The 57671-nt window shown below is 68.9% G+C and carries 54 protein-coding genes; 29 read left to right on the top strand and 25 right to left on the bottom strand.

Annotated features, from left to right (window positions below; genetic code table 11):
* Positions 1–4 precede the first annotated feature (4 nt).
* On the top strand, positions 5–1075 hold the full coding sequence (locus tag ACWDNU_RS12660) for a Gfo/Idh/MocA family oxidoreductase (protein ID WP_449668911.1): 1071 nt from the start codon (positions 5–7) through the stop codon (positions 1073–1075).
* A 52-nt stretch (positions 1076–1127) separates the two neighbouring features.
* Here the strand turns inward: ACWDNU_RS12660 and ACWDNU_RS12655 are convergent, their stop codons facing one another.
* The 3 genes from ACWDNU_RS12655 to ACWDNU_RS12645 form a co-directional block, all read right to left on the bottom strand.
* Positions 1128–3419, bottom strand: a complete 2292-nt coding sequence (locus tag ACWDNU_RS12655) for a transglycosylase domain-containing protein (protein WP_449668954.1) — start codon at positions 3417–3419, stop codon at positions 1128–1130.
* A gap of 441 nt (positions 3420–3860) precedes the next feature.
* Entirely contained in the window at positions 3861–6770 is a 2910-nt protein-coding gene (locus ACWDNU_RS12650; protein ID WP_449668910.1) for a transglycosylase domain-containing protein, read from the bottom strand.
* Positions 6771–6840: 70 nt separating this feature from the next.
* On the bottom strand, positions 6841–7242 hold the full coding sequence (locus ACWDNU_RS12645; protein ID WP_370932846.1) for a DUF5318 domain-containing protein: 402 nt from the start codon (positions 7240–7242) through the stop codon (positions 6841–6843).
* 245 nt (positions 7243–7487) lie between these two features.
* Here ACWDNU_RS12645 and ACWDNU_RS12640 point away from each other — a divergent pair, with 245 nt between their 5' ends.
* On the top strand, positions 7488–8045 hold the full coding sequence (locus tag ACWDNU_RS12640) for a PadR family transcriptional regulator (protein WP_037716279.1): 558 nt from the start codon (positions 7488–7490) through the stop codon (positions 8043–8045).
* A gap of 65 nt (positions 8046–8110) precedes the next feature.
* A complete protein-coding gene (locus tag ACWDNU_RS12635) occupies positions 8111–9199 on the top strand; it encodes an inositol-3-phosphate synthase (protein ID WP_449668909.1) in 1089 nt (362 codons plus the stop codon).
* Between the two features lie 70 nt (positions 9200–9269).
* On the opposite strand, the gene ACWDNU_RS12630 is transcribed toward ACWDNU_RS12635, so the two are convergent.
* Both ACWDNU_RS12630 and ACWDNU_RS12625 read right to left on the bottom strand, forming a co-directional pair.
* Positions 9270–10124: an SAM-dependent methyltransferase gene (locus tag ACWDNU_RS12630; RefSeq protein ID WP_449668908.1), complete on the bottom strand. Its 855-nt coding sequence runs from the start codon at positions 10122–10124 to the stop codon at positions 9270–9272.
* Between the two features lie 65 nt (positions 10125–10189).
* A complete protein-coding gene (locus ACWDNU_RS12625) occupies positions 10190–10828 on the bottom strand; it encodes an HAD family hydrolase (RefSeq protein WP_370932851.1) in 639 nt (212 codons plus the stop codon).
* An 85-nt stretch (positions 10829–10913) separates the two neighbouring features.
* On the opposite strand from ACWDNU_RS12625, the gene ACWDNU_RS12620 reads away from it, so the two are divergent.
* From ACWDNU_RS12620 to ACWDNU_RS12595, 6 genes are all read left to right on the top strand, one after another.
* Positions 10914–11399: a MarR family winged helix-turn-helix transcriptional regulator gene (locus tag ACWDNU_RS12620; protein ID WP_449668907.1), complete on the top strand. Its 486-nt coding sequence runs from the start codon at positions 10914–10916 to the stop codon at positions 11397–11399.
* A complete protein-coding gene (locus tag ACWDNU_RS12615; RefSeq protein ID WP_449668906.1) occupies positions 11396–12616 on the top strand; it encodes an MFS transporter in 1221 nt (406 codons plus the stop codon). The genes ACWDNU_RS12620 and ACWDNU_RS12615 overlap by 4 nt, the downstream gene beginning before the upstream one ends.
* 160 nt (positions 12617–12776) lie before the next feature.
* Positions 12777–14852, top strand: coding sequence for a PhoX family protein (locus ACWDNU_RS12610; protein WP_449668905.1), 2076 nt, complete (start codon positions 12777–12779; stop codon positions 14850–14852).
* Positions 14853–14906: 54 nt separating this feature from the next.
* Positions 14907–16286 carry a DUF7850 domain-containing protein gene (locus ACWDNU_RS12605; RefSeq protein ID WP_449668904.1) on the top strand — a complete coding sequence of 460 codons (1380 nt, stop codon included), beginning with the start codon at positions 14907–14909 and terminating at the stop codon, positions 16284–16286.
* Between the two features lie 141 nt (positions 16287–16427).
* The gene (locus ACWDNU_RS12600) at positions 16428–18113 is read left to right on the top strand and encodes a hypothetical protein (protein WP_449668903.1); all 1686 of its coding nucleotides are present in this window, start codon (positions 16428–16430) and stop codon (positions 18111–18113) included.
* A 52-nt stretch (positions 18114–18165) separates the two neighbouring features.
* Positions 18166–18843, top strand: a complete 678-nt coding sequence (locus tag ACWDNU_RS12595; RefSeq protein ID WP_449668902.1) for an SDR family oxidoreductase — start codon at positions 18166–18168, stop codon at positions 18841–18843.
* Between the two features lie 2 nt (positions 18844–18845).
* On the opposite strand, the gene ACWDNU_RS12590 is transcribed toward ACWDNU_RS12595, so the two are convergent.
* The 3 genes from ACWDNU_RS12590 to ACWDNU_RS12580 are packed head-to-tail and all read right to left on the bottom strand — an operon-like array spanning position 18846 to position 22636.
* On the bottom strand, positions 18846–20153 hold the full coding sequence (locus ACWDNU_RS12590; RefSeq protein WP_449668901.1) for an amidohydrolase family protein: 1308 nt from the start codon (positions 20151–20153) through the stop codon (positions 18846–18848).
* Positions 20154–20183: 30 nt separating this feature from the next.
* Positions 20184–20837, bottom strand: coding sequence for a response regulator (locus ACWDNU_RS12585; protein WP_370932864.1), 654 nt, complete (start codon positions 20835–20837; stop codon positions 20184–20186).
* Positions 20834–22636, bottom strand: coding sequence for a sensor histidine kinase (locus ACWDNU_RS12580; RefSeq protein WP_449668900.1), 1803 nt, complete (start codon positions 22634–22636; stop codon positions 20834–20836). The genes ACWDNU_RS12585 and ACWDNU_RS12580 overlap by 4 nt, the downstream gene beginning before the upstream one ends.
* 187 nt (positions 22637–22823) lie before the next feature.
* Between ACWDNU_RS12580 and ACWDNU_RS12575 the strand changes: the two genes are divergently transcribed.
* Both ACWDNU_RS12575 and ACWDNU_RS12570 read left to right on the top strand, forming a co-directional pair.
* Entirely contained in the window at positions 22824–23519 is a 696-nt protein-coding gene (locus ACWDNU_RS12575) for an ABC transporter ATP-binding protein (RefSeq protein WP_449668899.1), read from the top strand.
* Positions 23516–25786, top strand: a complete 2271-nt coding sequence (locus ACWDNU_RS12570) for an FtsX-like permease family protein (RefSeq protein WP_449668898.1) — start codon at positions 23516–23518, stop codon at positions 25784–25786. Before ACWDNU_RS12575 ends, ACWDNU_RS12570 begins: the two co-directional genes overlap by 4 nt.
* Before the next feature lie 329 nt (positions 25787–26115).
* On the opposite strand, the gene trmB is transcribed toward ACWDNU_RS12570, so the two are convergent.
* The 8 genes from trmB to ACWDNU_RS12530 all read right to left on the bottom strand — a co-directional run bounded on the left by trmB (position 26116) and on the right by ACWDNU_RS12530 (position 33168).
* On the bottom strand, positions 26116–26823 hold the full coding sequence (gene trmB, locus ACWDNU_RS12565; RefSeq protein ID WP_449668897.1) for a tRNA (guanosine(46)-N7)-methyltransferase TrmB: 708 nt from the start codon (positions 26821–26823) through the stop codon (positions 26116–26118).
* 20 nt (positions 26824–26843) lie between these two features.
* Entirely contained in the window at positions 26844–27338 is a 495-nt protein-coding gene (locus ACWDNU_RS12560) for a hypothetical protein (RefSeq protein ID WP_370940615.1), read from the bottom strand.
* Positions 27339–27556: 218 nt separating this feature from the next.
* Positions 27557–28300, bottom strand: coding sequence for a hypothetical protein (locus ACWDNU_RS12555; protein WP_449668896.1), 744 nt, complete (start codon positions 28298–28300; stop codon positions 27557–27559).
* Complete coding sequence (locus tag ACWDNU_RS12550) at positions 28297–29205, bottom strand: ABC transporter ATP-binding protein (protein ID WP_370932871.1); 909 nt, start codon at positions 29203–29205, stop codon at positions 28297–28299. Before ACWDNU_RS12550 ends, ACWDNU_RS12555 begins: the two co-directional genes overlap by 4 nt.
* 155 nt (positions 29206–29360) lie before the next feature.
* On the bottom strand, positions 29361–30107 hold the full coding sequence (locus tag ACWDNU_RS12545; RefSeq protein WP_449668895.1) for a hypothetical protein: 747 nt from the start codon (positions 30105–30107) through the stop codon (positions 29361–29363).
* A 28-nt stretch (positions 30108–30135) separates the two neighbouring features.
* On the bottom strand, positions 30136–31071 hold the full coding sequence (locus ACWDNU_RS12540; protein ID WP_378402349.1) for an ABC transporter ATP-binding protein: 936 nt from the start codon (positions 31069–31071) through the stop codon (positions 30136–30138).
* Positions 31072–31306: 235 nt separating this feature from the next.
* A complete protein-coding gene (locus ACWDNU_RS12535; RefSeq protein ID WP_370932876.1) occupies positions 31307–31963 on the bottom strand; it encodes a response regulator in 657 nt (218 codons plus the stop codon).
* Positions 31960–33168, bottom strand: a complete 1209-nt coding sequence (locus tag ACWDNU_RS12530; RefSeq protein ID WP_449668953.1) for a sensor histidine kinase — start codon at positions 33166–33168, stop codon at positions 31960–31962. Before ACWDNU_RS12530 ends, ACWDNU_RS12535 begins: the two co-directional genes overlap by 4 nt.
* A gap of 166 nt (positions 33169–33334) precedes the next feature.
* Between ACWDNU_RS12530 and ACWDNU_RS12525 the strand changes: the two genes are divergently transcribed.
* The 13 genes from ACWDNU_RS12525 to ACWDNU_RS12465 all read left to right on the top strand — a co-directional run bounded on the left by ACWDNU_RS12525 (position 33335) and on the right by ACWDNU_RS12465 (position 46206).
* Positions 33335–34879 carry a dynamin family protein gene (locus ACWDNU_RS12525; RefSeq protein WP_370932877.1) on the top strand — a complete coding sequence of 515 codons (1545 nt, stop codon included), beginning with the start codon at positions 33335–33337 and terminating at the stop codon, positions 34877–34879.
* 32 nt (positions 34880–34911) lie between these two features.
* Positions 34912–35505 carry a hypothetical protein gene (locus ACWDNU_RS12520; protein ID WP_370932879.1) on the top strand — a complete coding sequence of 198 codons (594 nt, stop codon included), beginning with the start codon at positions 34912–34914 and terminating at the stop codon, positions 35503–35505.
* Between the two features lie 138 nt (positions 35506–35643).
* Entirely contained in the window at positions 35644–36123 is a 480-nt protein-coding gene (locus tag ACWDNU_RS12515) for a YqeB family protein (RefSeq protein WP_449668894.1), read from the top strand.
* A gap of 7 nt (positions 36124–36130) precedes the next feature.
* A complete protein-coding gene (locus ACWDNU_RS12510; protein ID WP_449668893.1) occupies positions 36131–36733 on the top strand; it encodes a TetR/AcrR family transcriptional regulator in 603 nt (200 codons plus the stop codon).
* A 69-nt stretch (positions 36734–36802) separates the two neighbouring features.
* The gene (gene grpE, locus ACWDNU_RS12505) at positions 36803–37267 is read left to right on the top strand and encodes a nucleotide exchange factor GrpE (protein ID WP_370932883.1); all 465 of its coding nucleotides are present in this window, start codon (positions 36803–36805) and stop codon (positions 37265–37267) included.
* A complete protein-coding gene (locus ACWDNU_RS12500) occupies positions 37264–39090 on the top strand; it encodes a dynamin family protein (protein WP_449668892.1) in 1827 nt (608 codons plus the stop codon). The genes grpE and ACWDNU_RS12500 overlap by 4 nt, the downstream gene beginning before the upstream one ends.
* A gap of 7 nt (positions 39091–39097) precedes the next feature.
* A complete protein-coding gene (locus tag ACWDNU_RS12495; RefSeq protein ID WP_449668891.1) occupies positions 39098–39700 on the top strand; it encodes a hypothetical protein in 603 nt (200 codons plus the stop codon).
* Between the two features lie 98 nt (positions 39701–39798).
* Entirely contained in the window at positions 39799–40491 is a 693-nt protein-coding gene (locus tag ACWDNU_RS12490) for a hypothetical protein (RefSeq protein ID WP_370932888.1), read from the top strand.
* A gap of 435 nt (positions 40492–40926) precedes the next feature.
* On the top strand, positions 40927–42747 hold the full coding sequence (locus ACWDNU_RS12485) for a phosphoenolpyruvate carboxykinase (GTP) (RefSeq protein ID WP_370932890.1): 1821 nt from the start codon (positions 40927–40929) through the stop codon (positions 42745–42747).
* A gap of 79 nt (positions 42748–42826) precedes the next feature.
* Entirely contained in the window at positions 42827–43720 is an 894-nt protein-coding gene (locus ACWDNU_RS12480; protein WP_449668890.1) for a TIGR03621 family F420-dependent LLM class oxidoreductase, read from the top strand.
* A complete protein-coding gene (locus ACWDNU_RS12475; RefSeq protein WP_449668889.1) occupies positions 43708–44322 on the top strand; it encodes an ABC transporter ATP-binding protein in 615 nt (204 codons plus the stop codon). The genes ACWDNU_RS12480 and ACWDNU_RS12475 overlap by 13 nt, the downstream gene beginning before the upstream one ends.
* Positions 44316–45584 carry a DUF6297 family protein gene (locus ACWDNU_RS12470; protein ID WP_449668888.1) on the top strand — a complete coding sequence of 423 codons (1269 nt, stop codon included), beginning with the start codon at positions 44316–44318 and terminating at the stop codon, positions 45582–45584. Before ACWDNU_RS12475 ends, ACWDNU_RS12470 begins: the two co-directional genes overlap by 7 nt.
* Positions 45585–45630: 46 nt before the next feature.
* The gene (locus tag ACWDNU_RS12465; protein ID WP_449668887.1) at positions 45631–46206 is read left to right on the top strand and encodes an EndoU domain-containing protein; all 576 of its coding nucleotides are present in this window, start codon (positions 45631–45633) and stop codon (positions 46204–46206) included.
* Between the two features lie 4 nt (positions 46207–46210).
* On the opposite strand, the gene ACWDNU_RS12460 is transcribed toward ACWDNU_RS12465, so the two are convergent.
* Positions 46211–46924 carry an SDR family oxidoreductase gene (locus tag ACWDNU_RS12460; protein WP_449668886.1) on the bottom strand — a complete coding sequence of 238 codons (714 nt, stop codon included), beginning with the start codon at positions 46922–46924 and terminating at the stop codon, positions 46211–46213.
* A 33-nt stretch (positions 46925–46957) separates the two neighbouring features.
* Here ACWDNU_RS12460 and ACWDNU_RS12455 point away from each other — a divergent pair, with 33 nt between their 5' ends.
* Entirely contained in the window at positions 46958–47842 is an 885-nt protein-coding gene (locus tag ACWDNU_RS12455) for a LysR family transcriptional regulator (RefSeq protein WP_449668885.1), read from the top strand.
* A gap of 199 nt (positions 47843–48041) precedes the next feature.
* Here the strand turns inward: ACWDNU_RS12455 and ACWDNU_RS12450 are convergent, their stop codons facing one another.
* Entirely contained in the window at positions 48042–48311 is a 270-nt protein-coding gene (locus ACWDNU_RS12450; RefSeq protein ID WP_370932901.1) for a helix-turn-helix domain-containing protein, read from the bottom strand.
* Between the two features lie 304 nt (positions 48312–48615).
* Between ACWDNU_RS12450 and ACWDNU_RS12445 the strand changes: the two genes are divergently transcribed.
* On the top strand, positions 48616–48894 hold the full coding sequence (locus ACWDNU_RS12445) for a DUF3311 domain-containing protein (protein WP_344282736.1): 279 nt from the start codon (positions 48616–48618) through the stop codon (positions 48892–48894).
* Complete coding sequence (gene mctP, locus ACWDNU_RS12440) at positions 48891–50555, top strand: monocarboxylate uptake permease MctP (protein WP_449668884.1); 1665 nt, start codon at positions 48891–48893, stop codon at positions 50553–50555. Before ACWDNU_RS12445 ends, mctP begins: the two co-directional genes overlap by 4 nt.
* A gap of 7 nt (positions 50556–50562) precedes the next feature.
* Here mctP and ACWDNU_RS12435 read toward each other — a convergent pair whose 3' ends face one another.
* Both ACWDNU_RS12435 and ACWDNU_RS12430 read right to left on the bottom strand, forming a co-directional pair.
* Positions 50563–51213: a hypothetical protein gene (locus ACWDNU_RS12435; protein ID WP_449668883.1), complete on the bottom strand. Its 651-nt coding sequence runs from the start codon at positions 51211–51213 to the stop codon at positions 50563–50565.
* Positions 51214–51256: 43 nt separating this feature from the next.
* Positions 51257–52369: a pentapeptide repeat-containing protein gene (locus ACWDNU_RS12430; protein WP_449668882.1), complete on the bottom strand. Its 1113-nt coding sequence runs from the start codon at positions 52367–52369 to the stop codon at positions 51257–51259.
* A 63-nt stretch (positions 52370–52432) separates the two neighbouring features.
* On the opposite strand from ACWDNU_RS12430, the gene ACWDNU_RS12425 reads away from it, so the two are divergent.
* Positions 52433–53008, top strand: a complete 576-nt coding sequence (locus tag ACWDNU_RS12425) for a peroxidase-related enzyme (RefSeq protein ID WP_449668881.1) — start codon at positions 52433–52435, stop codon at positions 53006–53008.
* Here ACWDNU_RS12425 and ACWDNU_RS12420 read toward each other — a convergent pair.
* From ACWDNU_RS12420 to ACWDNU_RS12400, 5 genes are all read right to left on the bottom strand, one after another.
* A complete protein-coding gene (locus tag ACWDNU_RS12420; protein ID WP_449668880.1) occupies positions 52996–53283 on the bottom strand; it encodes a hypothetical protein in 288 nt (95 codons plus the stop codon). The two genes, ACWDNU_RS12425 and ACWDNU_RS12420, sit on opposite strands and share 13 nt — an antisense overlap.
* The gene (locus ACWDNU_RS12415; RefSeq protein WP_449668879.1) at positions 53284–54252 is read right to left on the bottom strand and encodes a bifunctional helix-turn-helix transcriptional regulator/GNAT family N-acetyltransferase; all 969 of its coding nucleotides are present in this window, start codon (positions 54250–54252) and stop codon (positions 53284–53286) included.
* Between the two features lie 222 nt (positions 54253–54474).
* A complete protein-coding gene (locus ACWDNU_RS12410; RefSeq protein ID WP_162836041.1) occupies positions 54475–54624 on the bottom strand; it encodes a hypothetical protein in 150 nt (49 codons plus the stop codon).
* A 256-nt stretch (positions 54625–54880) separates the two neighbouring features.
* Positions 54881–56071 (bottom strand): ATP-binding protein, encoded by a 1191-nt coding sequence (locus ACWDNU_RS12405; protein WP_037809009.1) that lies wholly within the window; start codon positions 56069–56071, stop codon positions 54881–54883.
* 131 nt (positions 56072–56202) lie between these two features.
* Positions 56203–56961 (bottom strand): MerR family transcriptional regulator, encoded by a 759-nt coding sequence (locus ACWDNU_RS12400; RefSeq protein ID WP_449668878.1) that lies wholly within the window; start codon positions 56959–56961, stop codon positions 56203–56205.
* 185 nt (positions 56962–57146) lie between these two features.
* Between ACWDNU_RS12400 and ACWDNU_RS12395 the strand changes: the two genes are divergently transcribed.
* A partial coding sequence (locus ACWDNU_RS12395; protein ID WP_449668877.1) for a DoxX family protein occupies positions 57147–57671 on the top strand: 525 nt, incomplete at its 3' end.

Genomic DNA, 57671 nt, shown 5'->3' with positions numbered 1-57671 from the left:
GGTCATGGCTGATGACGCGCGGGTCGGCATCCTCGGGTACGGGATCGGCGGCCGGATCTTCCACGCGCCGCTGGTCGCGGCGACGCCGGGCCTGGTCCCGGCCGTGCTGGTGACCGCGAACCCGGACCGGGCCGCGCAGGCGCGCGCCGAGCATCCCGGAGCCGAGGTGGTCCCGGACGCGGACGCGCTTTTCGCCCGCGCGGGTGATCTCGACCTGATCGTGGTGACCACGCCGAACCGCACGCACGTGCCGCTCGCCCTCCGCGCGATCGAGGCCGGGATTCCGGTGGTTGTGGACAAGCCGTTCGCGCCGACCGCGGCGCAGGCGCAGCAGGTCGTCGACGCGGCGAAGGCCAAGGGCGTCGGGCTCACGGTGTTTCAGAACCGCCGCTGGGACTCGGATTTCCGCACCGTCGGCAAGGTGCTCGGTTCCGGTCGCCTCGGCGAGGTCTTCCGCTTCGAATCCCGCTACGACCGCTGGGTGCCGAAGATCAAGGACAACTGGCGCGAGTTCGGCGACCCGGCCGAGGCCGGCGGTCTGCTCTACGACCTCGGCGCGCACATCGTCGACCAGGCGCTGCAGCTCTTCGGCCCGGTCACCCAGGTCTACGCGGAGGTCGACCGCCGCCGCCCCGGCGTGCAGGTGGACGACGACGTGTTCGTGGCTCTGCACCACGCGAACGGCGTGCGGTCGCACCTGTGGTCGTCAGCGCTTGCGGGCACTCGCAACCCGCGGTTCCGCGTGCTCGGCGATCAGGCGACCTTCACCAAATACGGCCTCGACGTCCAGGAGCCGCAGATCAAAGCCGGTCTCCGCCCCGGCGACGACGGCTGGGGCGTGGAGCCGGAAAGCGACGCCGGCCGGCTCGGCGTGAACGACGAAACCGAACTGGTGCCGACCGAAACCGGTTGCTACGAAGCGTTTTACGCCCAGGTCCGGGACGCGCTGCGCGGCGAGGCGGACTTCCCGGTCGACCCGGCGAGCGCGGTCGAGGCGTTGCGCGTGATCGAAGCCGCGCACCGCTCGGGCGCCGAAGGCCGCGTGATCACGCTCGGCGGCTGGAGCCGCCCCTGAACGGCCGTGGCCGCGACGGCCTCCCCCCACCGTCGCGGCCACGGCCTTTTCCTTACTCCTGTGGCGGATCTTCGCCCGTCGACGGACCGCCAGTGGGCGGATTGTGCGTCGACGGCCTGCCGGTCGGCCAGTGCGGGAGCCCGCTCGGCCAATGCGGCTGGGTGGGCCCGCCGGTGATCGGCCCGCCGTGGTCGTTGCCGTCGCCGCCCGGGTCCGGCGGGTTGGTGTTGGTCTGCGGCGGCTCGTCGCCCGCGTTCTGGTCGCCCGACGGCGGCGGGGCCTGAACGCCGATCAGCGGCACCTGGTCGAACTTCTCCGCGGGCTTGCCCTTGAGGTAGCCCTCGAGGAACTTCTGCCACATCGGACCCGCGATCGTCGAACCGTAGATCGGCGACGTGCCCGAACCGTGCAGCGCCTGGTCGCCGTCCGCGCCGACCCACGCGGCGACCGAGACCGACGGCGTGTAGCCGACCATCCAGGTCTGCGCGTTCGCGTTCGCCGCCCACGCCGGTTCGCCGGACCGCACCGTGTGCTGCTGCGTACCGGTCTTGCCCGCGCATTCGTGCCCGGACGGGCACTTCAGGTGCGAGAAGTCGACCACCGGGCCCAGCGCCATGGTCACGTTGCCGGCGATCTGCTTGGCTTTGTCCGCGCTGCTGTCGAACGCCGGCTTGCCCGCACTCGGCTGCGCCTCGTAGGCGACTTCCTTCTGCGCGTTGGTCACCTTCAGCACGAAGTGCCGGTCGCGCTGGATGCCGTTGGCGGCGAAGGTCGCGTACGCGCTGGCCATGTCCGCGGGCGTGATCTGGGTGTTCCCGCCGCCGAGTGCGATGTTGGCGTCCGCGGTGGAGATCAGCGACTTGCCGCCGTTGTCCTTGGTCTTCACGCCCGCTTCCTGGGCGGCCTGCCCGACCGGGCCCGGATGCGTCTGGTTCAGCACCATGTCGTAGAACACCGTGTTCGCCGACCGCTTCATCGCCTCAGCGACGGTGCACTGCCCGGAGCAACTGGAGCTGGGACCCGCGTTGCGCACCTTGCGGCCGTCGAAGACCCGGTTGTTGCTGCCGTCGAAGGTCTCGTTGATCCCCTTGCCCATCTTGAGGAACGCGGTGAGGTCGAACGCCTTCATCGACGAACCGGGGTTCTGCGGCGTGTTCGCCCAGTCGCGAGCACCCTGCTTCTTCCCGTTCACGTCGACCAGCGCGGGCCCGCCGTAGTACGCGAGCACCCCGCCGGTCTTCGGATCGACCGCCACCAGCGAATTGAGCAGCCGGTCGTCGGACTGGTCCTTCAGCGCGTCGGTCGCCACCTGGGTCGCGACCTCCTGGGCGTGCTTGTCGATGGTGGTCTGGACCGTGTAACCGCCCGCGTAGTACTTGTCGTCGTCGATGCCGTGCTGCGCCAGTTCGGCCTTCACCTGCACGTTGATGAACTTGTACGGCGCGTTCGCGTCGTCCTTCGATTCCTCGAGCGGGATGACCGACGGGAACTGCGCCGATTGCCGCTGCTGCGCGGTGATGTACTTGTTCTCGAGCATCCGGTCGAGCGCGGTGTTCCAGCGGCCTTGGGCCACCTTCGGGTTCTCCGAACGGCCCGGCTGCTGGATCAGCCCGGCCAGCAGCGCGGCCTCGGAGTAGTCCAGCTTCGAGACGTCCTTGTGGAAGAAGGCCTGCGACGCCGCGCCGATGCCGTACGCCCCGCGCCCGAAGTAAATGATGTTCAGGTACGCGGTGATGATGTCCTGCTTCTCGTACGTCTGGTTCATCTTGAAGGACTTCGCCAGCTCGGTCCATTTGCGGGTGAGCGTCGGGGCGTCGTTGTCGGTGGCCTTCTTGATGTACTGCTGCGAGATCGTGGACCCGCCGCCCGCCTTGCCGGTGAGCTGGTTGAACGCCGCGCGGAGCAGGCCGGTGACGTCGAAGCCGGAGTTGGTCTCGAACGACGAGTCCTCGGTCGCGATCACCGCGTGCTTCACCACGTCCGGGATCTGCTGCGGGGTGAGGATCTGCCGGTTGCCGCCGGATGGCACGTCCTTGCCCATCGGGCTGCCGTCGGCGTAGAGGTAGGTGACGGCCTGGTTCTGGCCCTGCGCGATGCTCTGCGGCGAGGGCACGTCGACCATGAAATAGGTGATCACGAACGCGATCGCCGGGACCACGATGAAGAGGCCGACGAACGCGTAGGCACAGCGCCGGATGATCTTCCAGCGTCTTTTCTTGCGCTGAGCGGGCGTGCGGCCCTTCTTGTCCAAGTCTTCCGCCGCGTACCCGTCGTCCGGATCGAACGGGCCCTCGTCCCGGTAATCGGCGTTGCGGTAGTCGTCCTCGACCATCCGGTGGGTCATCAGGTCCGGCTCGCGCTGCGGCGGCGGGACCGGACGGCGGCCGGGAGGCGGCGGACGGCGGCCCGGCGGCGGGGAACCGGCGGGCCCGGCCGGGCGGGTCGGACCCGCGGCGGGGCGCTGCGGACCGCGGGCCCACGGCGGCGGTCCGGGCTGGGAGGGAGGTGGTTGACGCCGCGGGTCGGGATCCCGGTCGGGCCAGGAGCGGCTGCGGTCGTCGTTCACTGCGGATCCTCTTCTCGGACACGGGCAGCCTGCGGACGCAGAAGGCCCTCTGATGACCAGACGCGGCAACCCCGGTCGAGGTTCACTCTCCTGGCCGATCCCCTTCGCGGGGGAGGGAGACCGTCGGTGAACCTACCGCACCCCCAGCCGGGTGGTACCGGCAAAAAGAGGCTCCTCTCCGGTGCGGAGAGGAGCCTCTTGACAGGACGTGGTCGCGGATCAGCCGCTGCGTTTGGGCGGTTCGCCGTTCACGATGGGACCGCCTCCGCTGCCCGGGTTCCCGCCGTCGGTGCCGCCGAAGATGCCGCTCGGCCGGGTCGGGGTGGTCGTCGTCGAGGACGGCGGGTGCGACGAACTGGTCGGCGGCGCCGACGAGGACTCCGTGGTCGGCGGCGGCGCCTGCTCGCTGGACGATTCGCGCGTCGGCGGCGGGGCCGCCTTGGTCGACGTGACGACCTGGTCGGCGTCCTTGCCGATCGGGTCGACCTTGTCGAACTTCTCGCCCGGCTTGTCCTTCAGGTAGTTCGTCATGAAGTCCTGCCAGGCCGGACCCGCGATCGTCTTGCCGAAGATCGGCTTGCCGTTCTTGTCGTGCAGCGGCTTGTTGCCGTCGCCGCCGATCCAGATCGCGGCCGACACCGACGGCGTGTACCCGACCATCCAGGTCTGAGCATTGCGGTCCTTGTAGGAGGCGGGGTCGCTGTCCTTCGGGTCGTACTGCTGCGTGCCGGTCTTGCCCGCGCATTCGTGGCCGCTCGGACATTTCAGGTGCGATTCGGCGATAACCGGGCCGAGCGCGTCGGTCACGTTCCCGGCGATCTGCTTGCTCTTGTCCGCGTTGTCGTCGAACGCGGGTTTTCCCTGCCCGGCTGAGTCGTCGAAAATGACCTCGTCCTGGGAGTTCGTGAGCTTCGAGACGAAGTGCTGGTCGCGCCGTACGCCGCCGGAGGCGAACGACGCGTACCCGGCGGCCATGTCCTCCGGGGTGACCACGGTGGCGCCACCGCCGAGGGCGATGTTGGCGTCGCTCGTGCCGAGCTTGGCCTTGCCCTTCGGGGCAGCCTGCACGCCCGCTTCCTTCGCGGCCTCCGCGACCCGGGCCGGTTTCGTCCAGTTCAGCACCATGTCGTAGAACACGGTGTTCGCCGAGACCTCCATGGCCTTTTTGACCGTGCACTGCGGACCGCAGCTGGAGCTTTCACCCGCGTTGCGGACCACGCGGCCGCCGAGTTCCCGCCGGTCGGTGCCGTCGAAGGTTTCGCCGAGCCCCTTGCCCATCTTGAGCCAGGCCGTGAGGTCGTAGGCCTTCATCGACGAACCGGGGTTCTGCGGCACATTCGCCCAGTCCGTGGCCAGCGTGTCCTTGCCCGCGTCGTTCTTCACCGTGGTCGGCCCGCCGTAATAGGCGACCACGCCCCCGGTTCTCGGGTCGACGGCGACCAGAGCTCCTCTGAGGTTGTCGTCGGTCTGGCCCTCCATGTTGTCCTGGACGGACTGCGCCGCGATCTTCTGCGCGTTCGGGTCGATCGTCGTGTAGATCTTCGCGCCGGTGGAGGCCAGCTTGTCCTCGCTGTAGCCCTTCGCGTCCAGCTCCTGCAAGATGCGCTGCTGGATGTGGTAGTCCAGCGTTCCGGCGTCCTGCTTCTGCTGCGAGTCGCGCGGGATCAGCGTGGGGAACTGCGCGGCCTTGCGGTCGGCGGGCGAGAGCCAGTGGTTGGCCACCATCTGGTCCATCACGTAGTTCCAGCGCTTCTGGACGTACGCGGTGTCCTGGTCCTTGCCAGGGCCCTGGATCATCCCGGCGAGCAACGCCGCCTCGGACGCGTTGAGTTGCGCGACGTCCTTGCCGAAGTAAGCCTTCGACGCGGCGGCGATGCCGTTCGCGCGGCGGCCGAAGAAGACGATGTTCAGGTAGCCGGTGATGATGTCCGATTTGGACGTCTCGTTGTTCAGCTTGAACGACTTCGCCAGCTCGGTCCACTTGCGGGACAGCGTGGCCTGGTCGTTTTTGGTCGCCTGCTTGATGTACTGCTGCGAAATGGTCGAACCGCCGCCGGTGCCGCCGGTGGCCTGGTTGAAGACCGACCGCAGGATCGCCATCACGTTGAAGCCGGAGTTGGTCTCGAAGGTCGCGTCCTCGGCCGAGTACACGGCGTGCTTGACGACCTCGGGAATCTGGTTGGGCTGCAGCAGTTCGCGGTTGCCGCCCTCCGGGATTATCCGGCCCATCACCGATTTGTCGCCGTAGTAGAAGGTGATCGGCTGGCTCTGCTTCGCGAGCACGTCCTGCGGCGAGGGCACGTCGACGGTGAAATAGGTGATCACGAACGCGATCGCGGGCACCACGACGAACAGGCCGAACATCGCGTACAGCACCCGGCGGATGATCTTCCACCGGCGTTTGCGGCGCTGCCTCGGCGTGAGGTCGGCCTTGCTCTTCTTCTTGCCGTCCCCCTCGCCTTCCGGGTCGTCCTCGAAGTCCGCGTCGTCCGAGTACTGGGCGAGGCGGGTTTCCTCGTCGTACGGGTCGTCGTCGTACCGGTCGTCGTAGGGGGCATAGCCGTTGTGCGCGGCGTGCGTGATCAGGTCCGGTTCGCGGGCGGTCTCCGGATAGGACGACGGCGGCGGAGGCGGCGGCGGGACCCGGCGGCCCTGCGGAGGCCGTCCGCCGGGCGGCGGCTGCCGGAAGCCCTGGGTGGCATTCCCGTTAGGACCGCCGTTAGGACCGCCCTGGGGCCCGGGACGTCCGCCCGGAGGCTGGCGGCGCGGCGGCGGCGCACCCTGTCCGTCGAGGATCCGCGACGCGCGAGTGCCCGAACCGCGGTCCTGCGGTCCGGGGCCTTGCGGAGGACGGCCTTGCGGAGCGCGGTTTTGCCCGGTCCGCTGCGGACGGCGCGGCTCGTCGGCCGCGGGCCACTGCGGACCGCCTTCGTCGCCGCTCGGCCACTCCGGGCCGGCTTGGGCGCGCGGCGGCCGCTGGCCGCCCGTAGGAGGACGGCGGGGCGGCGCGGGGCGCCGGGGGGCGTCATCGGCAGGCCAGGCGGGACCGGGGTCCTCCTGGGGTCGCCGGGCACGGCGAGGTGCATCTGGCTCCTGGCTCGGCCAGGGGCGGTTGCGGTCGTCGTTCACTGATGGGCCTCCGAAGGCGGCGCTGTCTGCACTGGAGCCGCCCCGCGTTCTGCAGCGGTTGTGGTACTCGTCACTGCCCGGCAGTCCTTCGCGGCCGGGTCGGCTGGGGTTCTCCCGTGCCGAGGACATAGGACAGGACCAGATGGTTCCAATGGCACGTCCGGCACACCTCTACGTCATAGACGGTGAACTCCCCGAAAACCCCGGACATCCGGGTCAGTTCCGCCGGGGTGCGTGCCGATCCCGAAACATGCTTGAGCTCGTCGCCGTACACCCATGAAACGAGGTGCAGCGGCGTCCGGCGGCACATCGGACAGGCCCGGTCTTCGGGTCTGCCGTGGAATTTCGCCGCGCGGAGCAGGTACGGGCTCGCGTCGCAGACCTCGTGGTCTCCGACGCGTCCGGAGCGGACGCCGGCCAGCAGCGCACGGCGCTGCAAGGCGTAATCCACAACCTGCCGCTGGTTTCGCACGAGGACAGAGTACGGGCTCTTTCTGTGTCCGCGGTGCCCCCTGCTTTCCCGCACCCTCGGCGACCGTTCGGACACGCCGAAACTTAGATAACGCTCTGATCACGGATCATCGGGCGAGTGCTGGTGGCGGGTTACTTCCGCCACTCCGATGTATCGGCGCGATATACTCGGCGAGTAGGTTGGCTGAGCCGGTTCCGTGTGATCAACGGTGCCGGTCGCGGCGTATTCCCGGAATGGGGTGTGGTGTGCTCGAACTCGCGATCCTCGGATTGCTGCACGAGGCGCCCATGCACGGGTACGTGCTGCGCAAACGTTTGCACGAGACGCTCGGGATGTTCCGGACGTTCTCGTACGGCTCGCTGTATCCGACCTTGCGCCGGCTGCTGCGGGCCGGTTATCTCGTCGAGGAGTTCGACGAGGCGGACGACCGGGCCTGGTCCCGGCGCGGCCGCCGCGTCTACAAGCTCACCGCCGAGGGCAAGGAACGCTTCGCCGAACTGCTCGGCGACGCGGGACCGCAGACGTGGGACGACGAGGGATTCGGCGTCCACCTGGCGTTCTTCTCGCGGACACCGGCCGACGTCAGGATGCGAATCCTGGAAGGACGGCGCCGCCGCGTCGAGGAGCGGCGCGAGGGATTGCGGGACGCGCTGGCCAGGGCCGAGGAGAAGATCGACCGCTACACCCGCGAGCTGCACCGGCTGGGGCTGGAGTCGAGCGAGCGGGAGGTGCGCTGGCTCAACGAGCTGATCGCGCACGAACAAGCCGAGCAGCGCGGCCCGGAGCAGCCGGGACCGAGTTGAGCGGCGGCCGCAACGGGGCGGCAGACCTGCAGATGCAAGTGAATGAGATTGAAGGAGAAACCGGCATGGGCGAGAACCGCCGCGTTCGGGTGGCCATCGTGGGCGTCGGCAACTGCGCCTCGTCGCTGGTCCAGGGTGTGCAGTACTACCGCGACGCGGATCCCGGTACGCGCGTCCCCGGTTTGATGCACGTCCAGTTCGGCGACTACCACGTGCGCGACATCGAGTTCGTCGCCGCGTTCGACGTCGACGCGAAGAAGGTCGGCCGGGACCTCTCGGAGGCGATCTCCGCCAGCGAGAACAACACGATCAAGATCGCCGACGTGCCGCCGCTCGGCGTCACTGTCCAGCGCGGGCACACCTTCGACGGCCTCGGCCGCTTCTACCGCGAGACGATCGAGGAGTCCGACGAGGCTCCGGTCGACGTGGTCGCGGCGCTGCGCGACGCGCAGGTCGACGTCCTCGTCTCCTATCTTCCGGTCGGGTCCGAAGAGGCCGACAAGTTCTACGCGCAGGCCGCGATCGACGCGAACGTCGCGTTCGTCAACGCGCTGCCGGTGTTCATCGCTTCCGACCCGGAGTGGGCGAAGAAGTTCGAGGACGCGGGCGTCCCGATCGTCGGCGACGACATCAAGTCCCAGGTCGGCGCCACCATCACGCACCGCGTGCTGGCGAAGCTGTTCGAGGACCGCGGCGTGCAGCTCGACCGCACGATGCAGCTCAACGTGGGCGGGAACATGGACTTCCTGAACATGAAGGAGCTGGAGCGGCTCGAGTCGAAGAAGATCTCGAAGACCCAGTCGGTCACCTCGCAGGTGGACCGCGAGCTCGGCAAGGGCAATGTCCACATCGGACCGTCGGACTACGTGCAGTGGCTCGACGACCGCAAGTGGGCCTACGTCCGCCTCGAGGGCCGCGCGTTCGGCGACGTGCCGCTGAACCTCGAGTACAAGCTCGAGGTGTGGGACTCCCCCAACTCGGCGGGCATCATCATCGACGCGGTGCGCGCGGCGAAGATCGCCAAGGACCGCGGCATCGGCGGCCCGATCCTGTCCGCGTCGTCCTACTTCATGAAGTCGCCGCCGGAGCAGTACGACGACTCGACCGCCCGCGACGCGGTCGACGCCTTCATCCGCGGCGAACTGGAGCGCTGAGCCCAGCTCTGAGTCGTCCGTGAAGGACTCCTTGAGGGAATCTGATTCCCTCAAGGAGCCCTTCACGGCGTTAACGGCCGGCGAAGATCAGCGCGGTTTTCGCCATCTGGCCGGCGAGGACGTCGGGCATCCGTTTCCCGAATCGGACGGCGAGGTCGGCGACGCGTTCCACCCGCACGTCCCAGCCCTGGCCCGCGAGCCACTCGGCCGGGTCCCGGCGCGGCTCAGTGGAGAAGACGTCCTTCACGGCCAAGCCCATCTGCTCGCCCGCCTCGGACGTCTGGAAGGTGCCGGACAGTTCGGCGAGGTCGCCGAGCGGGATGTGCTCGGCCCCGATCCGGCTGCCCGCCGCGCACCGGGCGTGCACGAGGTCGAACAGCAGTTCCTCGGCCCGCGCGGGCAGATACGGCAGCAGTCCTTCGGCGATCCACACGGACGGCCGGGCCGGGTCGAACCCGGCGGTTTCCAGTGCGGCGGGCCAGTTTTCGCGCAGGTCCGCGCCGACCGGGCGCCGCCGGCAGCGTGGAGCCGCGCCGAGCCGATCGAGCACGTCCTGTTTGAACGCGAGCACGCGCGGCTGGTCGACTTCGTAGACGTCGCGGCCGGACAGGTCGAGCCGGAAGGCGCGCGCGTCGAGTCCGGCGGCGAGGAGCACGACCTGCGGCGCGTCGGATCCGGTGATCAGGTCGTCGAAGAATCGGGCGCGCAGCTGGACGTAGTCGGCGATCCCCGTCCAGAGCGCGTCGTCCACCGGTTCGGTCGGCAGCGGCTGCGGCGGATGCGCGGCGCGGACGAACTCGGCCGCGTACGGGTCGCTGACCAGCGGATCCGGCGACGCGGTCGCGATCGCCCGGCCCGCGGTCACCCCGAGCGCGGTGCGCCCGATGCTGCTGACGATGTCCCAGTCCCCTTGCGGCACAGCCATTTCCGCCCCTCTCGCAGATGAAGGCTCAGAATGGCGCCGCGCCTGCTACCCGGCTGTGAGCTGCGTTACTCGCTGAGCGCGGCGGGCAGCGCGGCCAGATTCGGCAGCACCGTGGCGTCCCGCAGCGCCGCCGGATCCGGCGGGAAGTGCGGGTTCGGCACCGCGAACACCGTCATGTCCGCCGCGAACGCCGCGAGCAGGCCGTTTGTCGAGTCCTCCACCGCCGCGCACCGGGAAGCTTCGACGTTCAGGAGCATCGCCGCGCGCAGGTAGACGTCCGGTTCCGGCTTGCCCGCGGCCACTTCCTCGCTCGACACCGCCACCGGGACCAGCGACGTCAAATCGCACGCCGTCAGGAACGAGTGGATCAGCACCGGCGGCGACGAGCTGGCGATCGCGACCGGCCAGTGCCGGGAGATCTCGCGGACGACCTGGTCGGCGCCGTCGATCACCGGCGGGCGGTCGGCGTAGCGGGCGGCCATCTCGTCGATCACGATGCGCGCGATCTCGTCCGGGGTGAGCCGCGCGCCGAGGGTTTCCACCAGGTAGCGCGCCCATTCCGGCGTGCTCATCCCCTGTTGCGCGCGCGTCGCCTCCGGCCGCCAGGTCCCGCCGTGCTCGGCTACTACGGAGCGGCGCACCTCGTCCCACGTCGTCTCGGAGTCCACCAGTACGCCGTCGAGGTCGAAGATCACCGCATCCACCGGACCAGCCTAGGGGGCGCGGCCCGGGCCGCCTTGTGAGCCGAATTACTTCGCTACCCTAACTAATTTTTGTTAGCCTAGCTAAGTGACTTCCCCGAGAGGCGATCTGGCGCGGCGGCTGCGGCCGGTGGTGTTCCGGCTGTACTACCTGGTGCGCCGCGAATCCGCGCAGTTGCTGACCCTGACTCAGGGATCGGTGCTGTCGGAGCTGGTCGGCCGGGGGCCGAGCCGGATGAGCCGGCTGTCGCGGCTCGAGCGCGTGCGGATGCCGTCGATGACCGACGTCGTGCGCAGGCTCGAACGGCTCGGCATGGTGACGCGGCGTCCCGACCCGGAGGACGGGCGCGCCGTGCTCGTGGAAGCCACTCCGGAAGGCGAGCGGTTCTACGCCGAGATGATCGCGGGCCGGGAGGCGGAGCTGCGGGCGCGGCTCGATCGTCTCGACCCGGCCGAGCGCGCCGCCATCGACGCCGCGCTTCCCGCGCTCACCAAGCTGATCGCCGACTTCCACCGTGACGACTCCGCCGCGGAACTCGCCGTAACGTCTGAAGGAGGAACTGATCCGCGATGAGCGCTGAGCACCACTCGAGCCTGCTGGACGCGGTCAAAGGCCAGCCCAAACAGGTGTGGATCACCGCGTTCGCCGCGGTCATCGCGTTCATGGGCATCGGCCTCGTCGACCCGATCCTGCTGTCTATCGCCAAGGGCCTGAACGCTTCGCCGTCCCAGGTCACGCTGCTGTTCACGTCGTATCTCGGCGTGCAGGTGATCGCGATGCTCTTCACTGGCGCGATGTCCGCCCGGTTCGGAGCCAAGCGGACCGTGCTCGTCGGGCTGACGCTGATCGTCGCCGCGACCGCGTTGTGCGCCGCGGCCGGTTCGATCGAACAGCTCGTCGGCCTGCGCGCGGTTTGGGGGCTCGGCAACGCCTTCTTCATCGCCACGGCGCTGTCAGTGATCGTCGGCGCGGCGACCGGTGGCCAATCCGGCGCGATCCTGCTTTACGAGGCCGCGCTGGGGGTTGGGCTCGCCGTCGGGCCGCTGCTCGGCGCGCTGCTGGGCACGATCTCGTGGCGCGGTCCGTTCCTGGGCACCGCGGTGCTGATGATCGCCGCGCTGGTGCTGTGCTCGATCTTCCTGCAGAGCGACTCGGCCGAGAAACGCCAGCCGATCAAGCTGCTCGACCCGATCCGCGCGCTCAAGCACCCCGGTCTGCTGCGGACGTCGATCGCCTCGGCGCTCTACACGGCCGCGTTCTTCGCGGTGCTCGCCTGGTCCCCGTTCGTGCTCGGCTGGAACGCCATCGCCGTCGGCTTGATCTTCTGCGGCTGGGGCCTGTGCGTCGCGATCGCCGGCGTGGTGCTCGCGCCGAAGATGGCGGCCCGCTTCGGCGAACGGCACGCGGCCGCGCTGGCGGTGACCGGCTACACCGTGCTGATGCTGGTGCTGGCCATCCCGAGCAAGCCGGTGGTGGTCGTCGGGATCATCGTGTCCGGTCTGGTTTCCGGGCTGCTGAACACGCTGTTCACCGGTACCGCGATGTCGATCAGCGACGCGCCGCGACCGGTCGCGAGCGCCGGGTACAACTTCTGCCGCTGGTTCGGCGGCGCGGTCGCGGCCACGCTCGTCGGCCACATCGCCGAGTGGATGGGCTGGGAGCAGGGTCCGTTCCTGGTCGCCGCCGTGCTCTGCGTGATCGCCGCCGTCCTGCTGTCGCAGCGGGAGAAGAAGGCCGACCCGCACACCGTGCCGCAGGAGGCCGCGCTCGTCGGCGACGAGGAGTTCTGAGCCGTTCCGCGACACTCGGCGATCGCCCCTGGACTGTCTGTTCGGGGGCGATCGCCGTCTTTCGCCAAATACATCCGCCGTTCACCTTTTAGTCCGTTTCAGGGGGTTTTCGCCGCATACGGTCGCCGGGTTCCCACCGAGAAGCGACCCTGGAGGCCCCGTGTCCCTGGAGCCCGGACGACTGCTGCCCTTGTTCACCGCGCATTCCGGCGGCCGGTCACCGATCACCTGCGAATACCGCTGCGGCAATGCCTGCGCGCACGAGGCCCCGAACCCAACCGGCAACGAGTACTTCGGCGACATCGCCAAGGGCGTCTCGCGGCGCGGCGTGTTCAAGGCCGGTGCGGTGATGGCCGCTGCGGCGGGCGGATTCGCCGCGCTGTCCGGCACCGCGGCCGCCGCTACCCCTGCTCCGGCACCGTTGGCGAAGGGCCGCGCGGTGCCCGGCACGGACTTCACGCCGGTGCCGCCGAACAAACTCGACGTCGTCAGCATCCCCGACGGTTACGCCCAGCACGTGGTGATCCGCTGGGGCGACCCGGTGGTCCCCGGCGCGCCGAAGTTCGACTTCCGCAAGCAGACCGCGGCGGCGCAGGCCAAGCAGTTCGGCTACAACAACGACTTCGTCGGCCTGATCCCGCAGGACCCGCTCGGCCTGCGCAATCTGCTGGTGGTCAACCACGAGTACACCACCGAGGTGCACCTCTTCCCGGCCGATCAATACGACCCGGCCAACCCCACTGAGGAGCAGGTCAAGATCGCCTGGGCGGCACATGGATTGTCGGTGCTGCAGACGCTGCGCGACCCGATCGGCGGCGCTCTGCGCACCGTCCCGAGCCCGCTGAACCGGCGGATCACGCTCGACACGATCTTCGAGGTGCGCGGTCCGGCGGCCGGGTCGAAGTACCTCAAGACGTCGGCCGACCCGTCCGGCAAGCGCGTGCGCGGCACGCAGAACAACTGCTCCGGCGGCGTCACGCCGTGGGGCACCGTGCTGTCCGGCGAGGAGAACTTCCACCAGTACTTCGCTCACGCGGACAAGGTTTCCGACCCGACGGAAGCCGCGCGGCTCAAGCGGTACGCGGTCGGCACCGGCGAGAGCACGCGCAAATGGGAGCGCTTCGACAAGCGCTGGGACGTCTCCCGCGAGCCCAACGAGCCCAACCGGTTCGGCTGGGTCGTGGAAATCGACCCGAACGATCCGCATTCCACGCCGGTGAAGCACACCGCGCTCGGCCGGTTCAAGCACGAGGCGGCGAACGTCAAGATCACCGCGGACGGCCGGGTTGCGGTGTACTCCGGTGACGACGAGCGGTTCGAATACATCTACAAGTTCGTCTCGAAGGGCAAGTACAAGAAGGGGAACTCCGCGCTCGCCCGGCGGCACAACTCGGCGCTGCTGGACGACGGAACCCTGTACGTCGCCAAGTTCTCCGGCAACAGCCCGGGCGAGATCGACGGCTCCGGCAAGCTGCCCGCCGACGGCGAGTTCGACGGCACCGGGGAGTGGATTCCCCTTGCCAGCGGCGACAAGTCCTTTGTGGACGGATTCACCGCGGAGGAGGTCTACGTGTTCACCCGCCAGGCCGCCGACCGCGCCGGGGCGACCAAAATGGACCGTCCGGAGGACATCGAGCCGAACCCGGTCAACGGCCGGATCTACGCCGCGCTCACCAACAACTCCGACCGCGGCGCGGCGGGCAAGGCGGCCCCGGACGAGGCGAACCCGCGCACCCGCAACAAAAACGGGCACATCCTCGAATGGGACGAGGACCGCGGCGACAGTGCCGCGACCCGGTTCTCCTGGCGGCTGCTGCTCGTCTGCGGCGACCCGGCCACGGCCGACACCTACTTCGGCGGTTTCCCGAAGGACCAGGTCAGCCCGATCTCGTGCCCGGACAACGTGGCCTTCGACCCGCACGGCAACCTGTGGATCTCCACCGACGGCAACACCCTCGGCGCGAATGACGGCCTCTTCTCGGTTCCGGTGACCGGCCCCGAGCGCGGGCACGTGAAGCAGTTCCTGTCCGTGCCGGTCGGCGCCGAGACGTGCGGTCCGGTCGTCACCGAAAACCTCGTGCTCGTCGCGGTGCAGCATCCCGGCGAGGACGCGCCGAGTTCGGCGAACCCGACCTCGCACTGGCCGGACGGCGGCAGCTCCCAGCCGCGGCCCGCGATCGTGTCCGTGTGGAAGAAGGGTGCCTTCGGATTGCCGGGCCGGATCGGCCGCAAGTAACACTTTGGAGTGTTTCTTACCGCCGATCAGGCTTCCTGGGTCTAGCTTCACCGCGTGAGGCGGGCAAGGAAAGTCGCGATCGGACGTACGGCGGGCGCGGCGGCGGGCACTGCGATGCTGGTCGGCGCGCTCGCCGTCGTCACTCCCGGGTCGGCTCCCGCCGAGGGGGCTCCGGATTGCGGCGGCATCGCGGCCAACCCCAGCGTGGAGGACGCCGGTTCGCCCGGCGGACCGCCGCGGGGATACCTGTTCAGCCCCGCCGCACCGGTTCCGCGCAGCACCCCGGCGGATCGCGTACCGAAGCTGGTCACCAGCACCGCGCACGCGGTCGACGGGCACGTCAACGCCCAGATTCAGACGCCGGACGGCCGGGTCAGCTCGGCCAGCCAGCAGGTGAAAGCGGTGCCCGGCGGGCAATACTCGCTGTCGGTGTGGGCGGGTACGGCACAGTCCGGGCTCGGTTCGCGCGCCAGCGCCACCACCGGGCTGCGTTTCGCCGACCGCACCGGCCGGGTTCTGGTGGAGAAACCGCTCGCGGTGACGCACGACGTCGCGTCCGACGGCAAGCTCGCGCAGCAGGAGGTGCCGCCGGTCACCGCGCCGGACGAGACCGCGGCGGTCTCGTTTTTCGCCAGCACCAACCACAACTGGGTGCTGTGGGACTGCGTGCACGTGGCTCTCGCCGCGTTCGCGGTGAAGATGGAGGTGCGGAATCCGGCGGACGGAACGTGGGGCCCGTCGGCTGCCATCCCGGCCGGCGATGCCGCGCACTTCCGCATCTCCGTCTCCAACACCGGTTCCCAGCCGCTCACCGGATTGCTCGTGAAGGACCCGTGGTGCGCCGGTCTTCCCGGCGCGTTCGATCTCGCCGCGAGCGCGTCTCGCGAGCTCACCTGCGATCACCCGAACCTCACCGAGGACGACAACGGGCACGTCAACACCGCGAAGGTCACCGCCACCGCTGCAGGCGGGCCGCTCGCCGAGCAGAAGGCGACCGCGACGGTCACCGTCACGCCGCAGCCCGCGGTCGGCAAGATCGGCGACCGCGCGTGGAAAGACCTGAACCGCAACGGCATGCAGGACGACGATGAACCCGGCTTCCCGGACTTGCCGGTGACGCTCAAGGACGGCGCGGGCGGCACAGTCGCCGCCGCGCGCACGAACGCCGACGGCAGCTATCTGTTCGACCAGCGCAAGGACGGCACCTATCAGGTGTGCTTCGACGTCTCGAAGCTGCCGGACGGCCTCACCGTCACTCAGCGCGGTGCGGGCGCACCGGGTCTCGACTCGGCCGTCGACCCGGCGACCGGCTGCACCTCGCCGTTCACGCTCGGCGGCAAGGACCGCGAGCGGATGGACCTGGACATCGGCCTCGCTCCGCCCGTGCCGACCGCCCCGCCCTCGCCCACCGCCTCCGCCGCGCCCGCCCGCTAGCGGTCCGTGAAGGACTCCTTGAGGGAATCTGATTCCCTCAAGGAGTCCTTCACGGACATTCGCGGCGACCACTGAGCGTCACGTCCAGGCGGATGCGAGACTGTGGCTGCACACCACGTCTCGGGGAGGTCTGGACCAATCATGACCGCGGCCGCCGGCGCGCCGCCGGACGACCCGACCCCGTGGTACCGCCGGCCGATGACCTGGACGTGGGCCGCCACCGGGGCGGTCCTCGTGCTGTACACCGTGCTGGCTTGGCAACGCCGGTGGATGAGCGACGACGGTCTGCTCGTGCTCCGCACCGTCCGCCAAATACTCGCCGGGAACGGTCCGGTCTTCAACGTCGGCGAGCGCGTCGAAGCCAGCACTAGTCCGTTGTGGACCTGGCTCCTCGCCGGAGTCGGCACGATCCCCGGCCCGCCGCTGGAATGGATCGCGGTGATCACCGGCCTGCTGTGCGCGGTCGGCGGGGTTTTCTTCGGACTGGACGGCGCCCGTCGCCTCTACACCGGACCGGTCGCCCCCGCCGGCGCGCTCGTCGTGTGCGCGCTCCCGCCGTTCCGGGACTTCGCCACCTCCGGACTCGAAACCGGCCTGGTGCTGCTGTGGCTGGGACTGAGCTGGTGGCTGCTGGTACGCGGCAAGACGCCCATCGCCACCGCGATCGTGCTTGGACTAGGACCGCTCGTGCGGCCGGATCTGGCGCTGTTCAGCGTGATCGGCTTCATCGCACTTGTTCTGCTGCTCCGCCCGCGCTGGCTTGCCGCACTGGGCTGGCTCGGTGCCGGAATCGCGATTCCGTTGGCGTATCAGGTGTTCCGGATGGGCTACTACGGTCTCGTCACGCCGAACACCGCGCTCGCCAAGGAAGCGGCCAACAGCGACTGGCCGCGCGGCTTCGCGTACCTGACTGACTTGATCAGCCCGTACGTACTGTGGATTCCATTGCTGCTGCTGGTGATCGCCGCGATCCTGGCGCGCCGGTCACGGATCTTGCTGCTGGCTTCGTTGGCAGGTGGGCTCTTGCTCGCGCTGTACGTCGTGCGCGTCGGCGGCGATTTCATGCACGGCCGGATGCTGCTGCCCGCGTTGTTCGTGCTGCTGCTGCCGGTCATGGCGATCCCGTTGACCCAGAAGACAATCGCGCTCGTCGCCGGGGTCGCCGCATGGGCAGTGGTCGCGGGCGGCTGGCTGCGCGTGCCGTACGAGAACACGCATCAAGCGGTGAGTGTCACCGACGAACGCGGATATTGGTCGTGGGCGACCGGACACGAACACCCAGTGCTGGCAACGGATTACCTAGGCCAGGACGTCACCCGGCACGCGGTCGAAGCGGTGGAAGGGACGACGCAGCCAGCAGTGGTCGTCTACAGCTACGGCGACGTGAAGAAGTGGTTCCGCTTCCCGACCACCCGGCCGTACGTGACCATGGCGGCCGACAGCATGGGCGCGATCAGCAACATCGTGTCCCTGGACGTCCGCATCCACGACGGCTACGGCCTGGCGAGCGACCTCGCCGCGCACTCGTCGACCATCCCGAACGGCCGCCCCGGGCACTCGAAGTGGCTGGTCGGGGCATGGGAGGTCGCCGAGGCCGGATACGGCGACTACGCCACCGACGGCGAGATCCGGATGTTCCAGCCCGTCGTCATCGACGCCGCCCGCCAGGCGCTGCGCTGCCCCGACGTCCGGGAGGTGCTGGCCTCGACCCGCGAGCCGCTCACCTGGAGTCGGTTTATCGACAATTTCACCGGAGCGCTGCACCGCACGGAAATCCGCTTTCCCCGCGACCCGCTGGCCGCGGCCTCCTGCGCCCCGGCGAAGTGATCGACGACTCCCCGAACTGGCGAATCAGCCGCGGACGCCTACCGTGGCCGGTATGACCGACCTCCCGCTCGCCCTGATCACCGGTGCCTCCCGGGGCATCGGCGCGGCCATCGCGCACCAGCTGTCCCCGACGCACCGCCTCCTCCTGGGCGGCCGCGACACCGACGCCCTGGCGAAGGTGGCCGAGGAACTCCCCGGCGCCGAGCCCTGGCAGGTCGACCTCACCGACGCTGAGTCTTTGGCAGCCGCCGCCAGCAAGATCGACCGCCTGGACGTGCTGGTCCACTCCGCGGGAGTCGGCAAGATCGGCACTGTCGCCGACTCGCCGTCCTCGGTCTGGCGCACGAACCTCGAGGTCAACGTCATCGCGGTCGCCGAACTGACCCGTCTGCTGCTGCCCGCCCTCCGCAACGCGAACGGCCACGTGGTCGTGATCAACTCCGGTGCCGGTTACACCGCTCGCCCGGGCTGGGGTCCTTACGCGGCAAGCAAATTCGCCGTCCGCGCGTTCACTGACTCACTTCGTGCCGAAGAACCGGGCCTGCGCGTGACGTCGATCTTCCCCGGCCGCACTGACACCGACATGCAACGCGAAGCCCGCGCCCAAGAAGGCGGCGACTACGAAGCCGACAAGTACCTGCGTCCGGACTCCGTGGCGACGGCCGTGCTCACCGCCGTGACCGCCACCCCGGAAGCCCACTTCACCGAAATCCAGGTCCGTCCCCGCTGAGGTCAGGCGCGCAGCCGGGCGGCGGTGTCGGCCACCGTCGCCTGGATCTCGCGCCGGTCGACCCGAGTCGGCTCGGCCTCGGCGACGACCTGCTCCCCGGCGACCCACACGTCCCGTACCCGGCGCGAACCGGCTGCCCACACGAGGTTCGCCAGCAACTGCTCGTCCGGCACGTCCAGACCGGCGGCGAACGCCGGGTCGTCGAGGTCGACGTGCACCAGGTCGGCCCAGCGGCCCGGCTCCAGCACGCCGAGGTCGTGGCGGCCGAGCGCTTCGGCACCGCCGCGGGTGGCCATCAGGAACACGTCTTTCGCGGTCACCACGGTCGAATCGTCGTTGGCCAACCGCGCCAGCATCGCCGTCAGCTGCAGCTCTTCCCAGAGGTCGATGTCGTCGTTCGAGGCCGGGCCGTCGGTGCCGAGCCCGATCGCGACGCCGGCCGCGCGCAAGTCCTTGATCCGCGCGATGCCCGAAGCCAGCTTCGCGTTCGAGCCGGGGCAGTGCGCCATCCCGACCCCGCGCGCGGCGAAGATCGCGATGTCCTCGTCCGACAGGTGGATCGAGTGCGCGGCGAGCGTCCGCCCGTTGAACATCCCCAGCGAATCCAGCAGCTTCGGCACCGATCCGAACTCCTTGCGCTGCTCCAGATCCTCCGCCGCCGCCTCGGCGACGTGAATCTGCACCAGCGCGCCCCGGGCAGCCGCGGATTCCGCGGTCGCGCGCAGTCCGTCCGGGTTCAGCATGTACGCCGAATGCGGGCCGTAACCCAGCTCAATTCGCTCGCCGGGACCGAACCGCAGCCCGTCGGCGTCGATCCACCGGTCGATCGCCGCCAGCGTCGCGCGCCAGTCCATCCCGGGCAGCTCGATCACCGGCGGCGCGACGAGCACCCGGCCGCCGGTCGTCAGCACCGCGTCGACGAGCTGTTCGCCTTCGAAATACATTTCCGCACTGGTCGTCACGCCGTGCCGGAGCATTTCGACCGACCCGAGCAGCATGCCGGTGCGCACGTCGGCGGGCTTCAGCTTCGCCTCGGTCGGCCAGATGATCTCGCGCAGCCAGCGCAGCAGCGGCAGGTCGCCGCCCATCCCGCGCAGCAGCGTCATCGGGCTGTGCGCGTGCGAGTTCACCAAGCCGGGCAACAGGATTCCGGTCAGCCGGGTCTCCTCGCCGGCGAACTCCGGCGCGCTCGAAGCCGGTCCGACGAACGAAATCCGGCCCTCGTCGTCGACATCCACGACGGCGTCGCGGAGCAGCGAGCAGGACGGGTCGGCGGGCAGCACTACCGGGGCATGGAATCGACGCGACATAACGAGATAGTACGGGCGTGCCAGTAGCGGTTAATCCACTACGCCGCTACGCCAAGCCCAAGCTGCGATTTCCACTCGGTTACGCGCGCCGACTTTGCCCTGCACCGAAGCCAAATGCGTCTTGACCGTCGACAGCGACAGGAACAGCTCCGCGCCGATTTCGGTGTTCGTGAGCCCGCGGGCGGCGGCCTTCACCACGTCCATCTCGCGCGCGGTCAGCGGTTCCGACGGCGCCGGAGCCTCGCGCTTGGCCGTGGCGCCGCCGTCGAAATGCTTCAGCAGCCGCACGGTGATCTGCGGCGACACCAGCGCGTCGCCGCGGTCGGCCGCACGCACCGCCTCGATCAGCAGCGCGGGGCCGGCGTCCTTGAGCAGGAAGCCGCTCGCGCCGTTGCGCAGCGCGGTGTGCACGTATTCGTCGAGGTCGAAGGTGGTGACCACGACGACCTTCAGCGGGTCGGCGACCTCCGGCCCGGCCAGCTGCCGGGTGACCTCCAGCCCGTCGAGCCCCGGCATGCGGATGTCGAGCAGGCAGACGTCCGGGCGCAGTTCGCGCGCCTTCGAGACCGCGGAGATCCCGTCCGGCACGTCCGCGACCACCTCGATGTCGTCCTGGGCGTCCAGGATCATGCGGAAGCCCATCCGCACCATTTCCTGGTCGTCCGCGATCAGTACCCGGATCACCCGTCTGTCTCCCCGTTCGCCTCGAGCGGCAGCCACGCCTCGACCCGCCAGCCGCCGTTCGGCTCGCGGCCTGCCGAAAGCCTGCCGTGCAGCAGCGCGACGCGTTCGCGCATGCCGACCAGACCGTATCCGCCCGATCCGCCCGCCGGACGATGAGTCTGCCCGCTGCCGTTGTCGGTCACCCGCAAGTGCAGTTCGCCGCCCACGACCTCGGCCAGCGCGAGCGCCTCGGTGGCGTCCGAGGCGTGCTTGCCGACGTTCGTGAGCGACTCCTGGACCAGCCGCAGCGCTGAGCGGCCGACCTCGTGCGGCAGGTCCCGCGGGAGGTTGAGCTCCAGTTTCGTCGGCACGCCGTGGTTGCCCGCCTCGACGAGCCGGTGCAGGTCGGCGGCCAGATCGGTAGTTGCCTGCTCGTTGAACTCGCCCGAACCGGCCTGTGCGTCTCCGCGCATGCTGCGGACCAGGCGGCGCATCGCGGCGAGCGCCTCGACGCCCGCGTTCTCGATCCGGCCCATCGCCTCCAGCGCGAGCTCCGGGTTCTTCTCCCCCATCATCCGCGCGGCCTGCGCCTGCACGACGATCCCGGTCACGTGGTGCGCGACCACGTCGTGCAGCTCCCTGGCCAGCGCCATCCGCTCGGACGTCTGCGCGTCGGTGACCGCCGATTTCACCACCTGCGCGCGCTCGGAATCGCGGGAACGCAGGTAGAGGCCGATCGCGATGGCGATGCCGAGCAGCAGGACCGCGACGGTGGCGAGCATGCCGAGCGTCGCCGGGTCGGTGAGCAGCCGGCCGGTGCGGTACTGGCTGAAGTTCAAGATCGTGCCGACCGCGACCACGCCGGACAACAGCGCGATCCGCGGCCACGCCCGGGCGAGCGGCACCGCGCGCACGACGTTCACGACCACGCCGAAGGCGGCCACGATCTGGGTCGGCGGGATGCCGCCGAGCAGTTGGTAGCTGTGGCTGGGATGCAGGAACGGCGTCGCGAGCGCGGACAGCAGGAGGATCCCGGCCACCACCAGGATCGCGTCACGCGGGCGGCGCGGCGACAGCGCGGTCACCGCGGCGGCGCCGATCGAGCAGGCCAGCAGCGGGAAACCGCGGCTGCCGCTTTCGTAGGTGTAGCCGAATTCGATCAGCACGCCGACGCCGAGCATGCCGATCAACGGCCACTGGCCACGCACCAACTCGGTGAACCGGTGCATAGTGCGCAGGCGTTCCACCGTTGCCGGATCGCGTTCGCGGCGCGGGCGGCCGACCGCGCCGGTGATCACCGTCCCGACGAGGAACAGGAACCCGAACAGCAGGGTCTGCGCGATGCTGCTGCTGGACAGGTCGCGGTAGGAGCCGCGGCCGAAAGCCGCGGTGAGCGCGCCCATCACCAGCGCGCTGATCACCGCGAAGGCGACCCCGGGGCGGGCCCGGCGGGCGAGGAAATAGACCATCTCGATCCCGGCGACGAACTCGGTGACGGTCAGATTGGCCAGCACGCTGGAGTAGGTCGGGACGGCGAGATAGCGGATGACGAAGGTGCAGAACATCAGCGTCAGCGCGCCGAATACGCCCGCCACCGCCGCGCGTTTGCGGGCCCAGAACGCGCACGCCGCCATCGCGAAAACGCCGGGGAACAGGCCGAGGTCGACGAATCGCGGGCCGACGTTGTCGAGTGCCGCGTCGGTGACGAACACGACGTCGAACGCCAGCGCGGCGAGCAACACGAGCACGGACATGTCGAGGCGGCGGGCGAGTTCGGTCGCCCGCGCGGCAAGCGTTTTCGACGGCGGGGAGTGCGGCACACCGTGACGGTAGATGATTCGCGCCCGTGCGCACCTTGGCCACGTGGTTCGTCGCCATCGGCCGATCGGCCGATGGCGGCCACGCGGTTACCGGCCGTCTGCCCGAAGTGGACCTTTGCTCGAATCCGCGAAGCTGCCTTCCGTCGCAGTCGAAGACGAATGACGGAAACAGGGAGAGAGCTGGCGGATGACGAATCCACAGTGGAGCGCAGGACCGGTGTTGTCGGGGCGCGGGCTGGTGAAGCGCTACGGGCAGCAGCACGCGCTGGCCGGAATCGACATCGACGTCCAGCCGGGGGAAGCGATCGCCATCGTCGGCCCGTCCGGATCAGGCAAAACCTCGCTGCTGCACGTGCTGGCGGGCATCCTGCGCGCCGACAGCGGCGAAATCTGGTTGCAGGGACAGCGGGTCGACCAGTTCGGCGAAAAGCGGCGCAGCGAACTGCGGCGCACCGAATTCGGTTTCGTCTTCCAATCCGGAATGCTCGTCTCCGAACTGACCGCGGAAGAGAATGTCGCACTTCCGTCGCTGCTGGCCGGCGGAACTCGCGGCGAAGCGATTGCCGCGGCGCGGGAATGGCTCGGCAAACTCGGGTTGTCCGGCAAGGAAGCCCGCCGTCCCGGTGAGCTTTCCGGCGGCGAGGCGCAGCGCGTGGCGATCGCCCGTGCGCTCACTCACCGGCCGAAGGTGATCTTCGCCGACGAGCCGACCGGCGCCCTCGACACCCGCACCGGCCGCGAGACGATGGACGCGCTGCTGGCCGCCGCACAGGCGTCCGGCGCCGCTGTGCTCGTGGTGACCCACGACCGGGAACTCGCCGAATCGATGCCGCGCACCGTGGCGATCCGCGACGGCCTGATCGCGACGAGGCTCGCGGCATGAACCCCTTCCAGCTCGCCCTGCGGGTGCTGCGCGGCGACCGGCGGACCCGCACCTCGGCGATCCTCACCGCGGTCGGCGTCGCCGTCGCGACCGGGCTCGTCCTGCTGCTGGCGACCCTGCCGTACGCCACTCAGGCGCGCGAGCAGCGGGCGCTGTGGCAGAGCAGCGGCCGCTACGACTCCGGCCAGCAGAACGCCCTGCTCGTCAACTCCTCCAAGGACTACTTCGACGGCAAGCAGGTCGCCCGCGTCGACATTGCGGTCACCGGCCCGACCGATTCGCTGCGCCTGCCGCCGGGCATCCCGCAGCTGCCTGGCCCCGGCGAGACGATCGTGTCGCCCGCGCTCGGGAAACTGCTCAACTCCACTCCCGCTGACCAATTGGGGAACCGCTTCGGCAAGCCGGTCGCCGCTTTCGGCGACGAGGCGCTGCGGTATCCGGAACAGCTCGTCGCGCTCGTCGGGCACAGCACGCAGGAGATGCGGCCGTACGGGCACAAGGACCTGCCCGGTCAGGACGCGTTCCCGGCCGCGGCCTTCCCCGGGGGACAGGGGCATCCGGACGGTCTGCTGACGGTGTTGTCCTGGGTCGGCATCATCGTGCTGCTCGTGCCGAGCCTGGTGCTCGTCGCGTCGTCGGCCCGGCTGACCGCTGCCCGCCGCGAACAACGGCTCGCCGCGATCCGCCTTGCCGGTGCGACCCCCGGCCAGGTGACCGCGATGGTCGCCGCCGAAACGGGACTGTCCGCGGGCGTCGGCGCGCTGCTCGGCCTGCTGCTGAGCCCGGCGCTGCGCGGCTTGGCCACCTTCGTGCCGTGGGACGGCGGGACCTGGCTGGCGTCGGACTTCGCGCTGCCGGTCGGGCTGACCGTGCTCGCCGTGCTGCTGGTCCCGGTGCTGGTCGTGCTCGCCGGGGTGCTCGGCCTGCGGCGAGTGGTGCGCACGCCGCTGTTCGCGAGCGGCGGGCACACCGTGAAACCGTTGCGCTGGTGGCGGTTGCTCGCGCTGCCCGCTGCCGGATTGTTCTTCTTCTACACCGTTTTCGGCGCGCGGGGCGGCGGCAGCAGCAACCTGGTTCTGTTCGGCCTGTTGCTGGTGGTCGGTTCGGCGATGGTGGTCGGACCTTGGGTGACCTCAGCGGTCGGCGGCACGTTCGTGCGGGCCTGGCGGCGGCCGTCGTCGCTGCTGGCCGGACGTCGGCTGCGCAACGACCCGAAGGGTTCTTACCGGGCCTCGGCGGGGATTGTGCTCGCTGTGTTCACCGGGTCGATGGCGCTCACCCTGCTGCCGTCGATCGAATCCCTCGCTGGCGGCGGCCGCCAGTACGTGGACTCGGCGCTGTACGTCGACGTCACCGCGAACCGGGCTCCCGAGGCGACCGAGCGGACCAACGCAACGCTCGCGAAAGCCGGACTGTCCGAACGCGTCGTCCCGGTGGCCAGCGTCTACGTGATGCAGGGCGAGGGGAACTACCGGTCGATGCAGCGCGCCTACGTCATGTCCTGCGCCGACGCCGCCAAGCTGACCCGGCTCGGGATCACGCAGCAGGACTGCAAGCCCGGCGTCGGGCTGTACACGCCGTACCAGCTGGACACCGGCAATCTGCGGGTCGCGCGGTTCGGCGGCGACGACAGCACCGGCATCCCGCTCGGCGCGGTCAAGACGGGCACCTATCACCCCGAAAAGCACAACAGCTTCGGCGAATACGTGATCGACCCGTCCGCGGTGCCGGCCGGCATCAAACCGAGCCAGGTCACCCTGGTCGTGCCGACCGCTGAGGCGAACCGCGAGGCCGTGCGGACCGCGCTGGTGCCCAACGCGGTCGGTGAGGAGATCGGCAGCCGTGAGCAGTACCTCTACGGACAGCAAGTGCAGCTCAGCGACCTGCGCCGGGTCACCGTGATCGGCCTGATCGCGGCAGGCATCCTCGCCGGCTGCAGCGCCGCCGTCGCGACCGCAGGCTCGGTCATGGACCGCCGACGGACGTTCGGCGCCCTGATGGCGGCAGGCACGCCGGTGCGGGTGCTTTCCCGGGCGCTGCGCATGGAAGCCGCGCTACCGGCTTTGGTGGCGACCATCGGTGCGGGCGTGACCGGTGTCGTGGTGGGCCTGGGACTGTTCATGGCGACGATGGAACGGGGGTCGGTCGTGTTCAGCCCGTGGATCGCCGCACCGGTGGTGCTCGGAATCGGGGTCGCACTGCTCGGCGCGTCGGTCTGCACGCCCGCCCTGAAGCGGGTCCAGGCGGAACCACTGGCCGACGAATAGCTGGCGGCCGCCCCTCGTCGGGGGAGGGGCGGCACCGGGGGTGAAGGAAACGAAGGGCCGTTGCCGGGGATGGGAACCCGGTGACGGCCCTTCGTCACTTCGCTCGCTTCACCGACCGCCCAGCCTCGCGCGCCGCCAACCCGCCCCAATGCCACATTGGGTGCGCTCAACGCACCGAATGCCACATTGGGTGCATCTGACGCACCCAATGTGGCATTGGGGCGCTTCAGAGCAGAACCAGTGCATGGTCCCGCCGAGGTCAGGCCCAGCGCGTCAGCGCAAGATTCATCCGAGCCCAGGCTGCGATGGGCCCAAGAGCAAGCCCAAGATCAGCGCTTCTCGAAGATCAAGTCGTGCGAAACCCGCCCCTCCCGGTCCGCCCGCTGTTCGAACTTCGTCACCGGTCGCCACTCCGGCCGGGGTGCCCACCCGCCAGGCTCATCCGCATACCGGTTCCGCAGCGCAGGCTCCGCCGAGCACACCTCGAGCATCTGCTCCGCGTAGTGCTCCCAGTCCGTCGCCATGTGGAACGTCCCGCCCGGTGCCAGCCGGGACGCGATCAGCGCCACGAACTCAGGCTGCACGATCCGCCGCTTGTGGTGGCGCTTCTTCGGCCACGGGTCCGGGAAGAACAACCGCACGCCGGACAGCGTGCCGGGCTCGACATGGGACGTCAGCAGGACCACCGCGTCACCGTGCATCAGCCGCAGGTTCGTCACGCCGAGCTTCTCCGCGCGCAGCATCAACTGCCCGAGCCCAGGGTCGTACACCTCGGCGGCCACATAGTTCAGCTCCGGCGCGGCGGCGGCCAGCTGCGAGGTCGTCTCGCCCATGCCGGAGCCGATCTCCAGCATGACCGGCGCTTCGCGGCCGAACCACTCGGTGAAGTCGACCGGTCCGGCAGGCAGCTCGGACACCGTCCGGCCGAGCCTTGGCCAGTGTTCTTCCCAGGCTCGCTGCTGGCCGACGGTCATCCGTCCGCCGCGTTTGACGTAGCTGACCACGCTGCGCAGCCGTGGCTGGTCCTCGTTTTCCACGAAGACAACATACGGGCGGGTCAGCGGACCGCTTCGAACTCCCCGAGCCGGGAGCGCAGTCCGGCCAGTCCGGCGACCGCCACCGGCTCCGGGGCGCGGGCGGAATGCGCGGGCAGCACGTCGATCCAGCCGTCGTGCCGGTCGGTGTTCAGCACGGTCGTCGGGATGGAATGGCCGGACTTGCCGCGTTCGGACGGCATGAATTCCCAGTACCCGGATTCGCCGTCGGCCGCCCACGGCACGAACTCCCAGCCCATCCGCTTGCCGAGCAGCTGCGCCACCCGGTCCTCGATGCGGAAGCCGAGTTCGCGCGATTCGAGCCGTCCGCTCGCGACCGCGCGCAACCACCAGGGCGCGGGCAGTGAATCATCGGTTCCGCTCGCCCGCCGGTACAGCCCGAGCACCGCGTCCTCGGGGGCGCGGTGCACCCACGCCTGGCGCAGTTCGGCGGGCCGGGTCGCGGGCAGCGCGAATCGCGGCAGTTCGATCGCCTGGGACCATTCGAGGTCCAGCATCGGCTCGAGCCGGGGGGTCGGTACCGCAGCGTCGCGGGAAAGGAGTTCCTGATCAACGTCCACCGTCACGGTTCACCTCCGGAGAGCTGAGACGGGGCTCTGCTGTGAATATCCGTGGCTTTCCGACAGTATGTCCGCTCCCTGTGAGAGAAGCCACACCGGTTTACGTGAATTTAATCCGATTGCCCGCCACGCAATCGGGAATGTGCACGTGCAGGTCAGGCGTCCCGCCGATTCGCGGTCGCCACGCCCGCGGCGAACAACACCACGCTGATCGCCGCGAAATACGCGAGATAACCCCACGGGCCGAAAGGCGGTGACAGTTTCAGTGTCGTCCTCGTGAAATCGCCACCGGCGAACTGCGAGGCGGCGTAGAACGGCATCCACTGGTAGAGATCGCTGCCGATCTTGGGAATCAGCAGCACCAGGCCCTCGACCAGCTGGGTCCACACGAGCACGATCGCCAGCGTCAGCGCGGAACTGCGCAGCAGCAGGCCGACGCCGACGCCGAGCAGTCCGGTCAGCGCGAACGTCAGGATCTGGCCGAACACGATCCGCCAGTCCGCTCCGGAGTGCAGGCTGAGGTCCGCGTCCGGCCGCACGAGGTGCGCCATTCCCCACGAGCCGACGCCGGCGAGCAGGCCCAGCACCGCGCAGGCCGCGAACACCACGGCGCCCTTGGCGAGCAGCGCGGGCGTGCGCGTCGGCACTGCTTGAAAAGTCAACCGCAGGGTGCCCCAGCTGAAGTCGGCGGTCGCGGCGAGCACCGCCAGCACCAGCGCGACCGTGCGGCCGGTGCTCGTGGCGAGCTGAGTGTTGCTCACGTCCGCGGTGATTTCCGCTCCGGAAAGCCCGAGGAACAACGCGGTGAACGCGATCGGCGCGGCCACCGCGATCAGCGCGCACCACCACGGCGCGCGAGTGCTGAAAAGCTTGATCCGTTCCGCCCGCAGCAGATTCACCGCGCACCTCCACTGGTGAATTCGGCCGCCTGGCCGGTCAATTCGAGGTAGGCGTGTTCGAGCGAACCGGCCAGCGGGCTCAGCTCGTGCAGCGTGGCGCGCGCGGAGTAAGCCAGTTCGCCGATCGCGTCACTGTCCATTTCGGACACCAGGAACGCACCGGAATCCTCGGTGAAAACCGCGCGTGCTTCGGTGAGCGCTTTTCGCAGCGCGTCGGCGTGCGGCGTGCGCACCCGGACGCCGCGCGAACCGGCGCGGGCCACGAAATCGGCCATGGTGCCTTGATAGATGAGCTGGCCGCGGCCGATCACCACGAGATCCTGCGCGGTCTGCTCCATCTCCGGCAGCAGGTGGCTCGACACGAACACCGTGCGGCCTTCCGCGGCGAGCCCGTGCAGCAGCTGGCGCACCCAGTGCACGCCTTCGGGGTCGAGGCCGTTCACCGGTTCGTCGAACAGCAGCACCCGCGGATCGCCGAGCAGCGCGCTCGCGATCCCGAGCCGCTGCAGCATGCCGAGCGAGAACGTGCCCGCCCGCTTGCGAGCCACCGCGGACAGTCCGACGAGATCCAGCACCTCGTCGGCGCGCCGGTCCGGCAGCCCGTTCGTCGCGGCGAGGAACCGCAGGTGCTGGCGGGCGGTGCGGCCCGGATGCCGCCACGTCGCGTCGAGCAGCGCGCCGACCGTGCGCAGCGGATCGGACAGCTGCCGGTACGGCTTTCCCTCGATGTGCGCGGTGCCCGCGGTGGGCGCGTCGAGCCCGAGCAGCAGCCGCATCGTGGTGGATTTGCCCGCCCCGTTCGGGCCGAGGAATCCGGTGACGCGACCGGCTTCCGCGGTGAACGTCAGGTCCCGCACCGCGACGGTGTCGCCATAGGACTTGGTGAGTCCAGTCGCTTGGAGCACGCCGTCCCCCTTCTCGTGGACCCGAACTCTACCGAAACGAAAAGATCCGGGCCGCCCCCCGAAAGGCGACCCGGATCTTGTTCCCCTTTTCCCCTTTTCCCCTTGTTCGGCTGGTCCGGCCCCCGCCTGACTCGTCCGAACGCCCCTGTGGGTCTTTACGCGTCGCGCTTCTTCGCGACGCCGATCGCGATGGCCAGCAGCACCACGGCCACGCCGGCGAAGTAGGCCAGCGAGCCCCACTGCGACAGCACCGCGTCCGGCAGGCCCGGTCCTCGCGAGGAAGCCGAACCGCCGAGGAAGCGCTCCGCGACGTTGAACGGCATCCACTGGTGGATCTTCGGGCCGACCGTCGGGATCAGCTGCACGAGGCTTTCCACCGCCAGCACGTAGATCAGCAGCAGCGAGAGCGCCCCGGCGCTGTGCCGGATCAGCGTGCCGACCGCCACCGCGATGACCGCGGCGAAAGCGAACACGACGCCGACTCCCGCGACGTTGATCCAGTCCGCGGAGGTGTTCAGCGCCACCGAGTCCGACGGGCGGATCGCGTAGCCGAGCGCCCACGCGCCGAAGGCGGCGATCTCGCCGATCACGAACGACAGCAGCGCGACGACGGTGGCTTTGGCGACGAGCACCGAACCCCGGTGCGGCACCGCCTGGAACGTGGTGCGGATCGTGCCGAAGCGGTATTCGGTGGTCACCGCCAGTGCCGCCAAGACCATGATCACCGCGATGCCGAACTGGTGTCCGACCTGGGTGCTGGCGACGGTGAGCGGCTCCCCGCTCGGGGCGGCGCCCGCCATGAGGCCGGCGAATCCGATGGTGAGGGCCAGCGCGATGAGGGCACACCACCACGGCGACCGGGTGGTGAAGAGCTTGATGCGTTCGACCGCGAGCAAAGTCATGATGTTTCTCTTCCCAACGAGAGTGTGGTCAGCGGATGGCCGCGGCCTGCTGCGCCTCTGCCTCGAGCCCGGTGTGGTACTCGACGGAGTCGCCGGTGATCTGCATGAAGGCCTGCTCGAGCGAGCCGGTCTGCGGGCTCAGCTCGTGCAGCACGAGGTTCGCCGAAGCGGCGATCTCGCCGATCTTCGCACTGTCCATTCCGGACACGATGAGCGCTTCGCCGGAATCGGTCACCTGCGCGCTGGCGGAGATCAGCTGCTGGCGCAGCGCCGGAAGCTGCGGCGAGCGCACCTTCACGGTGTTCTCCGCGGCCCGCGCCACGAATTCCTCAGTGGTGGACTGCGCGATCAGCTGGCCCTTGCCGATGACCACGAGATCGGTCGCGGTGAGCGCCATCTCCGAAAGCAGGTGGCTCGACACGAACACGGTCCGGCCCTCGGCGGCGAGGCGCTGCATGAACTTCCGGATCCAGAGGATGCCCTCCGGGTCGAGGCCGTTCACCGGCTCGTCGAACAGCAGCACCTCCGGGTCGCCGAGCAGTGCGGCGGCGATCCCCAGCCGCTGCGACATGCCGAGCGAGAACCCGCCCGCCCGCTTGCCCGCGACGCTGGTGAGGCCGACGGTGTCGAGCACCTCGTCCACCCGCGCCGCCGGGATCCGGTTGGACCGGGCCATCCACTGCAGGTGCGCGCGGGCCGAGCGGTTGGGGTGCACCCATTTCGCGTCGAGCAGCGCGCCGACCGTGCGCAGCGGTTCCTTCAGGTCGTGATACAGCTTCCCGCCGATCCGGACCTGGCCCCCGGTCGGGTTGTCCAGGCCGAGGATCATGCGCATCGTCGTGGACTTGCCTGCGCCGTTCGGACCGAGGAATCCGGTGACTTTCCCCGCTGCCACGCTGAACGACAGGTTGTTCACCGCGAGCGTGTTCCCGTAACGCTTGGTGAGACCTGTTGCCTCGATCATCCCCTGCTCCCTCTACGGCGGTGCTGACGGAATTCATCCTGTCTCAGCTCGGCCGTTTTCGCGTCATCCCGTGGACCGAACCGGCTACCCGACCTGAGTAGTACTCAATCGTGTCGCAGGGTTGAGCGCGATGGGGGATGTCCCTGAGCCGACCCTGAACTTTGCCCGAACCGCCAAGACCCCGCTACGAAATCCGCAGCGGGGTCCGGTGTGGACACTATCCGAATTGGACGCTTCAGCCGATCCCCGGCCGGGCGAGCCCGGTCTCGTACGCGAGGACGACCGCCTGCACCCGGTCGCGCAGGTCGAGTTTCGACAGGATCCGCCCCACGTGTGTTTTCACCGTAGCCTCGGAAAGGAACAACGTCTCGGCGATTTCGATGTTCGACATGCCTTTCGCGATCAGCACGAGCACTTCGCGTTCGCGGTCGGTCAGCACGTCGAGTTCGGCCGGATCGCGCATTTCCGCGCCGCCGGAGCCGACGAACCGGTCGAGCAGCCGGCGCGTGACCGAGGGCGACATCACCGCGTCGCCCTCGGCGACCGAACGCAGCGCGGACACCAGGTAGTCCGGCTGGGTGTCCTTGAGCAGGAAGCCGGACGCGCCGCCCTGCAGCGCGGCGTAGACGTACTCGTCGAGGTCGAAGGTGGTCATCACGAGCACCCGCGCGGTGCCGGCCGCGACGATCTGTTTCGTCGCCTCGACGCCGTCGAGCACCGGCATCCGCACGTCCATCAGCACGACGTCGGGCCGCAGTTCCGCGGCCATCCGCACGGCTTGCGCGCCGTCGCCGGCCTCCCCGACCACGTCGATGTCGGCCTGCGCGCCCAGCACCATCCGGAACCCGACGCGCATCAGTTCCTGGTCGTCGACGACCACCACTCGGATCACGAGTTCAACCTAACCGGCAGCACCGCTCGCACCTGCCAGCCACCGCCGGCGGCGGGGCCCACCTCCAGAGTTCCGCCGTACACGTTCGCCCGCTCCCGCATCCCGATCAGCCCGTTCCCGCCCGCGACCGACAGCCGCGGCGCCGGCTGCCGAGCCGTCGCGGTCGATCCCGCTGCGGAGGTGCCGCCCGCGCCGACCTGTTCCAGCCGCCGGGCCCGCCCCGCGCCGTCGTCGCGCACGAGCACCTCGACCTGGTCGCCGGTCCGCTGCACCCGCACCGCGGCGCTGGCCCCGGCACCGGCGTGCTTGAGCGTGTTGGTGAGCGATTCCTGGACGATCCGGTAAATCCCGAGCGACACCCCGGCGGGCAGTTCGTCCAGTCCGTCGCCGAGGACGAGGTCCACCGGGACGCCCGCGGCGCGCATCCGTTCGGCGAGGTCGCCCAGCGCGGTCGCGTCCGGCTGCGGCACCCGCGGTTCGTCGTCGCCGCGGTCGTTGCGCAGCACGTCGAGCAGCCGGCGCAGTTCGCCGAGCGCGCCGCGGCCGGTTTCGGAAATCGTCCCCAGCGCGCGTCCGGCCAGCTCCGGATTGGACTTCAGGGCGAGCGCCGCGCCGTCGGCCTGCACGACCATCACGCTCACCGAATGCGCCACCACGTCGTGCAGCTCCCTGGCGATCCGGCCGCGCTCCTCGGCCACCGCGATGCGCGCGGCCTGGTCGCGTTCGGTCTCCAGCAGATGCAGCCGGGCTTCGAGTTCGCGCTGGTAGGCGCGGCGGGCGTACATGAACTCGCCGAGCAGCCAGCAGAAGGCGATGGTGAAGGCGCTGAACAGCAACTGGGCCGCCATCGACGGCTCGGGTTTGACGATCGCGGTGACGACCATGGCCACCACGAACGCGCCGCCGTAGAGCAGGCCTTGCTTGCGTCCGACGTAGACCTGGACCGAGTAGAGGCTGATCGCGAGCGCGGCCAGACCGGAAACTCCGAGGTCCAGCGCGCTGTGCGCGAACGAAATCACGTACACGAGGTACGCGGCGAGCACCGGCCGTTTGCGGCGGAAGACGAGCGGCGCGACCACGGCGAGGTCGATCGGGACCGCGACGAACCAGTCCGGGCCGGGCAGTTCCGGGTCGATGCCGCCGGTCGCGAACACCAGGATGTCGAACGCGGCGAGGAACAGCGCGAGCAGCGAGTCGCCCACCATCGGGTGGGCACGCATCCAGAGGCTGAGCCGTCGCACGACTCAACAGTAGGTCGCGCGGCTGGCGGGCGCGTCGGTCGCGGGTAGCACCTTCGGTGCGACCGAAGGATGACCGGCATGCGACGATTCCCGCACGGGTGAGGGAACGAGCCGGAAGGGGGCCGGGGCGGTGACGGCAGCGGCGGAACGGGGACGGCTCGCCGGCCCACTGTCCGCGTCGGTGGCGGAGCTGTGCCACCGGCTGCGGTCCCAGGTGTCGCCGCGCACGGCCGCCGGGTTCGCCGAGGTGCTGCGCCGGCTGGGCGCGCCGCTGCAGGTGGCGGTCGCCGGGCGGATCAAATCGGGCAAGTCGACGCTGGTCAACGCGCTGATCGGACGGCTGGTCGCGCCCACCGACGTCGGCGAGTGCACGCGGCTGGTCACACGGTTCCAGTACGGCACGGTCGACCGGGTCGAGGTGGTGTTCCTCGACGGCCGCAAGCAGGTGCTGCCGTTCGCCGCGGACGGATCGATCCCGGCCGAGCTGGGTGTCGACATCTCCGAGGTGTCGCACCTCGAGGCGTACTTGACCAACGCGGTGCTGCAGGACATGACGGTGATCGACACTCCGGGTCTCGGGTCGCTCGACGCGGCGTCGGTGTCGCGGACCGAGCAGTTGCTGGGCGCGGCCGAGCAGGACGAGGGCTCCGACGACCTCGACGACACCTCGCGCAACGCTGTCGCGGGCGCCGAGGCCGTGCTGTACGTGGTGACCCAGGGCGTGCGCGCGGACGATCAGCAGGCGTTGGCGGCGTTCACCGCCGCGACCGCGAGCCGCGAAGCGGGGCCGGTCAACGCGATCGCAGTGTTGAACAAGGCGGACACGGTCGTCGCGGAATCTGTCGAAGGCTCCGGCGGAGACGTTTGGAAAGCCGCGCAACTGCTTGCCGAGAAACAGGCCGCGACGCTGAAGCCGCGGGTCGCGGACGTGCTTCCGGTGATCGGCCTGATCGCCGAATCGGCCGAGTCCGGCGGGTTCACCTCCGCGGACGCCGAAGCGCTCGGCCAGCTCGCCGCGCTCGACGACGACATCCTCGAAACGATGCTCATCGCGGCCGACATCTTCACCAGCTGGGAGTGCGACATCCCGACCGGGATCCGGTTGCGACTGCTGGAGAAGCTCGATCTCTTCGGAATCCGTTGTGCGGTGGACGCGATCCGCGCGGAACCGGAGATCACCGCGGGAGCGTTGCGCCGCAAGCTTCTCGATATCTCCGGACTCGACGCGGTCCGCCGCCGCCTGTCGATCGTCTTCGCCGCGCGCGCGGACGGGATCAAGGCGGCGGCCGCGCTGGCGTCGGTGACCGCGTTGGCGCACACGTCCGGCGACCCGGGCGAACGGCAGCGCGTGCACGACGCGATCGAGGTGCTGCTGGCGCGTCCGGAAGCACATCAGTTGCGGCTGCTGGAGGCGTTGACGCTCGTCGCGTCGGGGGCGGTCGAGATGCCGGAAGACCTGGCGGAAGAGGTGCTTCGGGTCGGCAGCAACGCCGACATCGGCGCACAGCTCGGCCTTCCCGGCGCCCCGCGTCCGGAACTGGCGGCGCACGCGCTGGAACGCGCTGGCTGGTGGCGTTCTTTCGCGTCGTTCGGCGCGACTCCGGCGCAAAGCCGCGTGGCCCACGTCGTGCACCGCGCCTATTTCCTGATCTGGCAACAGATTCGCGAACAGTAAACAACTCGGCCGCGACGCGTAGGCTGAATGTCGTGCGGCTGGAGGACACCACCTCGTGGCGGGTGAACTGGGGGAGCGACCACGACGTCGACGTGGCGTTGTTCCTCCGGGACGTGCTCGCGCTCTCGATCGCTGACGGCCAGCTGCTCCCGCCAGTGGAGCCCGCGGTCCCGGTGCACGTCCCGCCCGCCCTCGACCGCGCGGCGGTGCAGGTGCAGTGGGAACCGTGGTGGAACGGCCTGCTGAGCTTCCTGCGCGAGCGCGGTTCGGCCCGCACTCGCCGCAAAAGCCCCGCTCCCGGCGACGGTTCGGCGATCGACCTCGCGGCACAGCACTTCGCCCCGGCCGCCGCTGAACACTTCGCAGCGGCACGCCGCCCGGTCTCGTCCGGCTTCCATCGCCGCCAGATCCTCGCTGGCGAACGCCTCGGCCGCTTGGTCCGCGAAACCGAAGTCGAGCTGGGCCGCCGCGCCCGGCCGTTCCGGCTGTCGGTGCTGGAGATCCCGGTCGCGGGCCGGGTGTGGCTGCGGACGGCGGAGCACCAGGTGCTGGTCTCGTCTCGGCTGGCCGCGGATGTCCCGGCGCTTGATGCGGCCATGCGCTCGCTGATCCACGAACTCGCCTGAAACAGCCCCAATGTGGCATTGGGTGCATCTGACGCACCGAACGCCACATTGGGTGCATCTGACGCACCCAATGCCACATTGGGGCGCTCGACCAGGCCGGACATTGATAAACCGAGTGCGCGGTCTAATATTGCTCCCATGGAGACAACGGTCGACGAACCGGCGTGGCTGCGCCGTGGGTCCTGGCTGGCCTGCCCGGTCGGCGGGGCGCTGCTGGGCTGGGGGGTGCAGGCGCTCGCCGACTGGATCGCGTCGTTGCCGTGGTTCCCGGTGCAGGGCCCGTTCCGGCTGCTGCACCAGATCCCGCAGCCATGGCGATTGATCGGCGCGATCGTCGTCGGCGTGCTGCTCGGAGTGGCGTTCGCCTGGATGTGGGCGTGGGACCGGCTGATCGTCACGGTGTCCGCCACCCGCGTCACGCTCGAACGACGGGAGCGGCGCCGGCGCATCGACACTCCCCTCACCGCCGTGTTCGTGGACGACGGCAAGCTCGTGCTGCTCGGCGAAAACGACCGGGAGATCGCCCGCGAGAAGACGGACCTGCCCCGGCGGCAGTTGGCCGAGGCGTTTACGACCCACGGCCGCCCGTGGCTCGACGAACCGCCGCCTGAGCGATGATGTCCCAGTGGTGAGGACGGTCGATCCCGAGAAGCACGCGGCGAAACGGCGCGCGATTCTCGACGCGGCAGCCGGGTGCTTCGCGCGCGACGGCTTCGAAAAGACCTCCACCGCGGACATCTGCCGCGCCGCCGGGATCAGCTCCGGCAGCCTGTTCCACTACTTCCCCAGCAAGCGCGCGGTCTTCGTCGGCATTTTCGAGGCGGACACCGCCGACAACGAGGAATTGCTCGCCGCCGCGGTGGAAATGGCCGACCCGTGGGAAGGCGTGCTCGCCGTGGTCGCGCGGATGACGTCGGCGATCGTCCTGCCCGGCGTCGTGCGGCTGATCCTCGAAGCAGCCGCACAGGCCGCGCGCGATCCGGAGTTCAACGAGCTGATCCGCAGCAACGACGACCTCATGCGCGTCGGCCTCACGGGCTTGGTCGACCGCGGCGTCCGGACCGGCCGCTTCTCCCCCATGCTGTCCCCGGCCGACGCGGGAAACTGGATCGTCGCGCTGGTCGACGCCTTGCTGTCCCGCGCGAGCCTCGATCCCGACCTCGACGTCGAGCACGAGCAGGCGGTGCTGCGGCAATTGCTGACGCGGATTCTCGGCCCGTCTGAGTGATCCGCCCCCGCCGCACGCCGGGGCGCCGCAAACTGGTGGAATCACGGAGACGGCCAGGGGAGGGTCTTGATGGCGTGGTTCGGCCACGAGGAAGCAGCCGACGCGGCCGAGGCGCCGACCGGCGAGATCAGCGCGGAGGCTCTCGCGCGGATCATCGCCGAAGCGGACGGAACCGCCGCCGCGGCGGATGCGTCGGATCCCGATGTGGACCTCGTAGCTGCCCCGGGTGACCTCGAACGCGCGCTGTCCGACCGGCAGGCGCTCATCCAGCTCTGCCTGTACGCGCTGGACCGCGCCCGCAGCAGCGGCGTCGTGGAACGGCTCGAACACGGGCTCGCCGACATCGGCGTCACCGCGTTGCGCGCCGAAGGCGAACGGTTCGACCCGGCGCGTCACGAGGCGGGCGGCGCCGTGCCCACCGACGATCCGGAGCTGGAAGGCGTCGTCGCGGAGACCGAGGTCGTCGGGTTCGCCGACCAGGAGCGGCTGTTGCGCGCGCCGATCGTCACCGTCTACGCGAAGCGGGCGCAGTGACCGCACCGACGCTTCCCGCTCAAGTCCAGGCCGCTCGCGAACAGCTGCTCGGCGTCGTCCGCGAGGCTGATCCGCAGGCCGCCAAATGGGTCGAGGACCAGCGCAAGGCCCGCTCGGAGAAACCGTCCGTGGTGGTCGTCGGCGAGACGAACCGCGGGAAGAGTTCGCTGGTCAACGCCCTGCTCGCGACCCCGGGACTGTCCCCTGTGGACGCTGACGTGGCCACCGCGACCTACCTCGTTTTCGAGCATTCGCAGCAGTGGGGTGCGCAGGCCTGCTACCCCGGACAGCTGGCTTCGGTGCCGTTCGACCTGACGCAGCTGGTCGACTGGGTGTCCGCCGCGCACGAGCTGCCGCCGGGACAGCTGCCGCCGCGCTACGTCGAGGTGTCCGGCCCGGTGCCGCTGCTGGAACGGCTCACGCTGGTCGACACCCCGGGCGTCGGCGGCCTCGATTCGCTGCACGGCGAACTGGCCAAGGAGGCCGCCGCTGGCGCGACCGCGCTGGTGTTCGTGGTCGACGCGTCGGCTCCGTTCACCTCCACCGAGCTGCAGTTTTTGCGCGAGGTCGCGGACCGCGTGGAGACGGTTGTCTTCGTACTGGCCAAAACCGACGCGTTCCGCGGCTGGCGCGAGATCCTGGAAGCCGACCGGCAGCTGCTCGCCGAACACGCGCCGCGCTTCGCCGACGCGGTCTTCCACCCGGTGTCGGCACGCGTGTTCGAGACCGCCGCGAAGGCGCCGAACGAGCAGGTCGCCGCCATGCTGCGGGAGAAGTCCGGCATCGCCGCGGTGCAGGTCGCACTGCAGGAACTGCTGGTCGGCCGGTCGATGATGTTGAAGGAAGCCAACACGCTCCGCTCGCTTTCGAGCGCGCTGGCCGGGATCAAAGCGAAGCTGCAAGCGGAAAGCCGCGCCCTGTCGGCAGGCGAAGCGGAAGCCGAACAACTCCGTGCCCGCCGCGACGATCTCCAGTCCCAACGCCGCACTTCCACCCGCGGCTGGCAGTTGCGGTTGCGCGGCGAAATCCAGCGCACGCGGGTCGAGGTCGGCCACGAGAGCAGCCGGGAAATGCGCGAGGCACAGGCGCAGTTCCGCCAACGCATTGACGCGGCCAAGCGAGACGAGCTGGCCGCGCTGCCGCAAGAAGTGGACATCGCGCTGCAGACCGCGTCGCAGCGAGTGTCGATGCAGCTGTCGCAACGCCTGAACCAGGTCACGAACACGGCGTTGTCGGAGCTGTTCTCCGCCGAGGAACTCGACGTGATCCGCGCCCAGTTCGCCCGCGCCGGAGGCCCGCCGGTCGTGCTGCGCCCGCCGGACAAGAAACCGCCGACGGCCGAAGACAAACTGCTGGTGTTCATGGGCATTTCCGGTGGTGTCGGCGCGGGAAAGATCGCCGCCCTGCCGCTGGCGGGAGTCGCGATCCTCAACCCAGTCGTGCTCCCGGCGACCATCGTGATCGGCCTCGGCGCGGGCTGGTGGATGGCGCGCACTCGCAAGCACGCCTCGGACAAACAGCACCTGAAGCAATGGCTGGTCGAAGCCATCGCCGACGCCCGCTCGACGCTCGACCAGCTGATCGCCGAACAACTCATCGAGGCCGAACAGCAGCTGTCGCTCGCCCTGGACGAGGCGCTGGGCCGCCGCATCGAGGCGATCGAGGCGGAGCTGAAGGAGGTGGACCAGACGATCAAGATGAGCGCGCAGGAGCGGGCGAAGAAGATCGCGATCGTCTCGAAACGCCTCAAGGACGTCACCGAAGGTCACACCCGGGCCGAGACCTTGCTGTCCCGCATCCGCACGGTCCGCGATCGGGCATGATCAGCCGGTGACGTACGGACCTGGATCTCCGCCGCCTGGACCGCAACCGCCGCGATGGGGCGCGCCGCCTGCTGGCCCGCCGCAGTGGGGAGTGCCGTCAGCCCCGCAATGGGGCGGCCCGCCCCCGGTGAACCCGGGCGGACCCGCACCACAGTGGCAGCCGCCGAAGAAACGCCGTCGCGTCGGGTTGATCATCGGGGTCTGTCTCGGCGCCGTGGTGCTGCTCGGCGGCGGCGGTTTCGCGATCTTCGTCGTCGCGACCGACGACAGCGTCGAGGTGCACCGCCCGGCAGGCGGTCCCGAGGTCGTCGTCCGGGCCTACGTCGACGCGGTCAACCGGCGCGACCCGATCGGTCTGCAGAACGTCGACTGCCACGCCTCCACCGAGTACCCGGCGACGCGGTCGGTCGAGCGCTTCGCCAAGGACAACGTCTCGATGCGCGCCGGCAAGCCGACCACTGGCCCCGGCGACGGCGCGTTCTTCGAGGTAGAGGTCAGTCGCGACGCGCATCCGCCGACGACCACCCGGCTCGATCTGAACCGTGAGGAAGCGGGGACCTGGTGCGTCTTCGTCACCGGCTCCGGGCTTCCGGTCAACTTGCCGCCGTGAGCAGGTGATCGGCTTGTGGACGGGAACCGAACCGGCCTAACGTGAGTCATACCGAGCGAAACCAGCGGCAGACCCGGCGTAATAAGGGGGACCAACCCATGTGGGTCGACGAGAGCGGCGGCACTGACGCGACCGGCCACGAGGCCTTGACCGTCCACGTCGACGGCCAGGAGTACCAGGCCGAGGTCAACTACGACACTGACCACGACGGGGTCGCCGACACCGCGGTCGTCGAGCACGACGACGGCACCGCGCAGGCGTTCGCCGACACCGATCACGACGGCGTCGCCGACCACTACGCGGTGCTCGACTCGACCGGGCACGTCGTGGACCAGGCGGTTTACGACGAGAAGACCGGCAGCTGGGTCGAATCCGGCCACGGCCAGTCCGGCTCGGACGGCACCGACACGCACTCCCAGGACACCTCGACCACCGGGCACATCCACGCCGACCTGCCGGACGGCAACGTCGACGCCGGGGTCGCCACCATCGACACCGACCACGACGGGCACAACGACACCGCGGTCGTCGAGACCAAGTCGGGCGGCACGATCGCCTTCACCGACACCAACGGCGACGGGCAGGCCGACGTCGCGGTGCAGGTCGGCGCGGACGGTTCCACCCACACCTTCGAGCACACCGGCCAGGGCCAATGGACCGAGACCGACGGCGCGAACCACGCGGTGGCGGACCCGGGCAGCGATTCGGCCTGGGGCGGCGAGGGCGCGCAGCTGCTCAGCGGCGTCGCGAAGATCGACAGCGGAACCGGGCAGTGGATCAGCCCCAACTGAGCCTTCGGTAACTGACGTCACACGAACGGGTCCGGCCGCGCGCCGGGCCCGTTTCGCTGTCTCCGGGACGCCAAAGCCCGACCCCCTCCGGGCGCAGGAAGCAAACCGGCGCCCGGCAGCGTCCGGCGAAGATCGGGACTGATCAGCCCAGCTCCGGCATCCGGCACGAATGCGACGCGGGCCACGCGGAAAGATTTTCGGCGCTGGCCCGTTCCGGTGAAACTGAATCGATTCCCTTATCGTTCTTGTGAGAGAACCGACAGGTCAGCTCTCGGTTACCTGCCGTCCATCCGGCTACAGTCGGGGAATCCCAAAACCCGCACACCGGTCTTCCGCCGGTGTGCGAAGCCATTCGGTCGCCGGCAACGAAGCCCGCACCAAGAACACTGTCGTTCGCGGTGTGGGCTCTTTTGTCGTCGGAAGTCAGGAGTAGAGATGACCGCAGTCGCCATCCCCGGACTGGACAACGCGCCGACGACGCACAGTGGCGTGCTGTCCTGGGTCCGGGAGGTCGCCGAGCTGACCACCCCGGACCGCGTGGTGTGGGTCGACGGGTCTGACGAGGAAGCCGCCCGGATCAACCAGGAGCTGGTCGACGCCGGCACCTTCGTGAAGCTGGACGCGAAGCCGAACTCCTACTGGGCCACCTCGGACCCCGGCGACGTCGCGCGGGTCGAGGACCGCACCTTCATCTGTTCGAAGGAAGAGAAGGACGCGGGCCCGACGAACAACTGGGTGGCCCCGGCCGAGATGAAGGCCACCATGACGGAGCTGTACCGCGGCTGCATGGCCGGCCGCACGATGTACGTCATCCCGTTCTGCATGGGCCCGCTCGGCGACGAAAACCCCAAGCTGGGCATCGAAATCACCGACTTCGCCTACGTCGTCGCGTCGATGCGCGTGATGACCCGCGCCGGCAAGGCCGCGCTGGACAAGTTCGTCAAGCCCGACGGCACCGAGGCCGAGTTCGTGCCCGCGCTGCACTCGGTCGGCAAGCCGCTCGCCCCGGGCGAGAAGGACGTCGCCTGGCCGTGCAACGAGACCAAGTACATCTCGCACTTCCCGGAGGAGCGGCTGATCTGGAGCTACGGCTCTGGCTACGGCGGCAACTCGTTGCTGGGCAAGAAGTGCTACTCGCTGCGCATCGGCTCGGTCATCGCCCGTGACGAGGGCTGGCTCGCCGAGCACATGCTGATCCTCAAGCTGATCTCGCCCGAGGACAAGGTCCACTACGTCGCGGCGGCGTTCCCGAGCGCCTGCGGCAAGACCAACCTCGCCATGCTGCAGCCGACCATTCCGGGCTGGCGCGCGGAGACCCTCGGCGACGACATCGCGTGGATGCGCTTCGGCGAGGACGGCCGCCTGTACGCGGTGAACCCGGAGTTCGGGTTCTTCGGCGTCGCGCCGGGCACCGACAACCACACGAACCCGAACGCCATGCGCACGATCGAGAAGGGCAACACGGTCTTCACGAACGTGGCGCTCACCGACGACGGCGACGTGTGGTGGGAGGGCATGGAGAACAAGCCCGCGCACGCGACCTCGTGGAAGCACCAGGACTGGACGCCCGACTCCGAGGAGAAGGCCGCCCACCCGAACTCGCGCTACTGCGTGCCGATGTCGCAGTGCCCGATCCTCGCGCCGGAGTGGGACGACCCGAAGGGCGTGCCGATCTCGGCGATCCTGTTCGGCGGCCGCCGCAAGACGACGGTGCCGCTGGTGAACCAGGCCCGCGACTGGCAGCACGGCGTGTTCATGGGCGCGACCATGTCGTCGGAGACCACCGCCGCGGCGGTCGGCGCGGTCGGCAACGTGCGCCGCGACCCGATGGCGATGCTGCCGTTCCTCGGCTACCACGCCGGTGACTACTTCAACCACTGGCTGAACCTGGGCAAGAACGCCGACGCGAACAAGCTGCCGAAGATCTTCTACGTCAACTGGTTCCGCCGCGGCGACGACGGCCGTTTCCTGTGGCCGGGCTTCAGCGAGAACTCGCGCGTGCTCAAGTGGGTGCTCGAGCGCGTCGAGGGCAAGGGCAACGCGGTCGAGACCCCGGTCGGCTTCGTGCCGAACGCCGAGGACCTCGACCTCGAGGGCCTGTCCGAGCCGGTCGAGGACATCCAGGCCGCGCTCGAGGTGCGCAACGAGGAGTGGCGCGAGGAGCTGCCGCTCATCGAGGAGTGGTTCGCGAAGATCGGCGAGGTGCCGTCCTCGCTGCGCGACGAGCTCGACGCGCTGGCCCAGCGCCTCGGCTGACGCAGTTTGAAGAAGGGGACGTTCGCACCGGGCGGCGGACGTCCCCTTCTTCATGCGCGGAAAACGGTAGCGTGGCCGCATGGTCTCTGATGGGGAGAAGACTTTCCGGTTCGGCGTGAACATGGTGCTGCCGGGCTCGCGCGAGGAGTGGATCGCGAAGTGCCGCCGGGTCGAGGAACTCGGCTACGACGTGCTGAGCGTGGCCGACCATCTCGGCATGGCGCCGCCGTTTCCCGCGCTCGTGCTGGCCGGTGCGGTCACCGAACGGGTGCGGCTCAACACTTTCGTGCTCAACGCGCCGTTCTACAACCCGGCACTGCTCGCCCGCGACGTCGCGGGCACGGACCAATTCGTGTCCGGGCGGCTCGAACTCGGTCTCGGTGCCGGATATGTGAAAGAGGAGTTCGAAACGGCGGGAATGCCGTTTCCGAGCGCGGGCGCGCGGGTCGATCAGCTCGAACTCGCGATCAAGGAACTCCAGCGGCTGTACGCGGATCCGGAATACGCGCCGCGGCCCGCGCAATCCGGCGGTCCCCCGTTGATGATCGGTGGCCGAGGCGACCGGCTGCTTTCGCTCGCCGCCGAACATGCGGCGACGATTGCCTTCAGCGGCACGGCAAAGGTGCGTGACGGTTCGCCGCTGATGCTGGCGACCGCGGACGCGGTGGAAGAACGCACGCGGTTTGTCGCCGGGCGGCTGGCTGGCCGTGAAGCGGAATTCAACCTGCTCGTGCAATTCGTCCAGATCACTGACGACCGTGCAGGCGCATTGCGGGAAATCCACGCGCGCCTTAGCGACTCGCTCACGCTCGAAGAATTGGCCGAGGTTCCCACGGTGCTGGTCGGCACCGTCGAGGAAATCGCCGACCAGCTGGTCGCGCACCGCGCCCGGTTCGGCTTCAGCTATTTCACGGTTCTCGAACCCAACCTCGAAGTGCTGGCCCCGGTGGTGGATCTGCTGTGTCGCCGGTAGTCGACGCGCGCGGGCTCGGCGTGAAGGCCGGTGACCTGTGGCTGTTGGAAGATCTCGATTTCTCCGTCGATCCGGGCGAATGCGCGGTGCTCGTCGGGCCTAACGGCGTCGGGAAATCGACCTTGATGCGGTGTCTGTACGGCATGCAGGAACCGCAGCGGGGCCGGGTGCTGATCGACGGCGCGAAACCGGACGAGCGCAGCGTTTCCTTTCGCCGCAAGGTTTCCGTGCTCTTCGACGATTCCGACTTCTTCGCCGAACTCACCCCGATGCAGCACCTCGAGCTGCTCTCCGGCTCGTTCGGCGAGGATCTCGGCGATTTCGAAGAACTGATCGCGGACGCGGGGCTCGCTGAACGCGCCCGCGTCACCGCCGGACATTTCTCGGCCGGGCAGCGTCGCCGATTGCTGCTGTTGGGCGTCACCGCGCGACCGCATCGAGTGCTGTTGCTGGACGAACCCGAACGCGCGCTCGACACCGCGGGCAAGGAATGGCTGGTCAAGCTGATCGGCCGCTCCACCGCGGCCGGTGCGGCAGTTGTCGTTGCCACGCACCATCAACCGTTGCTGGACACGGCAGACAGCGTGCTCGAACTGTGGTGACCCGGTTGCGCGTCCCCGGCCGCAAGCGGTTCGGCGGCATCTTCAGCGGTGACAGTCCTACGTTCGTGCTGATTTTCGGCGTCGGCTTCCTGTTCACCGCCTTTTTCCGCACCGACGCCTGGCATAAATTCCTCTTTGGACCGTCCGCAGTGGACTACTCGGCGGTGCTCGGCCTGGTCACGTTGTGTGCCGCGGTGGGCTGGCGGAGCCTGCTGCGGCGCGGTTTCGTCTGGGCCGAACCGGCCGAGCTGACCTGGATGGACTTCGCCGAGGTGGACCGCCGCCGCGTCGTCGCGACCCGGTTCGCCAGCGTGCTCACCGGATTCGTGGTGGTGATCGGATATCTCGCCGCGCTGATGCTGGCGGTCGGCGGAAGTTCGCTCGACTGGTGGCGTGCAGCGGCAGCCCTCGTCGCGGGCGGCACGATCCTCGCGTTCACTACCGCGCGTCGCACCGCGTTCCTTTTCGAAGCCGCCGGACCGCTGCTCCTCGCAGTGGCCGGCGTGGTCATCGCGGCCGCTCGTCTTGACGCGACGGCGGTGCAATATGTCGGCGCGGCGCTCGCGTTATGCGGTCTGCTGCTGGCTTTCGGCGGCGAAGCAGTCAGCGGTGCCGGGCGCGCGGTGTTGCTCGACGGCTGGAACGCGCGGGTGCTGCGCGCGATGGCGGTGACGTTCCTCGACCCGATGATGATGCTGCCGGAGTCCGCGCCCGCGGGCACGTGGTCGCTGCGTGCGCCCACCGCGTTCCGGCTCGCGTGGGTCGGGATCGTCGGCCGCGCCCGGTACGCGAGCGCGGTTTTGTTAGTGGCTTTCGCGGTAGCCGTCGGCCATGTTGCTGTTCCCACTCTGCCAGGACCGGTGCTTGTCGGGATCGGCGCGTACGTCGCGCTTACTCCGTTCGGGGCCGGTCTTGGCGTGCTGTGGCGGAATCCGGGTCGCCGGAGGTGGCTGGGCTCGTCGTCGCAGGAGCTGGTGATCGCCCACGGCGTCGCGCTCACGATGGTCGGACTGATCTGGTGCGCTCTGCTCTCAGTGGCACTTTTGGCTTTGGGCACCGCGTTTTCGGCGCTCTCGTGGGTGACCGTCGTCCTGGCGGTGCTTTCAGTGTTGCGCACTGTCACGCGGCAGCCGGTCGACTACAGCAGCGCGGGTTTCGTCGACACCCCCGCCGGCCCGATGCCGGCAAACCTTATGCGGCAACTGTTCCGCGGTCCGGACCTGCTGGCGGTCGGCATCTTCGTACTGGCACAAGTCGGCTGAACGGGCGCTCCCGGGTTAGGCTCCGTGCCGACGAGAGGAGCCGAACGTGGGCGGTGGACACGCTTCCGGCATCGGCCGCAGGGCGACCTGCGAATTTCCGCCCGGATGGAGCGACGAGCAGATCATCGCGGTGGTCAAGGACGTCGCCAACGATCCGGGCGAACCCCGGCGGCAGCAGTACAACGGCCGCTGGCGCTGCGTCGGCGAACGGTACGGCGTGCGCGTGGTCGTCCTGGTCAACGGCGACGGTCTCGTGCACACCAGCTTCCCGCTGCCGGGCCCCGGCGTGGTCCGGAACCCGGACGCCGCACGAGACCCGGCGAACCCGACCGTCGCCGACCAGTCCGGCAACCGGATCAGCTACTTCGTCGACAGCGTCCTGCGCCTGCTCGCGGACCGGATGCCGCCGGAAGACCTCGAGCACTACCGCGATCTGCAGTGGTCCGGCGAATGGGAGGAACTGGCCGACACCATGGCCGCGCACTTCGAGGTCACCGGCATCCAGCTCAACCCGGACGAGTACGCGGATTTCGAGAAGCTGCTGAATTCCTTTGACCTGCCCGTCCACGACTGCCGCTACCTCAACGACCGCGAACGGGTGCTCGCCGACCTGCGCGGCTGATGCGTCACCAGGGGATGGCCCCGGCTTCGTCGAAGAACCCGCCGCGTGGCCCGTCGTCCGGCAATGTCGCGAGCTTGACCGCGATCGCCGCGCCCTGCTCGGGTGTCCGCGTTCCGGCGTAACCGTTGAAATCCGTTGCTACGTAACCGGGACAGGCGGCGTTGACGATGACGTTCGTGTCGGCGAGCGTGCGGGCGTACTGCACGGTGATGCTGTTGAGCATCGTCTTCGACGGGGCATAGGCAGCGAGGACCGGGCCGGTCCGCAGTTGCAGCGAGCCCATGTTGCTGGACATGTTGACGATGCGCGGCGACTCGGCTTTGCGCAACAGCGGCAGCATCGCGTTCGTGACCCGGACGACGCCGAAGACGTTGGTGTCGAGGACGGCGCGGACGACGTCGAGGTCGAGTGTCGTCGGATCCTGGACGCCGCCGTCGATCTGGCCGCTGATGCCGGCGTTGTTGACCAGGACGTCGAGCCGTTCGACGGCCTTGGCCGCGGCGGCGACGCTGTCTTCGGAGGTGACGTCGAGCGTGATGCCGAACGCGTCGACGCCCGCGGCGCGCAGTTCCTCGACCGCCTTCTCGCGGTTGGTTTCATCCCGCGCGCCCACCGCAACGGTGAAGCCGATCGAGCCGAGGCCGTGCGCGATGGCGAGGCCGATTCCCTTGTTCGCGCCGGTGACCAGCGCGGTCTTCGTGTCGTTCACTCCGCCCATGGTCGGCTCGGGCCTGTTTGCTGTCCAAGATCAATGAGGTCCGCTGTGATACCCACCGGGTATTACGCTGGCTTTGTGGACGACCTCGAGACCCGCGAGCTGCGCTACTTCGCCGCGGTGGCGGAAACCCTGCACTTCGGCCGCGCCGCCGAACGACTCGGGATCGCCCAGCCGCCGCTGTCCCGCGCGATCGCCCAACTGGAACGGCGGCTAGGCGTCCAGCTCCTGGACCGAAACCGCCGCGGCGTCGCGCTGACCGAGGCCGGCCGGGTGCTGCTCCGCGAATCCCGCCTGGCTCTTGCCGCAGTCGCGGCCGCCGCCCGCCGTACGCGCCGGGCCGCGGACTCGCAGTTGATATTGGCGACCAAAGCCGGTGCGTCGCACGAACTTCTGCAACGACTGCTCGACGCCCCGGACGCGCCGCCGGTCGAGATTTTGCTGTGCGAGGTCGGCGAACAGGCCGGACTGCTCCGCGACGGTTCCGCCGACCTGGCGATCGTGCACCACCCCTACGACGATCTCGCCGGGTTCGACACCGAGGCGCTGCAGACCGAGGGCCAGGTCGCGATCCTCCCGGCGGCTCACCCGCTCGCTGCCCGGGAGACGCTCACGTTGGCCGAGGTCAGCGACGTGCCGGACCTGCCGATCGCCCGCTGGCCCCTCCTCGACGGCAGCTACCCGGAAGGTCCAGGGCCGGAGGTGCGCAGTCAGTCGAAGCTCGCGCAACTCGTCGCGCTCGGCCGGACGCTGCTGGTGATCCCGGCGTCGAGCCGGGCCTGGCAGTGGCCGGAACACGTCGCGGTCCCGGTCGTCGACGCCCCGGACGTCACGACGATGCTGGCCTGGCCGTCCACCAGCCGCTCCCAGGAGGTGGCCGCGTTCGTCCGGGCCGCGGTCGCGCTTCGCGTCGGGCCTTGAGCTGTCCACAGTGGTCGCTTGCCGGGCGTGGCCGCAGTTATCCGGATCGCGGTCGCACGTCGAGTCTTGAGCTGTCCACAGTTGTCCACAGGGCGCTTGCCCGATCTGCTCGCCGACCCTGCCCCGACCGGCCGAACTCAGCGGCTCTGCCTGATCCGCCCAGGCCAGCTGCCCGATCAACCCGGGAAGCCGCGAAACCTCAGCTGGCCTGCGAAAACGCCGCCGGATCGCCGTCGCACGCGACGCGCAGCCGGTCCAGCGGCATGCCCACCGCGTCCGCGATCGCCGCGACGGTGAAGAACGCGGGCGTCGGAATCCGGCCCGTCTCGATTTTGCGCAGGGTTTCGACCGAAATGCCCGCTTCGGCGGCCACGTCGACCATGCTGCGGCTGGCCCGGGCGGCGCGCAGCACCACGCCGAGCCGCTCGCCGCGGGAGCGTTCTTCGTCGGTGAGGGGCACGCGGACCATGCCGCCCAGTTTAGCCACAGAGTTGTCCACTGCCTGTGGATAACTCTGTGCACAAGCTGCCGAACCCCGTGGACAACCGCCGTCCGGCACAAGCTCTTGGGGCATTCGAGGCGGCCTGGTCCCGCCGATAGGGGTAGCGAACAGCTCGCTGAGGCCGCGCGGGAGCGGGTTGTCCCCGAGGTTGTCCACACCCTGGAACGTGTTCGTAGTGCTGATCGAATCGATATCGAAGTCGTATGACGGCGGGATGAGCGCGGTCTAGGGTCAGGCGGTCGCGTGTCACGTGAGTGTTAGGTGAGGTTCGATGTCCACTGCCAAACCGGGCGGTCGGGTGCGCGGGTTCCAGTTCAGTGCCTGGAACCTGCTGTTGCTGATCCCGTTGCTGATCCTGGTCACGCCGCTGTTCAACTTCGACGGGCCGCGGCTGTTCGGCCTTCCGTTCTTCTACTGGTTCCAGCTGGCGTTCGTCGTGCTGGGCGTGCTGTGCACCGGCATCGTCTACCTGGCGACCAAGGACAAGCCGCGCAACCAGGGCCAGGACGAGCTGAGCGTTGACGACTTGGACGAGGGGGACGCCCGATGAACAACATTCAGTGGGTCGAACTGATCGTCTTCGCGTTCCTGTTCGTCGTCGTCACCGTGCTCGGCTTCGTCGCCTCGCGCTGGAAAGCCGGCGGCAGCCTCGACCACCTCGACGAATGGGGCCTCGGCGGCCGCAAGTTCGGTTCGTGGATCACGTGGTTCCTGCTCGGCGGCGACCTCTACACCGCGTACACCTTCGTCGCCGTGCCCGCGCTCGTGTTCAGCGCCGGCGCACTCGGCCTGTACGCGCTGCCTTACACGATCGTCGTCTACCCGATCGTCCTGCTGCCCGCGCTGCGCATGTGGTCGGTCAGCCGTTCTCGCGGCTACGTGACTCCTGCCGACTTCGTCCGCGGCCGCTTCGGTTCGCCGACCCTGGCGTTGCTGATCGCGATCACCGGCATCGTCGCGACCATGCCGTACATCGCGTTGCAGCTGGTCGGCCTCGAAGCCGTGCTGCGCACGATGGGCATCAACGGTTCCGGCATCGTCGGGCACCTGCCGCTGCTGATCGCGTTCGTGATCCTGGCGCTTTACACGTATCAGTCCGGCCTGCGCGCGCCCGCGCTGATCGCGTTCGTCAAGGACATCCTGATCTACATCGTGATCATCGTGGCGATCATCTACCTGCCCTCGAAACTCGGCGGCTGGGACCACATTTTCAACACCGCCAAGGAAACGCTGGCCAAGCCGAACCCGAAGACGGGCAAGCCGTCCGGTTCCGTCCTGTTGACCTCGAGCAACCAGCTGCAGTACGCGACGCTGGCGCTCGGTTCGGCACTGGCGCTGTTCCTGTACCCGCACTCGCTCACGAGCGTGCTCGCCTCGCGCGGCCGCAACGTGATCAAGCGGAACATGGTGGCGCTGCCGGCTTACTCGTTCGTGCTGGGCCTGCTGGCGCTGCTGGGCTACGTCGCGATCTCGGCGGGCGTCAAGCCGCTGACGAACGCGGCTACCGGAAAGCCGGACGGCAACACGATCGTCCCGCTGCTGTTCGACTCGGAGTTCACGAACTGGTTCGCGGGCATCGCCTTCGCCGCGATCGGCATCGGCGCGCTGGTGCCCGCCGCGATCATGTCGATCGCCGCGGCGAACCTGTGGACGCGCAACATCTACAAGGAGTACATCCGCAAGGACGCGACCCCCAAGCAGGAGGCGAAGCAGGCCAAACTGGCGTCGCTGGTGGTCAAGCTGGGTGCCGTGCTGGTGATCATCCTGATCGACCCGCAGTTCTCGATCGACCTGCAGCTCATCGGCGGCGTCCTGATCCTGCAGACCCTCCCCGCGGTCGCCATCGCCCTGTACACGCGCTGGTTCCACAAGGCGGGCCTCATTGCTGGCTGGATCGTCGGCATGGGCTGGGGTTTGATCATGCTGTACGGCATCCCCAACCCGGCCAACGGAAAACTCCACTTCGGCGGCTCCGCACTGGCGATGGGCAACCTGTCGATCTTCGGCTGGCACCCGTTCAGCGGCACCGGTCTCGCCGTCGTGCAGATCTACCCCGGTTTCGTGGCCCTGGTCGCGAACATCGTGGTAGCCGCGGTGGTTTCGGTGGTCGCACGGGCCCTGAAGTGGAGCCCGGGCAACGACGAAACCGCGCCCGAGGACTACCACGCTGACGAACACGACAAGGACCTGCGCCCCATCGGCGCCCACTGAGTCCTTTTTAGACAGAGGCCCCCGCGTCGTCTTCCGGCGCGGGGGCCTCTTCTGTTTTGCCGATCATCGCCTTCGCGACGAGGTACAGCACGACCGAGTTCAGTACGTGCCAGAGGAAATGCGTGCCCGCTGGGAAATCTCCGCAGACCACGTCGTCAATGCTCCGAAACGCCAAGGACAACGCGAACACCGCGGCAGCCATGGCGAAGTCCAGCCAGTACGAGTCGCGCTTGACCCCCAGCGCGACGGCGAACCCCACGAGCCCGACGAGCGCCGGCAGATACAGCCCGCCGCCGAGTGCGCTTGACGCGACCGTGAGCGCCAGGAACGCCGGTGCGCCGAGCCAGGCCCACTTGGCTTTGGCTTTGAAGAAGACCCGGGGAAAGAGCGCGGCGTAGAACAACCCGAAGAACAAGATGGCGGCGGAGTCGGCGACCGCGCCCCACCGGGTGGCGACCAGGTGAAACACGCTGCTGGCAACGAAGATCAACCCGATCAGGGTGGCGAGTATTCGCCCGGTGCGCTGCCCGTTGGCATACCACCAGACCATCCCGGCAGCGACGAGAAACGCCAGGTTGGCCAGGTCGTTGAGCGGCTCTCCCCAGAGTCCGGGCGCGGTGCGCTCGCAGTAACCGTCCACGTACGCGGTCCAGTTCACGGGGTAAGCAAACCCCTTCCGGGTGAACGGGGTCCATCCGGGGTCAGCGTAACTGGAGCAGCGGCGCCCAACCGTCCTCGGGATCACCGAGTATCCACGAACCCGGCCAGCCGTATCTGATGTGATCCTCTGGGCCCAGCCGAGCCCGTGCTCCATTGAAGTCGGGCGGAACGGAGAACACGGTCCGATCGAAATCGACGTTGTCGCCGAACTGCGCGTCTTCGAATACTGCCAGCTCGGAAAAATGTGCTGAGTGAAAGGTGACAACGCGTTGGAATCTCGCATCTCCGAAAGAGGTGAACCCGGCGAAGTCGACCTTGTTGAATCGGGTGTACTCATCGAAATCGGCGTTGCGAAAGTAAGACTCTCCGTTGAATTTTGCGGCGGTAAAGTATGCGATATCGGTGAAGGTTGATTCGGTGAAATCAACGCTATGGGAAAATATGGCGCCGTTAAATCGAGTGAAACCGTCGAAAGTGGTTCCAGTGAAGATGGTGTCAGCGAATTGGCAATTACGGAAGTCGGCCTGGTCGAGTTGCGCCCAGGAGAAGTCGAGTAGCAGGCCGGGCCAATGCCGCTCCCCGCCTGGGCGGGAATGGTTAGCGATGATCTTCTGCGCGGTGCGCCGAACCTGCGCCTCCTCCGCCGTGTCATCCGACGGCATCCGGAGATAAGCGCACAACACGTCGGCGATCATCTGCCGCAACGGGCCATCCGCGTGGTCCTGCCCAAGCCGCTCCAGTGCGTACAGCCCACCCAACCGCACCGGAGCGCGCTCCGAACCAAGCTGGTCAACAGCCTTCCCATACTGCTCCGTCACCCGCCGAGCCAGCGCATCCTCCCGCGCATCAGCGGCCGTACGAAGCTGATGTTCCCGAGTGTCCGCAGCGACTTGCTCTGCAAGCCGATGCGCCGCCTCCTTCTGCAGCAAATCCAACTCGGTCGACCGCTGCCGTCGCACCGCCAACCACAACGCGACCGCACCACCGAGCCCGACTCCGAGCGTCCCGCCAGTCCGGATCGCATCAAGCTGCGCCGAATCCGGCGCGAAAGCGAGCAGCACCCACACCGCCACCCCGGCCAGCGCCACCATCGCCGGAAGCCCAGCCCAGATCACCCACCGCGGTATCGGTCGCAACGCCGGTCGTTTGTCCACCAAGACACCTTGGCCCATCCAACCCCCTCCCGTACGCAAACCGCGCGGGTTAGCGTGGGCGGCATGACCAACCCCGTGAGCCGGTTCCCCGTGACGGAACTCGAAGACCTTCCCGACGATCTCCGCGAGCGCATCGGTGCCATCGCGGAGAAATCCGGCTTCACGCCGAACATCTTCCGCGCACTCGGCCACCGCCCAGCCGAGCTGCGGGCCTTCCTCGACTACCACGACGCCCTCATGGAGCGCGAAGGCGGACTCACCAAAGCCGAACGCGAACTGGTCGTCGTAGCCACCTCCGGCGCGAACAACTGCACTTACTGCATCGTCGCGCACGGGGCCATCCTGCGGATCCGCGCGAAGGATCCCGAGCTGTCCGACCAGGTCGCGACCAACCCGTGGCAGGTCGAACTCGACGAGCGCGGCCGGGCAATTGTCGATCTGGCCCTCGCACTGTCTCGCGATTCCGCGTTGTTCGGCGAAGGCGACCTGGCGATGGCGCGCGAGGCGGGGTTGACCGAGGACGAGATCTGGGACGTCGGCGCGATCACGGCGTTGTTCGCGATGTCCAACCGGCTCGCGCATTTGACCGCGCTCAAGCCGAATCCGGAGTTTTACTTGATGGGGCGTCAGAAACGATAGAACGGGCCTGGCAGGTCGCGGCTCATTTCGAACCGGGTGCGCAGCCAGCCGCGCAGGCGGTGCATGGGTTTCGTCCACACTCGCGGCGCGGGCCCGAAATACCTCGGGTCCGCGTGCGGGGTGAAGGAGTCGCCGGTCAGGATGACCGCGGCGTGGCCCAGCGGGCAGTGGCCGGACACCGAGATCACGCCGCGCGTCAGGTTCTCGACCCAGTCGACCTCGTCGACGCCCAGCAGCGTCCGGCGGTCGCACACCGGGCAGTACAGAACGAACATCTATAACTCCCGCCGCCAGGTTTCGCCGGTCACGAGGGGGCCGAACGCGTCCGTCTCCTCTTCGCCGACGAGTTCGAATCCGGCGCCGCGGTAGATCCCGCGCGCGGCGGCGAGCAGGGACAGCGTCCACAGCTCCATCGCCCGATACCCCTGCGCGGCGGCGAATTCGACGCATTCGCGCACCAGGCGTTTGCCGACGCCGTGTCCGCGCGCGGCCGGTTCCAGCAGGAGCAGCCGGAGTTTCGCGGTGCCTTCCTCGTCGCCGGGAGTGCAGAAAATACTGCCGACTCGTTCCCCGTCGAGTTCGGCGATCCAGCCGGCTTGGCGCGGGTCTTCGCGGTGTTCGGCGAAATCGGCGACCACGCGCGCGACCATGGCTTCGAAGCGTTCGTTGAGGCCGTACTCCGCGGCGTACAACGCGCCGTGCCGGTGCACCACCCAGCCGAGGTCGCCTGGACGTGGTGCGCGCACGGTGACCGCCGGTTCCGGTGACTGTTCGCCGACGAGCGCGGTGATGGTCCCCATCGCGCCGAGCAGCCGGCGCTGGTCGGCGTCCGCGAACTGGTCGAGGAGGCCGCCGATCTGGCTGGCCGACCTGTGGTCGAGGTCGGCGAACGCGGCGTGCCCTTCGGCGGTGAGCGTGACGAGTTGGCGGCGCGCGTCGTCCGCGCAGCGTTCGCGGGTGACGAGGCCGCGAGTTTCCAGGCGGCCGAGCAGCCTGCTCGCGTAGCCGCCGTCCAGGGCGAGCCGTTTGCGCAGATCACTGACCTGCAGCTGGTCCTGTTGGGCGAGTTCGAACAGCACTCGCGCTTCGCTCAGCGAGTATTCGGCGTCGGCGGGTCCCTCGTCGAGGACGCCGATCACGCCGGTGTAGAGCCGGTTGAAAGCACGAACCGTGGCAACGCGTTCGGCGAGGACGGAATCCGGCACGGGGACCACCTTGACTCGATCGTTGACTGAGTCAAGCATCTCCCCGTCGCCCGCTCGGGGCAAGGGAATTCCCCCGGTGGTGGAGCCGGAGCGAAAATGGTCCAGACATATGGAAACCCCGTGATGCTGCCAGGTCGGGGGTCCGCCAGCATCACGGGGTCGTAGTGGGTATCGACGCGGCTCTCCGCGGCGTTACACCCAGGGTTCACTGTGGTCTAGATCACTCACGTGAGTGACCCACCAACAGGTTGGTTGTGCAGGTCAGCGCATGAACGGCTGACGCGCCTGGGCGAGGGCGATGAGCTCCTGCCGGACCGTGGAGGTGGCCGCGGTGTCGATCGCCCGGTTCAGCGCCCGGCGAGTGCGAGCCTCGGCGCGACGGGCACGGAGCTTGGCGGCGATGTTGCTCATGGTCTCTTGCATCCCCTTCAGAGGTCTTCGGTGGCTGTGTCTCTAGTATGCACCTTTTTTCACAAGGAATCCAACGAATCTACGGTGACATGGGGCACTTGCCGAAGAATCATCGGCGGTCTCCTGAAGATCACCGGACAGATCGCGTGTCGGCAGTCACAAGCCGCTAACGCGCTAACGGCTTCTAAAGCTATCTAGAAAAATCGCTATAAATAGCTAGGCAGCCGCATAGACCGGTAGCGAGGGGAAGATTCGCTCAGTCCCGGCCGAGCAGGTAGTGCCCGAAGTGCGGCACGGTGAAGGCGATCTGCCCGCGTTCGGCGGAGTAGACCAGGCCTTTCTTCATCAGACTGTCGCGCGCCGGCGACAGCGACGAGGGCTTGCGCCCCAGGTAGACGGCCACATCGGCGGTGCCGGCGGCCTCGTCGCGGCCTTGGGTCAGCTCGGCCATCGCGAGCAGGTACTCGCGTTCGGCGGGCGTCGCGCGTTCGTAGCGCGACCCGAAGAACCCGACCGCCAGCTCGGACTCCGCTTCGGGGGCGGCGACCTGCACGTCCTTGACCGTGATCGGGTCCGCGGGCGCGGCGTCCCAGGCGGCCTTGCCGTAGGCCTGGATGAAATACGGATAACCGCCGGACGCGTCGAAGAGCGCGTCGAGCGCCTCCGGTTCGATCCCGGCGTCCTCGCGTTCGATCGGGGCCATCACCGCGTAGTCGGCGTCCTCGCGGCTGAGCCGGTCGATGCGCGAGTAGCGGAAGAGCCGCTCGGAGTACGACTTCGACGCCGACAGCACCGCGGGCACATGCGGCAGCCCCGCCCCGACCACGACCAGCGGCGCGCCGGATTGCGACAGCTCATGGCAAGCCGCGCACAGCGCCGAGACGTCGTCCGGCTGCAGGTCTTGGATCTCGTCGATCAGCAGCGCGACGCCGGTGCCGACGTCCGCGGCCAGCTCGGCGACGTCGGTGAACAGCTCGACCAGGTCGATCTCGATGTCGCCGGAATCCGCCCGGCCCTGCGCGGCGGGCACGTCGATGCCGGGCTGCCAGCGGTCGCGCAGCTTCGCGTCCGGCTTGTTCGCCTTGAGCGCGAACGCCTTCAGCACCCCGAGCACTTCCTCGACCCGGTCCGGCGCGCGATGCCGCACGGCGAGGTCGCGGATCGCCCGATGCAGGGCCGCGGACAACGGACGGCGCAGTTCCGCGTCCGGTCGCGCCTCGATCTTGCCCGCGCCCCACCGGTGCCGGACGGCCATCGACCGCAACTCCCCCAGCAACACCGTCTTGCCGACGCCGCGCAGGCCAGTGAGCACGAGACTGCGTTCGGGGCGTCCGCGAGCGACGCGTTCGAGCACGACCTCGAACGCCTTCAGCTCCCTTTCCCGGCCTGCCAGCTCCGGCGGCCGCTGCCCGGCGCCGGGCGCGAAGGGGTTGCGGATGGGGTCCACTCTGTCACCGTATCGAGGTATCTAGAGCTGGCCCGATATTTCTGCATAGATACCTAGCGCGTGTTGCTTGAAGGATGGCCGGGTCTGCAGCCCCGTCCATCCTTACCCCCAGCGCACCCTCTGACGGAGCGTTAGTCCGTCAGGTTCCGCTCCGCGTAGATCTTCATCGCGTCGCGGATGTACTCGGCCGTGCCGGGGCCGTGCTTCTCGTCGTACGCGCCGTACCGCGGGTCGGCGACATACATGTGCCCGAGACCGGTGAAGTAGCCCTTCGAGATCTCCATCCCGGTGGGCTTCAGCCACTCGTGCAGCCGTGCGGTGACAGCCTGCGTCTCAGCCGAACCGGCGTCGTGACCAGCGTCGCGAGCGGCGCCGAACGCGAAGCCGATGTCGACCTGTTCCTGCTGGTGGGCCTTCTTCTCGGCCGCCGACAGCGAACTCCACCACTGGTCGCCCTTGCGGTAGGCGTCGGCGCCCCAGCGCTCGGTGACCTCTTCCTTGTACTGGGTGTGGTCGAATCCCTCGAACATTTCCTCTGCCATCAGTCGTTCACCTCCCTTCAGTTTCCGAAGCGTGGTCCGCACGGAATCGATCTGCCGCCCGATCCGCTGCTGCTCTCGCTTGAGCAGCGCCAGGTGCGTTTCGAGCGCCGCGACGCCGTCGCGTTGCCCGTCGAGCACCTCGGCGATCGCGGGCAGGCCCAAGCCCAGTTCGCGCAGCAGCAGGATCCGCTGCAACCGGACGAGTGAGTTCTCGTCGTAGTAGCGGTAGCCGTTGCCGCCGATCCGCGTCGGCGGCAGGAGCCCGACGGCGTCGTAATGCCGCAGGGTCCTGCTCGTCGTGCCCGCGGACCGGGCGATGTCCTGGATCGACCATTCCGTCCTGACCACGGCTTCGACGGTAGAGGTTGACGCAGCGTCAAGGTCAAGCCCGAACCCCGATAGAACTGTCTACGGCAATCTAGAGCCAGAGCAATATTCGACTAGGTATCGCTAGCTCGGTTCGGCGGGCAGCGGGGCGGGCAATCCCGGTTGTAGGTTCTTCTTCAGGGATTCCAGACCAGAGAGGCGAGACCGTGATACTGCGCCGGGTGGCACGTCCACTGCTCGCGTCGATCTTCGTGCTCGGCGGCATCGGTGCCCTGCGCGACACCCAGGGCCACGCGAAGGCGGCCGAACCGTTCCTCACCGAGACCTTCGACAAGGTCGAGGGACTGGTGCCGGACCAGGTCCCGCGCGATCCGGCCACGCTGGTGCGGATCGACGCGGCGGTCAAGATCGGAGCCGGGCTCGCGCTGGCGAGCGGCAAGGCCCCGCGGCTGGCTGCGGTGGCGCTGCTCGGGTCGCTGGTGCCGACGACGCTGTCCGCGCACCGGTTCTGGCAGCTGAGCGATCCGGGCGAGAAGCAGGCGCAGCAGATCCAGTTCTTCAAGAACGCGTCGCTGGCCGGCGGCCTGCTGCTGGCCGCGAGCGACACGGCGGGCAAGCCGTCGCTGGGCTGGCGGGCCTCGTCCTCGGTGGCCGCGATCGCCGCCATCGTGCCGCCGGTCGGCAGCGCCTGCATGAGCCGGCCGCGAGCGGCAACCAGCGAGCAGGCGTCG

The organism is Amycolatopsis sp. NPDC003676, from assembly GCF_053587275.1.
The sequence above is the reverse complement of the archived record's forward strand: the minus strand, read 5'-3'. Positions and strand labels throughout refer to the sequence as shown.

Bases quoted from the DNA above. Each gene is read 5' to 3' on its own strand.
- ACWDNU_RS12635 (WP_449668909.1), top strand. From the start codon at position 8,111: ATGGGCGAGAACCGCCGCGTTCGGGTGGCCATCGTGGGCGTCGGCAAC.
- ACWDNU_RS12455 (WP_449668885.1), top strand. From the start codon at position 46,958: ATGAGGTCCGCTGTGATACCCACCGGGTATTACGCTGGCTTTGTGGAC.
- ACWDNU_RS12415 (WP_449668879.1), bottom strand. From the start codon at position 54,252: ATGCTTGACTCAGTCAACGATCGAGTCAAGGTGGTCCCCGTGCCGGAT.
- ACWDNU_RS12545 (WP_449668895.1), bottom strand. From the start codon at position 30,107: ATGACTTTGCTCGCGGTCGAACGCATCAAGCTCTTCACCACCCGGTCG.
- ACWDNU_RS12485 (WP_370932890.1), top strand. From the start codon at position 40,927: ATGACCGCAGTCGCCATCCCCGGACTGGACAACGCGCCGACGACGCAC.
- grpE (WP_370932883.1), top strand. From the start codon at position 36,803: ATGGCGTGGTTCGGCCACGAGGAAGCAGCCGACGCGGCCGAGGCGCCG.
- mctP (WP_449668884.1), top strand. From the start codon at position 48,891: ATGAACAACATTCAGTGGGTCGAACTGATCGTCTTCGCGTTCCTGTTC.
- ACWDNU_RS12410 (WP_162836041.1), bottom strand. From the start codon at position 54,624: ATGAGCAACATCGCCGCCAAGCTCCGTGCCCGTCGCGCCGAGGCTCGC.
- ACWDNU_RS12590 (WP_449668901.1), bottom strand. From the start codon at position 20,153: ATGTCGCGTCGATTCCATGCCCCGGTAGTGCTGCCCGCCGACCCGTCC.
- ACWDNU_RS12600 (WP_449668903.1), top strand. From the start codon at position 16,428: ATGACCGCGGCCGCCGGCGCGCCGCCGGACGACCCGACCCCGTGGTAC.
- ACWDNU_RS12570 (WP_449668898.1), top strand. From the start codon at position 23,516: ATGAACCCCTTCCAGCTCGCCCTGCGGGTGCTGCGCGGCGACCGGCGG.
- ACWDNU_RS12445 (WP_344282736.1), top strand. From the start codon at position 48,616: ATGTCCACTGCCAAACCGGGCGGTCGGGTGCGCGGGTTCCAGTTCAGT.
- ACWDNU_RS12560 (WP_370940615.1), bottom strand. From the start codon at position 27,338: ATGCTGGACCTCGAATGGTCCCAGGCGATCGAACTGCCGCGATTCGCG.
- ACWDNU_RS12575 (WP_449668899.1), top strand. From the start codon at position 22,824: ATGACGAATCCACAGTGGAGCGCAGGACCGGTGTTGTCGGGGCGCGGG.
- ACWDNU_RS12630 (WP_449668908.1), bottom strand. From the start codon at position 10,124: ATGGCTGTGCCGCAAGGGGACTGGGACATCGTCAGCAGCATCGGGCGC.
- ACWDNU_RS12425 (WP_449668881.1), top strand. From the start codon at position 52,433: ATGACCAACCCCGTGAGCCGGTTCCCCGTGACGGAACTCGAAGACCTT.
- ACWDNU_RS12595 (WP_449668902.1), top strand. From the start codon at position 18,166: ATGACCGACCTCCCGCTCGCCCTGATCACCGGTGCCTCCCGGGGCATC.
- ACWDNU_RS12540 (WP_378402349.1), bottom strand. From the start codon at position 31,071: ATGATCGAGGCAACAGGTCTCACCAAGCGTTACGGGAACACGCTCGCG.
- ACWDNU_RS12450 (WP_370932901.1), bottom strand. From the start codon at position 48,311: ATGGTCCGCGTGCCCCTCACCGACGAAGAACGCTCCCGCGGCGAGCGG.
- ACWDNU_RS12460 (WP_449668886.1), bottom strand. From the start codon at position 46,924: ATGGGCGGAGTGAACGACACGAAGACCGCGCTGGTCACCGGCGCGAAC.
- ACWDNU_RS12660 (WP_449668911.1), top strand. From the start codon at position 5: ATGGCTGATGACGCGCGGGTCGGCATCCTCGGGTACGGGATCGGCGGC.
- ACWDNU_RS12490 (WP_370932888.1), top strand. From the start codon at position 39,799: ATGTGGGTCGACGAGAGCGGCGGCACTGACGCGACCGGCCACGAGGCC.
- ACWDNU_RS12420 (WP_449668880.1), bottom strand. From the start codon at position 53,283: ATGTTCGTTCTGTACTGCCCGGTGTGCGACCGCCGGACGCTGCTGGGC.
- ACWDNU_RS12655 (WP_449668954.1), bottom strand. From the start codon at position 3,419: ATGACCCACCGGATGGTCGAGGACGACTACCGCAACGCCGATTACCGG.
- ACWDNU_RS12530 (WP_449668953.1), bottom strand. From the start codon at position 33,168: ATGGTGGGCGACTCGCTGCTCGCGCTGTTCCTCGCCGCGTTCGACATC.
- ACWDNU_RS12480 (WP_449668890.1), top strand. From the start codon at position 42,827: ATGGTCTCTGATGGGGAGAAGACTTTCCGGTTCGGCGTGAACATGGTG.
- ACWDNU_RS12515 (WP_449668894.1), top strand. From the start codon at position 35,644: ATGGAGACAACGGTCGACGAACCGGCGTGGCTGCGCCGTGGGTCCTGG.
- ACWDNU_RS12615 (WP_449668906.1), top strand. From the start codon at position 11,396: ATGAGCGCTGAGCACCACTCGAGCCTGCTGGACGCGGTCAAAGGCCAG.